We start from the raw sequence: 57671 nt of genomic DNA on the forward strand, positions 1-57671 counted from the left end.
CGGTTCAGGGAGAATCCGGCGTGGGGACCCAAGCTACTTCTCGGTCGCAAGACCTGGATCCACACGGTCGCCCACGCCGGGCTCTCGGCACCCAAGGTGCCAGATCGGCAAGAGATAAGATCCACGCCATGCGTGGATGCTCCTCACGACGGCCCACGCCCTCCGTACGCCACATAACAAAACTGAACGAAACCTGAAAATTCGCTATCGTAGGCGCCTTCAACCGACGCTTGGCCCATTGCCCATGAGCTCGACCGACAGCGCGCACGCCGCCTGCGAGAACTGCGACACCGCCCTGCATGGCCACTACTGCCATCGCTGCGGCCAATCCGCGCACAACCCGCTCAAGCATGTGGGCCATGCCATCGAGGAAGTGTTCGAATCCTTCTGGCACCTGGATGGGCGCATCTTCCGCACGCTGCGCGATCTGTGGGTCCCGGGCCGCATCGCGCTGAACTACCTCAAAGGCCGCCGGGTGGGGTACGTGCAGCCGCTGCGGCTGTTCGTCATCCTCACCCTGTTTACGTTCTTCATCGGCAAGCTGTTCGTCCACGTCGACGACATCAACATGGGCCGTGGTGATCCGCTGTACGCCAAGGCGTCCACGGTTGAACAGGTCGAAGCCGCCCGCGCGGAACAGCTGGCGATGATCGATCGCCAGCAGTCCAGCTCACCCGCCACCGGCAACGCCGGATTTGCCATGGCCAGGGCCGCAGTGAATGCCGCAGCCGCGCAGCGCAAGGCCGAACTCACTGGCACCGGCAAGCAGGCCGCCGCGACGGAGCACGGCACGTTCTTCAACCACACCGTCAACGGCAAGCCCTGGGATGCGAACACCAATCCCATCGTGGTTGCCGGCTGGCCGACGTTCGCCAACAACTGGCTCAACAAGCGCCTGCAGAACGGCAACACCAACATCCAGCGCATGGGCGGCAAGACCGACCTGTACATGCAGGCGATCCTGACCGCCCTGCCCGGCGCCCTGTTCTTCCTGATGCCAGTGTTCGCGCTGGTGCTGCGCATCGCCTACATCCCGCGGCCGATGGGCTATCTGGAACACCTGGTGGTCGCGCTGTACAGCCATTGCTGGCTGATGATGGTGCTGCTGGCCACGTTCCTCATCGCCGGGCTGGGCACGACGTTCGCATCGCCCACGTTCTTAGCGGCCAGCCAGTGGCTGTATGCACTGCTGTGGCTGGCAGTCCCGGTCTATCTGCTGTGGATGCAGCAGCGCGTGTATGGCGGCAACAAGGCGTTGACCGTGCTGCGCTACCTGGCCATCGGCGGCGTCTACCTGTTCCTGGTCAGCTTCGTGGTGATGTATGCGGTGCTGGCGGGAATCTCGGCCTGAGCGAAGCACGCACGGTATCCGGCCCATGAATCCACGCATGGCGTGGATCTACTGACGATCGTCTATCGTGGACCCATGACACTCCGCCTCTACCGCCCCACGGATGCCAGCGCCTGTCTGTCGATCTTCGACAGCAACGTACCCACCTACTTCGCACCCGAAGAGCGCAGCGATTTCGAACGCTTCCTGCATGAGCAGGCCACGGACTGCGCGTTCCAGGTCATCGAGCGCGACGGCAGCATCGTTGCCTGCGGCGGGCTCTCGCGCCGCGACGATGGCAGCGCCGGCTTCTGCTGGGGCATGGTGCAGCGCGCGCTGCACCGGCAGGGGATCGGCCGCGAACTGGCGGTGGCACGACTGCAGCAGGCCGAACGTGATGCCTCGATTGCGCGCATCACGCTCAGCACCAGCCAGCACACCCAAGGGTTCTACGCTGGCCTCGGCTTCCAGGTGACACGGGTGGTACCCGATGGCCACGGCGCCGGGATCGACGCCGTGGAGATGGAGCGGAGGGTGTAGCCCTCCGCCCCGGCCCGGATCCACGCCGCGCGTGGATCCCTTGCTGCCCTGCTCCCCTCAGAAGCCCACGCGCAGGTTGATCTGCCCGCCAACATCGCGGCGACCATCGCCGTGCTGGCCCTGCACGAACATCGACAGCTGGCTGTTGCGACCCAGGCCCACCGCCACGCCGACCTGGCTGACCAGCGCGTTGCGCGCCATCACCGCGCTGTAGACATCGAACGCGTTGCCACCAACGGCGAAGCGGTTGCGGCTGGCTACATCGGTATCACCCGATGCGTGCTGCCAACCCAGGCCCACCGTCAGCTGCGCCGGGAAGCGCTCGCCGCTGCCCACGTCCCAACGGCCACGCACGCCCACGGTGCTGACATTGAGCGTGTCCTTGCCGCCTTCCAGCACCAGCGCGGCCGTTCCGCCCTGCTCCACCGCACGATCGCTGTCGACCCAGTGCTTGGTGAACTGCACATACGGCTGCAGTTGGGTCTTGCCATGGGTCCAGGTCCAGCTGCCCTCCACCTGCGCGATGGTCACATCCGAATCCTGGCGGCTGTACAGGGTCTGCCCCAGCAGCGGCACCTCACGCGTGGTGCGCGTGCGGTAATCACCGCGCGACACGCTGCCACCCACCGCAAAGCCGTTGTTCCACTGGCCCTGCGCATACAGGCCGAACGTGTTGCCACGCAGGCGGGCCCGCGAGCTGCGATCGTAGAGGCGGGTATCCAGCCGCTCGTTGCCTGCGGCCGCACCCAGCACCACGTGCTCGCCCAGCTGCCAGTCCACGCCCGCCATCAGTGCATTGCGGTTGGAGCGGATGTCGTCGCCGTTGCCATCGCCATCCTGCTTGAACACCTTGCCGCTGCCGGCCAGCCAGGCCGAGGCACGCTCGCCACGCACGGTCGGCAGCTCGCTGCCCAGGCGCTGGCGGATGCCCTCTTCCAGGTAGTTGTCATACAGCAACACCGCACGGCTGGCCGCATGCACCTCACCGGACAACTGGTCGAACGCCGCGCGCGCGGTACCTGCGTCATACATCAGCACCGTGTTGTACAGGCCCAGTGCCGAACCACTCTGCGGCAGGCTGTCCAGCGCTGCAGCGGTGTTGAACTGGTTGCGCGTCTTCGCCGCCGTGGTGAATGCCGCGGTCTGTGCCACATCGATCTGCAGGTTGGCCGTGTTCGCGGTGTAGACCGGGGTGATGGTCAGGAAGGCCGACGGCGAGGTCGCCGAAGCGAACTGCCCACTGACGCCACCACCCGCGTTGATCACGGTGTACTGCTGGCCCTGCTGGTAGCTGGTGCTCGGCGAAATGGTGTTCACCTGCACCGTGCTGCCGCCCACGTTCGCGCTGCCGCCCACCTGTACCGTATCGCTGCCGGTGGCGCCCAGGTCGATGCCCAGCGTGCTGCCCGGCGACAGATTCAGGTTGCCGCCCACCGTGATCGTGCCGGTACCGTTGCCCGCGCCACTGCCGTTGCCGGGGCCATTGCCCGGCGACAACACACCACCGCTGGACACCGTCACACCGCCGCCAGTGCCACCGATGGTGCCGGTGCCGGACAGCGTGGTACCGCTGCCGATGGTCCACTGGCCACCGATGTTGCCGGTGACATTCAGGCCCCCGCCGGTGACTTGGCCGGTGCCGCTGAAGCCACCGCTGTTACCGCCCAGGTTCAGGCCACCCGGACCGGCCTGCACGATGCTGCCACCACCGCTGATGGTGCCGCCCAGCGTGGTGGTACCGCCGGTGTTGATGACCAGGCCACCGTTGTTGGTGATGTTGCCGGTGATCGATCCGCTGGCACCACCGTTGCCGACCTGCACGGTACCGCCGGCATTGATGGTGGTGCCGCCGGTGTAGGTGTTGTTGCCGGTCAGGGTGACCGTTCCGGTGCCGGCCTGGGTCAGGCCGCCACTGCCACTGATGGTGCCGCCGACGGTGGTGTTGCCACCGACGTTGAACACCAGGCTGCCATTGTTGCTGACGTTGCCGGTGATGGCACCGCTGGCGCCGCCATTGCCGACCTGCAGCGTGCCACCGGTGTTGATGGTGGTGCCACCTGTATAGGTGTTGTTGCCGCCCAGGATCAACGTGCCGCTGCCGGCCTGGGTCAGGCCACCGCTGCCGCTGATGGTTCCACCCAGCGTGGTGTTGCCGCCCACGTTGAACACCAGGCTGCCATTGTTGGTGACGTTGCCGCCGATCGCGCCGGTCACACCGCCGTTGCCGACCTGCAGCGTGCCGCCTGCATTGATCGTGGTCGGCCCGGTGTAGGTGTTGTTGCCGGTCACGGTGAGCGTGCCGCTGCCAGCCTGGGTCAGGCCGCCGCTGCCGCTGATGGTGCCGCCCAGCAGGGTATTGCCGGCCACGTTGGAGACCAGCGTACCGTTGTTGGTGATGTCGCCGGTGATCGAACCGGTCGCGCCACCGTTGCCCAGCTGCAGCGTACCGCCGGTGTTGATGGTGGTGCCGCCGCTGTAGGTGTTGGTGCCGGCCAGGACCAGCGTGCCGCTGCCAGCCTGGGTCAGGCCGCCGCTGCCGCTGATGGTGCCGCCCAGCAGGGTATTGCCCGCAACGTTGGAGATCAGCGCACCGTTGTTGGTGATGTCGCCGGCGAGGGAGCCGGTCGCGCCGCCATTGCCGACCTGCAGCGTGCCGCCGGCGTTGATGGTGGTGCCACCGGTGTAGCTGTTGTTGCCGACCAGGGTCAGCACGCCAGCGCCGGCCTGGGTCAGGCCACCGCTGCCGCTGATCGCGCCACCGACCGTGGTGTTGCCGGCCACGTCGAACACCAGGCTGCCGTTGTTGGCGACATTGCCGGTGATCGCACCGGTCGCACCGCCATTGCCCACCTGCAGCGTGCCGCCGGCATTGATCGTGGTGCCACCGGTATAGGTGTTGTTGCCGGTCAGGGTCAGCGTACCGGCGCCGGCCTGGGTCAGGCCACCGCTGCCGCTGATGGTGCCGCCCAGCAGGGTATTGCCTGCAACGTTGGAGATCAGCGCACCGTTGTTGGTGATGTCGCCGACGATCGCACCGGTCGCACCGCCATTGCCCACCTGCAGCGTGCCGCCGGCATTGATGGTGGTCCCACCGGTGTAGGTGTTGTTGCCGGTCAGCACCAGCGTGCCGCTGCCGGCCTGGGTCAGGCCACCACTGCCACTGACCACGGCGCCTACGGTTGCCGTGGTACCAAGGTTGTAGACCAGGCTGCCGTTGTTGGTGATGTCGCCCAGCACCGAACCGGTGCTGCCGCCGCTGCCGATCTGCAGCGTGCTGCCACCGTTGATGGTGGTACCCCCGGTATAGGTGTTTTCGCCGCTCAGGGTCAGCGTTCCGGTACCGCTCTGCACCAGGCCGCCGGTACCACCGAGGACGCCGGCAAACGTGGTGCTGGCGTTGTTGCCGCCGGTGGTCAGCGTCGCACCGCCCAGCGCCACCGTGCTGCCGGCAACACCGGCCAGGCCGCCGATGCTCTGGTTGCCACCGGCACTGATGTCCAGCGTGCTGGTGCCGGCCAGGTTCACCGTGCTGGCGCCAGACAGGCTGCCGCCCGCGCCCACCGCCAGCGTGCCGCTGTTGATGGTGGTGGTGCCGGTGTAGCTGCTGGCGCCGCCGAGGGTAACCGTCGCCGCGCCATCCTTCAGCAGGCCTCCGGCACCGCTGATCGGGCCATTCAAGGTCAACGCGTTGCTGCCGGCCAGGGTCAGCGTACCGCCGGCCAGCTGCACGCTGTTGGCCAGGGTCAGCGCGCTGGTGCCGTCCAGGCTGGCATTGCCGCCCACGGTCAGCGCGCCGGTTCCCAGTGCATTGTTGTTGCCCAGGGCGAGGCCGCCGGCGTTGAGTGCCACGCCGCCGCTGAAGGTATTGTTGCCGCTCAGGGTCTGTATGCCTGCGCCGTTCTTCACCAGGCCACCGGTGCCGGTGATGTCACCGGCGAACGTGCTGTTACCCACGCCATTGAGCGTCAGCGTGCTGCCGCCCAGCGCCACTGCCGAACCCGCCACGCCGGCCAGCGAGCCGATGGCCTGCGCGCCCCCCGCACTGATGTCGAAGGCGGTACCGGCGTTGGCCAGGTTCACCGCACCGGTCGCAGCCAGGCTGCCACCGGCGCCGATCGCCAGCGTGCCGGCGTTGATGGTGGTACCACCGGTGAAGGTGTTGGTGCCGGTCAAGGTCTGGGTACCCGATCCTTCCTTGATCAGGCCACCGGCGCCAGCCACCGAACCACTGAACGTGCCATTGGTGGCGTCTCCGATCGTCAGCGTGTTGGCGCCCAGATTCACCGTACCGTTGCCGACCAGGGTACCGAACTGCTGCGTGCCGCTGCCCGCCGACAGATCGAAGGTCGCTCCCGAGGCCAGGTTGACGATGCCACTGGCGTGCAGGCTCGCGCCCGCGCCCAGTGCCAACGTACCGGCGTTGATGATGGTGCCGCCGGTGTAGCTATTGGTGCCGTTCAAGGTCAGCGTGGCTGCCCCCTCCTTGGTCAGGCTGCCGGTGCCGCTCAGGCTGCCATTGAGGGTGAGGTTGTTGCTGCCCAGCACGGTCAACGCGTTGTTGAGGACGAAGTTGTTGGCAAGGATGACCGCAGTATTCGAATCGAGCGTGGCAGCGCCTCCGACCGTCACCGTACCGGTGCCCAGCGCAGCATTGTTGCCGACCACCAGGCCACCGGCGTTGAGCGCCACGCCGCCGCCGAAGGTGTTGGCGCCATTGAGCGTCTGCACGCCCGCGCCGTTCTTGATCAGGCCACCACTGCCGCCGATCACACCGTTGAAGGTGCTGTCCACCGTGCCGCCCAGGGTCAGCGTGCTGCCGCCCAGCGCCACCGTGCTGCCGGCCACGCCGGCCAGCGAACCGATGGCCTGGTTGCCCGCGGAGATGTCGAGCGTACCGGTGCCGGCCAGGTTCACCGCGCCGGTTGCGGCGAGGCTGCCACCGGCACCGATCGCCAGCGTGCCGCTGTTGATGGTGGTACCACCGGTGTAGGTGTTGGCACCGCTCAGGGTTACCGTGGCCGCACCGTCCTTGATCAACCCGCCTGTACCCGAGATCACACCGCCCAGTGCCAGCGACTGGCTGCCGAGCAGATCAAGATTGGCACCCGCTGCCAGGCTGATGTTGTTGGCTAGGCTGGCACCGGTCGATGCATCCAGCGTTGCGTTGCTTCCGACCGTCAACGCACCGCTGCCGAGCGCAGCGTTGTTGCCGACCACCAGGCCACCGCCGTTGAGTGCAACGCCACCACTGAACAGATTGGCACCGCCCAGCGTGAGGATGCCGGCGCCATTCTTGACCAGGCCACCGGTGCCGGAAATCGCGCCATCGAAGAGGCTGTTGCCAACGCCACCGAGTGTCAGCGTCTGTGCTCCCAGGCTCACCGTCGAGCCCGCCACGCCATTCAACGCCCCGATGGTCTGGCCGGCCCCTGCGGTGGAGATATCGAAGCCGGTGCCGGCAGCGCCCAGCGTCACAGCGCCGGTGGCGGCCAGGCTGCCGCCCGGACCAATCGCCAGCGTGCCGGCATTGATGAAGGTACCTCCGGTGTAGGTATTGGTACCGGTCAGCGTCTCGATGCCCGCACCGACCTTGGTCAGGCCACCCGTGCCTGCGATCGAGCCACTGAAGGTGCCATTGGCAGCGCCGCCGACCTCGATCGAGTTGGCACCGAGGTTCACCGTACCGTTGCCGACCAGCGTACCGAACTGCTGCGTGCCACTGCCGGCAGACAGATCCAGCGTGGCGCCGGTGGCGAGATTGACGGTACCGCTCGCCGCCAGGCTGGCACCGGCCCCCAGCGCCAGCGTGCCGGCGTTGATGTTGGTGCCACCGGTATAGGTGTTGATGCCATTCAGGGTCAGCGTTGCGCCGCCATTCTTGGTCAGGCTGCCGGTACCGGAAAGGACCCCGTTGAGGGTCAGCGCGTTGCTGCCGAGCACGGTCAGCCCGGCGTTGAGCGCGATGTTGTTGGCCAGCGTCGCCAGGCCGGTGGTATCCAGCGTGGCGGCACCGCCGACGGTCAAGGCACCCGTGCCCAGTGCCGCGTCATTGCCCAGCACCAGCCCGCCTGCGTTGAGCGTCACGCCACCGCCAAAGGTATTGGCACCGGACAGCGTCTGTACGCCCGCGCCTGCCTTGATCAGCCCGCCGCTGCCACTGATCACGCCGTTGAACGCGGCGTTGCCGGCCGTACCGAAGGTCAACGAATTGCCGCCCAGCGCCAGCGTGCTTCCACCAGCACCGTTGAGCGCGCCGATGGTCTGGCTGCTGCCGGCACCGGAGATATCGAAGCCAGCGCCTGCACCCAACGTGACATCACCCGCTGCGGCAAGGCTGCCGCCTGTGCCCAGCGCCAGCGTGCCGGCGTTGATCGTGGTACCGCCAGTGTAGGTATTGGCACCCGACAGCGTCAGCGTGGTGGCACCATTCTTGACCAGGCTGCCATTGCCGCCGACCACGCCCGACAGTGTCAGCGCATTGCTGCCGGGCAACGTCAGTGCGACGCCCGAACCCAGCGTGACCGCATTGCCCAGTGTCACTGCAGCGCCCGCATCCAGCGTGGTGCTGGCATTGACCGCCAGCGCGCCAGTACCGAGCGCACCATTCGCGCCAACCACCAGGCCGCCGCCATTCAGAGTCAGGCCGCCACCGAAGGTATTGGTGTTGTTGAGGGTCAGCAGGCCCGCACCATTCTTGATCAGGCTGCCATTGCCGGCCACCACGCCACCGAGGGTGACATCATTGCTGCCCCCCAGCGTCAGCTGCGTACCGGCACCGAAGTTCACCGCATTGGCCAGGTTCAGCGCCACGGTGCTGTCGAGCGTGGTGGTGCCGCCGATGCCCAGTGCCCCCGAGCCGAGTGCGCTGGCATTGCCGAGAATCAGGCCACCTGCGTTGAGCGCAAGGCCGCCACTGAAGGTATTGGCGCCGGACAGCGTCTGCACGCCTGCGCCAGTCTTGATCAGGCCACCGGTGCCACCGATCACGCCGGCAAAGCTGCCGTTGCTGGCGCCGCCAAAGGTGAGCGACTGCGCGCCCAGCGCCAGCTGGCTGCCTGCCACGCCGTTCAACGCGCCGATGGTCTGTGCCGTGCCCGCTGCAGAGATGTCCAGCGTCGCGCCCGCACCGGCAAGATTCACCGCACCGGCCGTGGCAAGACTGCCGCCCGCCCCCAGCGCCAATGTGCCGTCGTTGATGGTGGTGCCACCGGTGTAGACGTTGGCGCCGGACAGGGTGAGACGAGCCGCGCCGTCCTTGATCAGCCCACCGGCACCGAATACCGGGCCGGTGAGTGTCAGGTCATTGCTGCCCAGCAGGGAAAGATTGGCACCGGCAGCGAGGCCGATGTTGTTGCTTACGGTGAGTGCCGATGTTGCATCCAGCGAAGCGCTACCGCCCACGTCCAGCTGGCCGGTACCCAGTGCCTGCGCATTGCCCAGCTGCAGCACGCCCGCGTTGAGGCCAACACCACCACTGAAGGTATTGGGTCCATTCAACGCCAGCGTCGCCGCACCGTTCTTGACCAGACCGCCGGTGCCGCTGATGACACCGCCCAGCGACACGTTCTGGCTGCCCAGCAGGTTCAGAACGGCACTGGTCCCGAGGTTGACGTTGTTGGCCAGATTCAGGGCAGCCGAACTATCCAGCGTGGTGTTGGCTCCCACCGACAATGCACCAGTGCCCAGCGCGCCGGCATTGCCCAGCAGCAGGCCACCACCGTTGAGCGTCAGTCCACCATTGAAGGTATTTGCGCCGTTGAGGGTCAACAAGCTGGCGCCGTTCTTCACCAGGCCACCTGCGCCGGAAACCACGCCGCCCAGGGTGATGGCCTGTGTGCCCGGCAGCGTCAGCAGCGCACCACCGCCGAGCGCGACATCATTGGCCAGGCTCAGGGGGGCACTGCCGTCCAGCGAAACACTCCCGCCGACGCTGAGCGCCCCGGTACCCAGCGCACCGTTGTTGCCCAGCAGCAGACTTCCGGCGTTTGCGCTCAGTCCACCACTGAAGGTGTTGGTGCCGTTCAAGGTCAACGTCGACGCACCGTTCTTGACCAGGCTGCCGGTGCCGGTGATGTTGCCGGCCAGGGTCAGGTTCTGGCTGCCCGGCAGGGTCAATGCCGCGCCAAGGTTGATCGCATTGCCCAGGTTGAGTGCTGCAGTGGTGTCCAGCGAACCGTTGCCACTGACCGTCAGCGCACCGCTTCCCAGCGCGCCGGCGTTGCCCAACACCAGGCCGCCGGCCGCAAGATTCAACCCACCACTGAAGGTGTTGGCGCCGGTCAGCGTCTGCACGCCACTGCCCTGCTTGACCAGGCCACCGGTGCCGCCGATCACGCCGGCGAAGGTCTGGTTGGTGGCATCACCGAAGGTGAGCGTGCTGCTGCCCAACGTCACCGTGCTGCCGGCGATGCCGGACAGTGCACCGATGGTCTGGTTGCCACCCAGCGAGATGTCCAGGTCAGCGCCCACGCCGGCCAGGCTGACCGCACCGCCGGCAGCCAGGCTGCCGCCGCTGCCCACCGCGACCTTGCCGGCATTGATCGCCAGGCCGCCGGTAAAGGTGTTCGCACCACCCAGCGTCAGCGTGGCAGCGCCGTTCTTGACCAGGCTGCCGGTCCCGCCAATGACCCCCCCCAGCGTCAGCGCGTTCGAGCCCAGCACATTGAGCGAACCACCAGCGCCCAGTGTGATGCCATTGCCCACGGTGAGCCCGGTGCTGGCGTCGAGCGATACCGCGCCGCCGACGTTCAGTGCGCCGGTTCCCAGTGCACCGCCATTGCCCAGCACCAGGCTGCCGGCGTTGAGCGCCAGACCGCCGCCGAACGTATTGGCGCCGTTGAGGGTCAGGGTTGCCGCGCCATTCTTGATCAGGCCACCAGCGCCACCGATCACGCCGTTGAAGGTGAGCGCCTGGTTGCCCAGCAGATTCAGGCTGGCCCCGGCACCGAGGTTGACGGCATTGGTCAATGCCAACCCGGTCGTGCCATCCAGCGTGGCATTGCCGCCGACGGACAGCGTGCCGCTGCCCAACGCTGCCGCATTGCCCAGCAACAAGCCGCCGGCGTTGAGTGCAACGCCGCCGCTCAGGTTGTTGACGCCTGACAGGGTCTGCACACCGATGCCCTGCTTGATCAGTCCACCCGTGCCGGCGCCGAACGTGCCGCTGTAGCTGGTGTTGCCCAGCCCGCCCAAGGTCAGAGTGTGGCTGCCAAGGTTGACCGCGCCGCCGAGGCCGGCCAGCGAGCCGATGGTCTGGTTGGCCGCTGCCGTCAGGTCCAGCGTGGTGCCAACGCCCAGCGTCATCGCACCCGTGGGTGACAGGCTGCCGCCCGCGCCCAGCGCCAATGCGCCGCCGGCCAGGTTGAAGGCGCCGGTCAGCGAATTGGCGCCATTCAAGGTCAGCGTGCCCGCGCCGTTCTTGGTCACGTTGCCGGCACCGGAAATCGAGCCACTCAATGTCAGCGCATTGCTGCCCAGCAGGTTCAGCGAGCCCCCGCCATTGACCACCAGGTTGTTGCCCAGGTTGAAGCCCGCCGTCGTATCCAGCGAAGCGCTGCCGCCGACGGTCAGGTTGCCGATGCCCAATGCACCGGCATTCCCCAGTACCAGGCCGCCGGCATTGAGGTTGACGCCACCGGAGAACAGGTTTGCGCCGCCGAGAGTAACGATGCCGGTGTTGTTGACCGTCAGCCCGCCAGTACCGGACAGCACGCCACCCAGGCTGAACGCATTGGTCCCCGCCAGTGACAGATTGCCACCAAGGCTGAAAGCGTTGGCCAGATTCAGACCGGCCGTGGAGGAGGCGATGGCACCGCCGTTGGCGGTGAACAGCCCTGTGCCGAAGGAACCGGCATTATTGAAATTGACCAGGCCATCATTGAGCGTGGTCGTGCCTGCACCAGCCCACGCACCCTGCAGGTTCCAGGTACCGCTGTTGACGGTGAGCCTCTGGAAGTTGATGTACTGGTTCCAGCCCAGCGTGGTCACCGCCCCACCGGTACCGCTGCCGGGGCCGGTGGCGCTGTTCTGCAGCACCAGGCTGTTGTTGGACGCCGAACCACCGTCGACGATGCCGGCCGCGGCCAGATTCACCGCAAGCGCGCCGACCTGCCCGGCCACGCCGATACCGGCGGTATTGACGCTGGAACCAGACACGGCGGTGAAGGTGTTGCCGGTGACCGAACTGCCCAGGTTCACACTGCCGTTGATGGTTCCTGCGTTGAGGAAGGTATTGCCGGCCCCCGCCGTGGCCGAACCCTGGAACCCTATGCGGCCGGTAATGGTGCCGGTGTTGTCGAGAGTGGTCTGCGCACCACCGTAGCTGACGATCGATGCCGCATCGGCCGTGGTCAACAGGCCTGCACCAAAGATCGACATGTCCACATTACCGGCGTTGACGATGTTGCTGACACCGCCGGAAGCATTCTGCACCACCAGCGCCTGTCCGCCGAAACCGAAAATGGAGCCGATGTTGACCAGGCCTTTGATCGCCCCGCCTGCCTGATTGTTGACGCTGATGGTGTTTCCACCGACGGTGTTGTTGCCCAGCACCATGCCCGACGCCGCCAGGCTCAGGCCACCGTTGATGGTGGGATCGACCGTGCCCTGGTTGTTCACGGTGATGCCATTACCACTCAAATTCACTGCACTTCCGCCAACGACCGGCAGTACGCTGAGCGCGGCGCCGGTCTGGATATCCAGCGTCACGCCATTGATGCTGTTGGCCAGAGAATTGGTATTGGAGCCGGTGGCGCAGGTCACCGTCGTACCTGCGGTAGTGCAGGCCGCGAATGCCGATCCACTGGCCAGCGTGGCTGCCAGTGCCACCGCCAGCTGGTGCGTCCGCAATCGCGGCACCCGTGCCGTGCGTACCGCGCTTCCGCCGGGATTCTGGGCGACCTCCGAAGCAACCTGCATTACGCCGAGGGCGCGATTGAAAACCAGACGGTAAATGCGGTTCATCGGTAAATCTCCATGAAAAGACCGGATGGCACAGCTGGCAGGTTTTTTGGAGACAATGCGGCCCACCTCGGCTCCCGATACGGAAACAAGGTTTGCAGGCATTAACTCCTGAAAATCTTCACATCTTCACGCGATCGCACCCGGTGACAGGTACGAAGGCATGTCCATCAAGGCGAAAACTCCCCGGTTTCGCCCGACGAATGGCGGCACTGTGCGACCGTCGGTGCCAGCGGCATGTGAATCACGCTCGTTATTTTCATGACGTACGTCAAATAAAACGGGCGGACAAAATGGTCTTGCCGAAAATGCATATACCTGCTGGAAGCGGAGATTCCTTTCCCCGCCATAAGTAAATACATTCAGCTGCTCGCTAGTTTCATCAGCACCAGGCCGGAAACGATCAGCACCGCTGCACCGATCCGCATCGGGCTGACCTGCTCGCCGAGGAATACGATGCCAACCACGAACGCGCCGACCGCGCCGATGCCGGTCCAGATCGTGTAGGCGGTGCCCAGCGGCAGGCTGCGCATGGCCACCGCCAGCAACCAGAAGCTGGCGATCATGCCGACGATCGTGACCACGGTGGGGGTGAGCCTGGTGAAGCCTTCGGACTGCTTCATGGACACGGCCCAGACGATTTCCAGCAGGCCGGCGAACAACAGATAGATCCAGGCCATGACGGCCCTCCTCTTGGTAGGGCCAGGCCGTCCTGGTCATTGATTCCCGATGTGGGGGAGGTCGTTCCTCCAGGCCGGCATTCTAGCAACGGGGGCTGGCCCGGGCCGCCGTGGGCGGGAACGGGTTACAGCAGATTCAGCGCGTGAAGCTGGCGTCGATGCACCTGCCTGCGCTAGACTACGCGTCTGCCATCGGCCAGCCGATGCGCAGTCCGGCTGTGGTCTCTGGCGCATCGCGCGCTGCTTCCCCTGATCCGTGAACTGGCCGCCCACCGGGCGGCCAACGTCTCTATGGTGGCCCCGTCGGCCCCTCGCGACGCTAGGTCGAAAACCCCGCCAGGGCCGGAAGGCAGCAACGGTATCGATCGACGCGGGCGCCGAGGTCAGCCGGCGGGGCCACCGCCTTTTCTGCACTGGGGTCAGATCCCTTTGCATGGCAAAGGGATCTGACCCCGGCTTCACATGCTTCGCCCGGCAGGGCCCAGCGCTAGCGTGCCTGCGGCGTTCCCTGGTGGAACAGCACCCGCCAGCCCTGCGCATGCCGGCGCCACAGCGAACTGCGCAGCACCCAGCCCTGCGGCTGGCCATCAAGGTGATAGCGGCTGCGGTAACGCACCTGGGCCAGGTCCTGCGCCAGCAGCGAGACCGCGTACTGCTCCGATTCGATCTGCACCTGCGCGCGCTCCAGCGGAATCTCCGCCAACGCCGCTTCACGGCCGTAACAGTGGCCGGAACTGCCGATTTCGCTGAAATCCTCGTCCAGCAGTGCGGCAAGGCGCTCACGATCAGCCCGCACCGCAGGCGCATGCAGCGCGCGCTCCAGCATCTCCAGTTCGGTGGCCAGCGCCACATCGGCGGGCCTGCCGGCTACGTTCACGGCGGATCCTGCGCCAGCACGTTCGGTGCGGTCGGGAAAGCCAGCGGCACGCACTGCCCCGGTTGCGCCACGCGGTGGCCGCGCGCGGCCAGCGCCGCACCGTCAGCCACGCTGGCGTAGTGGTAGAGCATCATCCGGGACTGCAGCTCGGCGCTGTACTCACGCTCCAGGTCGTCCACGCCGGTATGCGAAGGGTTGCCGTGCAGGCCGCAGTCGTGGGCGATCAGCTCGTTGTCGTTGGCGAAGCGGGCCAGCATCTCCGGAATCGGCCGGGTGTCACCGCTCCAGGTCAGCGCGCCCTGCAGGCGCAGGCCGTAAGCCGTCTCCGGCCAGTGGTGGCGTACCGGGAACACTTCCAGGCGCACGCCCTCATGCCAGAACGCCTCGCCCACCACGATCAGCTGGAAGGCATCCCAGAAGTTCGCACCGCCCTCGGCCAGCACGTTCGGATAGTCGCCGATGCGCCTGTGCAGCAGCGGCACCACGGTGGCCGGCACGTACAGGCGCACCTTGCCCAGCCGGTGCGCATTGAAGAAGGTATCCACGAACAGCCGTTCGAAACCGGCCACGTGATCCAGATGCACATGGGTGACGAACAGCGCCTGCGGCATGTGCCCGTAGTGGGCCTTGAACGCGGTCAGGCCTTCGCCGCCACAATCGATGGTCAGCCACGGCCGGCCATCGCGCTCGATCACCGACATCGGCGAACCCAGCTCGACCGCCGACGCATTGCCGACGCCGAGGAAACGCAACGACCAGTCCATCAGGTGCCCCGGTTCCAGGCCATGTCATAGGCGCGGCGCAGCCGCGCGTAGTCCTTCTGCACGTCTTCCACGCTGCGCTCGCCACGCAGCTTGATCAGCGAACGCAGCAGGCGCTTGAGGTTGCGTTCGCGCCAGGCCGTGGCCGGTATGCGGATCACCCCGCGGTCGAAGTCGATCAGCCAACCGTGGCCGTTGCCATCGAACAGGATGTTGTGCGCGTTGAGGTCGGCATGGTCCAGGCCGGCACGGTGGAAGCGGGCGATCAACCGCCCGGTCTCCTCCCACGGGGCGCCGCGGCCGGCAACCAATGCGCGGTCGGCCAGCGAGCGCACGCCCTCGATCCGTTCCATCAGGATCGCGGCGCGGTAACGCAGGCCCTCGCGCATGTAGTACGCGGCGATCGGCCGGGGCACCGGCAGCTTCTTCTCGCGCAGGGCGCGCATCAGGCGGAATTCGGCAAAGCTCCGGGTCCGGTCCGACCCGCGCCAGAGGTACTGGTCATGGCTGATCTTCGCTGCCAGACCGCCGCGCAGGTAGTGGCGCAGCACGCTGGCGCCGAACGGCGCATCGATGAACCAGGCGCTGCCGCGACCGCCCTCGCCGACCGGCCGGGCCTTGCTGCCCCAGTGCTGGGGCGAGAACAGGCCAACCTCGGCTTGCCGCAGCCGCTCGCGGTCGAACAGAATGGCCCCGATGCCGCGACCCTCGCGGCATGGCGTCAGCGCTTCATTGGCGTCGAATGCGACCATTTCATTGAGTCTAACAACACATGGCATCAGCGTCCTCCTCCTTGTGCCTCCTGCGCCTGTCCGCACTCGGCGACGTCACCCACGTGGTGCCCCTGGTGCGCACCCTGCAGGCTGCGCGTCCGGACACGCCGATCCACTGGATCATCGACAAGGTCGGCCACAAACTGCTCGACGGCCTGCCCGGCGTCACCTTCCACGCCTACGACAAGAAGAGCGGCATGGCAGGGGTCAAGGAGCTGCGCAAACAGCTGCCACCGGGGCGTTTTGAAGCGCTGCTGCAGATGCAGGTGGCGTTCCGCGCCAACCTGCTGTCGGCCTTCATTCCCGCCGAGCGCCGCATCGGCTACGACCGTAGCCGCTCCAAGGACCTGCATGGGCTCTTCATCAACGAGCGCATCCCCGACCGCCCCGGCATCCATGTGCTGGACGCCATCGGCAGCTTCTGCGAGCCGCTGGGCCTGCGCCAGACCGAGGTCAGCTGGGATCTGGCCGTGCCGCAATCCGCGTACGAGTGGGCTGCGGCGCAGTGGCAGGACGATGGCCGCCCAGTGCTGATGATCTCGCCCTGTTCCAGCCACGTGCGCCGCAACTGGTACGCCGACCGCTACGCCGCCGTGGCCAACCATGCCGTCCAGCGCGGCTGGCAGGTGGTGCTGTGCGGCGGCCGCAGTGAACTGGAGCGCAGCATGGCCGATGCCATCCAGGCGCAGCTGCAGACTCCCGCACTGGACCTGGTCGGCAAGGACACGCTCAAGCAGCTGCCGGCCCTGCTGGCCCGCGCCAACCTGGTGATGACCCCGGACTCGGGCCCGATGCACATCGCCAACGCGATGGGTGCCAAGGTGCTGGGCCTGCATGCGGCCAGCAACCCGAACCGCAGCGGCCCGTACTCGGACCGCCGCTACTGCGTGGATCGCTACGACGATGCCGCGCGCAAGTACCTGGCCAAGCAGGCCGCCGATCTGAAATGGGGCACCAAGATCGAGTTCGACGATGTGATGGAACTGATCACCGTTGAAGACGGCATCGCCGCATTCGAACGTTACGTGGCGGACCACCTCACCTGAGTCGATGGATCATCGGTAGCGCCGGGCCACGCCCGGCGGGTCCACCTCACCCGCGCTGCGCGTAATCCTGGTAGGACTTCTCTTCCACGTACGCCGAGCCCAGCGCCAGGTTGATCGCCTTCTTGATGCGCGCACGCTCATCGTTGCGCAGGTAGACGCTGCGCGCCAGGTCGACGAAGCCCTGGTCGAACGCCTGCGCCTTTTCCTTCAGGCGGATGTCGTCCTCGATGTCCCACAGCTGCTCGTTGACCGCCTTCAGCTCGGCACGCAGCTTGGCGATGTCCTTCACCGCCGCCGGGTGCGCCATCCACGTCTGCTCCAGCGCCGACAGCTCCCTGCGCACGTTGGCCAGCTTGCCCTCGTCGCTGATGCGCTCGGACTTGATCTGCAGGATCGAGATCTTGTCCAGCAGCTCGCCGAAGGACACGGGGACGAGGATTTCAGCGCTCATGGGGGAAGGCTCCAGCAAGTGATGCGCACATGGTAACCCGCGCGGCACGAATGCTCCGCCCCGGCGCCTGCATGGGCGCCCGAGCGCGATGACTGGGGGAGAAACCCCTGCAGCTGCGTTAGCGGTCTGGAGAGGCGGCCTGCCGCCCTCCACTCCTTTCCGTGGAATTCCGCATGCATCGATACCCCACCCTCCCCACCCGCCGCGCCACCGTTCTCGGCAGCGCCCTTGTTGCAGCACTGCTCGGCATCGCTGCCGCGCCGCAGGCCCATGCCAGTGCCTTCCATGTGAATGGAGACACGCTCTACTACACCGGCAACGTGCTGGCGACCGATCCGCAGACGCTGGAAGCCTACATCCTGGCCGCGCAGGCCCGTGGTACGCCACTGCGCCAGGTGGTGTTCCGCAACTCGCCGGGCGGGGCCGCCTCCGGCGGCGTGGGCATGGGCGCCATCATCCGCCAGCATGGGCTGGACACCGTGCTCGACGGCGGCTGCTACTCGGCCTGCGCCGACGCCTTCGTGGCCGGCGTCAAGCGCAAGGTGACGCAGTTCGGCCTGCTGCCGGCGCACGGCAACTACACGCAGACGGTGCTGGGCATCCATGGCGAATCCGGCCCGAACGGTCCTACCCCGTACCCGGGGCAGGACAAGTACATCAAGTACTACAAGGACATGTTCGGGCCGACCGACTTCGCGGTGATCGAAGCGCGCATCGTCCAGGCGCACTATGAACTGACCCAGCAGTCGGGCTTCCTGCGCTACTTCGACCCGAACGTGGCGGCCGTGGCCACGCGCTTCTGCCCGACCCGCGACCAGAGCGCGGCAGGCAACTGCACCGCCTATCCCGGCGTGACCTTCTACAGTGATCGCGTCGTTACCGAAGCCGGTTACGTCCAGCCCGGCGACGTGCTTTCCATCGACAAGGAAGTGAGCGGAGACCTCAATCCGAACCTGGCCGTGCGCGGCCGTTACACCAATGCGCTGGCCAACCTGCGCTACTTCCAGCAATCGGCCCCGGACATCCGGCTGGACGACGCCTTCGGTGTGATCCGCATCGGCAAGGGCGGCGTCTGGTCGCTGGATACCGCCTCGGCCGCGCAGTATGTAGTGGCCGATGGTGGCACCCTGCGCCTGCAGCAGAATGGCTGGATCCACCACGCCGAAGCCATCGGCGCCCGCAATGGCGGACGCATCGAACTGCAGCAGGGCGCACTGCGCAGCCTGACCGTGATCGAACGCGGCGGCGTGCTGACCGGCAACGGCTCATTGAACGCCACGATCGACATCAACGACGGCGGCACGCTCGCACCGTCCGGCATCGTCATGCGCCCCTACTCGCTGGAAGCACTCGCACCCGGTGGCGACGACGTGTTCACCAGCGAGCGTTTCCGGATCGGCAAGGGCCGCTACATCAACCTCAAGGACGGCGCGAACCTGTCCTTCCAGGTCGACAGCCAGCGCACCGCGCCGGCACTCACGCTGGAAGAAGCCCGCTACTTCCTGGTCGATGAAGACCCGCAGGCGGGTGACTACAACCTGTACGGCAACATCAACCGCGCCGTGCTGAGCATTGCCCCCAGCGCCAGGCTGACACTGGACGTCAAGCAGGCGTTCTTCCCGGCCGGGCAGCAGAACCAGCTGGTCGGGACCCAGGTGGATGCCAGCGCCCTGCAGCTGCCCGTCGCCCCCTGCGGCCCGTCGAACGGTGAGTACGCTGGCCTGTGGTGCCGCACCGCTACGCCCGACACCCTGACCCGCGCAGCGCCGGTGTCGGACTTCATCGAAGGGCGCTTCCAGTACGTCGAGCGTAGTGGCGAAGCCGGCAGCGCGGTCGACCTCACCGCGCCCGGCGCAGTGTTCCGCCCCCGCCACAATTCGCTGCTCAGCTTCGCGGTCAACCAGACCGGCAGCGGCATCTGGCTGACCGCCAATCCCTCCTTCGACGACACCCGGCTGTTCGGCAATGCGCAATCCGGCGACGGACTGGGCATTGCGCTGCAGCAGGCGGCCGCACAACGCACGCCGTCGATGAGCGGACTGCTCGGCGCCCTGCAGTTTGCTGACCGCGATGACATCGCGCGCCAGGCGGGATCGCTGCGCGGTGACGCGCATGCCAGCCTGCGCCTGGCAGACAACGCATTGATCGGCAGCATCGGCAATGTCGTGCAGCAGCATCAGGCCGCTTCGCGCAGCGGTGGCGATGCCGATGGCCTGGCGGCACAGGCCGCGCAGGCGGCCTCGGCGCAATCGGCGATGACCGGCAATCGCCTGTTCAACCAGCTGGCGATGCACCTGGTCGCACCGGCAGATGCGGGCAGTGATGCGGGCGACGCCGGACGCAACCGCAGCTTCTGGGCGCGGGGGTTCGGCAGCCACGGCCGGATCGACGCTGACGGTGGCGTCGCCGGCCTGAGCCACACCATCGGCGGCATCGCGCTTGGTGCCGATACCCGCCTGGCAGACGACCGTGTGACTCTGGGCGTGAGCCTTGCCGCGGCCGACATGTCGACCCGGTCCAGCGAAGGTGCAGGATTCAGCGGTGATGTCCGCGCGCTGGATATCGGCGGCTACGTGGACGCGCTCTATTCGCGCGGCTACCTGTCCGCCGCCGTCCGCTACACCGATCTTCGCCACGACACCCGTCGCAGCATCGAGGGCATTGAAGGCCTGCAGGGACCGCTACGTGCGAAGTACAGCAACGACGCGATTTCCGCACGCGTGGAGCATGCGTTCTCGTTCACCACCGGCAACGGCGTGGTGATCCAGCCGCTGCTGCCGGTGATCGACTACGCGCGCACCTCGGCCACGCGCTTCAACGAAGGCCAGCAGGCCGCTGCCCTGGTCGGCCGCAGCGGCAGCCTGGAGAGCATCCGCGTCGGTGCCGGCCTGCAGTTGTTCAAGACCTTCGACGGCAACAACGGCGAGCGCATCACCCCGCGTGCCCGCGTGGTCTGGCAGAAGGAGCTGGGCGATACCCAGGCCCGCTACAGCAACGGCTTCGCCGCCGCCCCGGACCTGCTGTTCAGTGCCAGCAGCCAGACCGTCGGCGAGCAGGTGCTGGCCTGGAACCTCGGCATCACCAGCCGCGCCAGCAAGCGCCTGTCGGTGATGGTCGACTACGTGGGCGAACGTCGCGACGGCCAGACCCAGAACGGCATCCAGCTGGGCCTGGGCTATACGTTCTGAGCACACGCCATTCGCACAGGGCATGGATCCCCAACCTGTGCGAATGGCCTCCCCTCGCACGCCATGCGTGGATCCATCGCGTGCTTGGATGGCCTTCACTCCCACACCACGCGAATGCGCCTCCCGGTAGATCCACGCCATGCGTGGATGGCCCACAGGCGTGACATTGAATCGTCGGGTGGAACAAGCCCCTCTGTTGAGGGTCTGCCCCGACAGGGGCGGGGAGAGGCAGGCAAAGGGAGGGGCCCACGCGTTGCTGCGCAACGTGTGGGGCGAGACGCGAACGCGCGTCGCGTCCCGCGCCAGATAAAAGAAAAGGGCTGCCTTTCGGCAGCCCTTTTCTTTTATCTGGCGGAGAGGGGGGATTGTCGGGTGCATCCATGCACCCGACCCTTCCGCGCTACGCGCTCCAGGGCCAGCCTACGGCTGTCCGGTTCTGCTCCTGCAGAACCGTCGAACCCCGTCGGGGGTTCTCATCCCCCCGCATCAGAGGTGTCGATCACTACAACAACCGCCTGCATCTCCCGAATGTTGACCAAGAAAAAAGCCGCCCAGTGGGCGGCTTTCTTCTTTATCTGGCGGAGAGGGGGGGATTCGAACCCCCGAGGCGCTATAAACGCCTGCCTGATTTCGAGTCAGGTACATTCAACCACTCTGCCACCTCTCCGGGTGGTCCCCGGCGGACCGGGGACGCGCATCATACGAGGAAGTGAGGCCGACGACAAGTGATTCCGGCCAACGAAGTGAAAATTTCCTGGGCGCATGCCTTGCCGGATGCCTGCGGCCACCCGATGATGCCTGTCTCCCCCGGCAATACCCCGCCCTGCCCACCATGATCGAATTCGGACACCTCACCCACCCCGGCATGCGCCGCGAGCTCAACGAGGACACCTACTACGGTGACAGCGAGCTGGCCCTGTGGCTGGTGGCGGACGGCATGGGCGGGCATGCCTGCGGCGAAGTGGCCAGTGCACTGGCGCGCGAAACCATCGTGCGCGAGATCCGCCGCGGCGCACCGCTGGCACAGGCCATCCGCACTGCCGACGAAGAGATCATCCGTGCCTCGCGCCGGCGCAACGACACGTTGCCGATGGGTACCACCGTGGTCGCCGCGCGTGTGCAGGGCAACCGCTATGAAGTGGCCTGGGTCGGCGACAGCCGCGCCTACCTGTGGCGCGACGGCCAGCTGGCGCAGCTCAGCCAGGACCACAGCGTGGTGCAGGAACTGGTCGCACAGGGCAACCTGACCGCCGAGCAGGCCCGCGCGCATCCGCACCGCAACGTGGTCACCCAGGCACTGGGCGTGACTGATCCGGCTCACCTGAACGTGGCCACCACCAGCGGTGAGCTGCGCCCGGGCATGCAGCTGCTGCTATGCAGTGACGGTCTCACCGAGGAAGTGGATGACCGCGGCATCGCCCGCACCCTGGCATTCGAAGATGCCAGCGCGCAGGAATGCGTGGATACGCTGGTCGCCGCCGCACTCGACGGCGGTGGCCGCGACAACATCAGCGTGATCCTGGTGCGCTGCCACTAACCGGTAGAGCCACGCCATGCGTGGAGGCGGTAGTGCCGGCCGCTGGCCGGCTCACCGGGAAACGTGTTTCACGCAGATGCCGGCCAGCGGCCGGCACTACCTCATTCCAGGCATTACGCGCTGGCGGGCTCTTCCACCTTCGGGCCATCCCACAGTGCGTGGCCGGCCTTCTTGCGCAGTCGCTCCAGGCGCGCGGTGTGCGCTTCCAGTTCCGACGGCGTAGCCACCACGCGCGGGCGCGGCAGCAGCTTGCTGGTATCGAAAGCCTGCAACGCCGCGCCGGCGCCGCCTCCATCTTCATCGCCCAGGCCGAAGCCGATCTCTTCCTGGCCCGAGGTCAGCGCGATATAGACATCGCCCAGGATCTGCGCATCGAGCAGGCCGCCGTGCAGCGCACGGTGCGAGTTGTCCACGCCCAGCCGCTTGCACAGCGCATCCAGCGAGTTGCGCTGGCCCGGGAAGCGCTCGCGCGCCATCGCCAGGGTATCGATCACCGTACAGCGGTCGGCGATCTTTCCGTACTGCGGCCCCAGCAGCGACAACTCGTTGTCGAGGAAGCCCAGATCGAACGCCGCGTTGTGGATGATCAGTTCGGCGCCATCGATGAACGCCAGGAACTCATCGGCAATCTGCGCGAATTCAGGCTTGTCATCGAGGAACTCCAGGGTCAGGCCGGTGACTTCCTGCGCGCCCTGTTCGAACTCGCAGTCCGGCTTGATGTACTGGTGGTAGTTGTTGCCGGTCGGGCGGCGCTTGAACAGCTCCACGCAGCCGATTTCGACGATGCGGTTGCCCTTCTTCCACTCCAGGCCGGTGGTTTCGGTATCGAGGATGATCTGACGCATGGGCTCAGTTTACCGGGCTGGAGTCGCGGACCTGGATCGCCGCGTTGCGGGCCAGGGTATCCACCCGCTCATTGTCCGGGTCGCCGGAGTGCCCCTTCACCCAGCGCCAGTCGATCTGGTGCCGCAGCGTGGCCGCGTGCAGGCGCTCCCACAGCTCGCGGTTCTTCACCGGATCACCGCCGGCAGTCTTCCAGTTCTTGCGGATCCAGCCGGGCATCCACTGGGTCAGGCCCTGCCGCACGTACTGCGAGTCGGTGTAGAGCACGATGCTGCACGGCTCGGTCAGCGTCTCCAGCCCGGAAATGGCCGCCATCAGCTCCATCCGGTTGTTGGTGGTGTGCGCCTCACCGCCACTGAGCTCGCGCTCGTGGCCCTTGTAGCGCAGCAACGCGGCCCAGCCGCCGGGGCCGGGATTGCCGAGGCAGGATCCGTCGGTGTGGATTTCGATGGTTTTCAATACAGCTCCAGAATCAGGTAGCAACGGTGCCGTGCCAGCGCACCGGCAACGGTTTCGGCCCGGGCAGGGCCAGCGTGCGTTTTTCCGCATGGAACAGGCAGGCCGCGCGCAATGGCGCCCAGCCCCCTGGGCGACGGCTGCCGGCACCGCGCCAGAGCGGGCCGAGGTAGCGCATATCGTCGCACTCCAGGCCATGGCGGCCGAGCAGCAGGCGGATCCGCTGTGGCGTACGCACCACCAGCCCATGCTGCCGCCAGTGCGTGCGGTACGGGCTGAACGGGTTGAGGCTGCTCAGCCACAAATGCCCGCCCGGCATCAGTACGCGCTCGCACTCGTCGAGCAGCTGGTCGGCATCGCCTGTGGTGACATGCTGCAGCACGATCGCATTGACGCTCTCGTTGGCCAGGGGCAAGGGCAGCCCGCAGCGGGTATCGCCGTCATAGCCCGGCCCCTGCCGGTACAGGCGCAGGCCGCGCCCACCCAGCTGCGCATCCTCCAGCCAGGCCGCACTCGGTGCGATCCACAACCAGGGTTGCGCGGGCAGCACCGACAGCTGCGGAAGCAGCAACTGCCGTTCCAGAACGCGCAGGGCCGCCGCCGGCTCACTGTCGAACCACGGGGTCTGGCTCGCTTGACGGGTGCTCTGCAGCGCGGGCATGGTCCAATTCTATGCGACTGACTGCCCTGCCCGCATTTGCGGATAACTACATCTGGACGCTGATCGACGACGATGGTGCCGCCGTGGTCGTTGACCCCGGCGACGCCGCGCCGGTGCTCGCGCTGGCCGATCAGGGCCTGCGCGTGGATACGATCCTGCTCACCCACCACCACGACGACCACATCGGTGGCGTGCCTGCCCTGAAAGCGCGTTTTCCCGATGCGCGGGTGATCGCGCCTGTCGAAGAGCGCATTCCCACGGCGACCGAGCGGGTCGGCGAAGGTGAACGCGTTCAGGCACTGGGCCGGACGTTCCACGTACTATCCGTGCCCGGGCATACCCGCAGCCACATCGCGTTTCACACTGCTGAACATCTTTTCAGTGGAGATTCGTTGTTCAGCCTGGGCTGTGGACGTCTGTTCGAAGGTACGCCGTCCCAGCTGCTGGCATCGATGCGCAAGCTGGGTACCTTGCCCGCGCAACTGCTGCTTTGTTGCGCCCACGAGTACACCGTGTCAAATGCCGTCTTCGCGCGGCATGTCGACCCCGCCAACGCTGCCCTGTGGCAGCGCCAAGAGGAGGCTTTGGCCATGCGCCGCGATGACCGTTCCACCCTGCCGGTAACCCTGGCCAACGAATTCGACTGCAATCCCTTCCTGCGTGTGCACGCGGCGCCGATCCGTGCGTCGGTGTCGGCACACCTGGGCCGTGACGTCGTTGACGACGTCGACGTGATGGCCGGTCTCCGGCACTGGAAAGACGGCTTCCGCGCATGATGCGCCGAAGTCTGCCGCTGGCCCTGGGCCTTGCCTTGGGGCTGGCCGGAACCGCGGGCGCACAGTCGCTGGGCGCCGGCATCAGCCAGAACCTGACCGCTGCCGCGGCCCTGCCGCTGGACCCGTCCGCGCTGCCAGCGGCCTCGGTGCGCAACGGCCAGGAGATCTTCACCAGCTTCCGCGACGGCCTGGCCGAACCCAGCTGCGACGCCGAGGCCACCAGCCCGCGCTGGCAGAAGCAGTTCGCCCACGCCCCCTCGCGCCTGGCCAACCAGGATGACGATGCGCTGGTGCTGTTCGGCTACGTGGTCGAAGAGCTGCGCAAGGCCGACCTGCCCACCGAGTTCGCGCTGATTCCCTTCGTGGAGAGCGGCTACCGGCCCAATGCCCGCAACGGCAGCGGCCCGACCGGCCTGTGGCAGTTCATCGCCACCACCGCGCGCAACCACCGCGTGCCGATGGCCAACGGCTATGACGGCCGCCTGTCGGCGGTCGATTCCACCCAGGCCGCAGTGCGTTACCTGAAGACCCTGCACGGCATGTTCGGCGGCGACTGGCGCCTGGCCACCATGGCCTACAACGCCGGCGAGTACCGCGTGCTGCAGTCCATGCGCAAGGCTGGCATGAACGCGCAGAACGCCAAGCCTTCGGCGTTGCCCGGCCTGTCGCCGGTCACCCATGCCTACGTCGAGAAGCTGCATGCCCTGGCGTGCGTGCTGGAAGACGTGGAAGACCAGCCCGGCGTGATGGCCTCATTGGACCGCACCGTGCCGGTGCTGAAGGACCACACCCTGCCTGCGGGCACCAGCGTGCAGCAGTGGGCCGCACAGCGCGCCCTGGACCCGGCCAGGATCGCCCGCCTCAACCCGGCCCTGGCCTCCGGTGGCCGCCCCTCGGGCACCACCCGCGTGCTGGCACCGGTCTCGGCCGCAAATGCGACGGTAACGGAGGCAGCGACCACGCTGGTCGCCAGCGCTGCACCGGTGGCGGCCGCTGTACCCGCGCCGCAGGCCACCAGGACCGTCGCCGCGATCGCCGACCGTCCGCGCAGCCGCCGCCACACCGTGCGTGATGGCGAGTCGGCCTGGACCATCGCCCGCCGCTACGGCATGCCGGTGAAGGCCCTGCTGTCGCTGAACGGCCTGAGCGGCAGCAGCGTGCTGAAGCCTGGCGCGGTACTGCGCGTGGAAGACTGACGGACAGGCCAAGCGCCCGCCCCATGTAGAGCCGAGCCCATGCTCGGCTTTTTCTTGCCTGCGACTTCTCGGCGTTCATGGCAAGCCGAGCGTGGGCTCGGCTCTACAGTTCAATTTCCAGCAACGCTCCAACAAAAAAGGCCCGGCAATGCCGGGCCTTTCTCGTCCTGCCCGCCGCGAGGCTTACAGGTTCGCTTCGGTGGTCTGGATCACGAACTTCTTGCGCATCGCCTCAACGTAGGCCTTGGCCGCAGCCATGCCATCGATCTGGCTCAGCTGGTCCTTCAGCTGCTTCTGCTGCTCGGCGGTCACTTCCTTCACGTCGCCCGGGTTCACCTTGTTCACCGCGAACAGCAGAGCGTGGCCGTTGACGTCGACCTTGCCGTAGCTCGGCTTGCCATCGGCCGGCACCGGCGCACTGAAGATCGCGCGGTTGATTTCCGGGGTCGGCACCGGCTGGCTGCGCGGCAGGCCCGGCATCGGGCTCAGCTGCAGCTTCTCGCTGGCCGCCAGCGACTGCAGGGTGGCGCCCGCCTTCAGCTTGGCCAGCACGGCATCGGCCGCCTTGTCGCTGGCCTGGCGCTGACGGTCGGTACGAATCGCGGCGATCACCTGCTCGCGGGCCTTGTCCAGCGGCATGGCCTGTTCCGGGGTGTGCGCGGCCACGCGGATGACCACACTGTGGTTGGTCGCGCCGCCCAGAGCGATCGGGTCGCTGGCGGTCCCGTCCTGCACCAGCACGTCGGAGAACGCGGCACGCAGCACGGCCGGGTCAGCGGCGATGCCACTGGCGGTGGCACGGGTGATCGGGCCCAGGGTCTGCAGCGGCAGGTTCACTTCCTTGGCCGCAGCAGCCAGATCGCTCGGGCTCTTGTTGATGGCGTCGACCAGACGGCCGGCCAGTTCGTTGAAGCCGCGCTCGCCGTCGGCCTTCAGTTGCTCTGCAGCCAGCGTGTCACGCACTTCCTCGAAGGACTTGCCCTGGCCACCACGGACCGCGGCAACCTTGATGATGTGATAGCCGAACTCGGTCTTGACCGGACCAATCACGTCACCGGCCTTGGCGGCGAACAGCGCATCTTCAAACGGCTTGACCATCGCGCCGCGTTCGACCCAACCCAGGTCACCACCCTGCCCCTTCGAACCCGGGTCTTCCGAGTTGGCCTTGGCCAGTGCAGCGAAGTCGGCGCCGGCGGCCTTGGCTTCGGCGGCAATCTTGTTCGCCTTGGCTTCGGCACCGTCGCCGGTGATCAGGATATGCGAAGCCTGGCGCTGCTCCGGCGTGGTGAACTTCGCCTTCTCGTCTTCATAGCGCTTGCGCAGTGTGGCTTCGTCGGCTGCGGTCGGTGCCGGCAGGTTCGCGCCATTGATCTCGACGTACTCCAGCGAGACGCTCTCGGCCTGGCGGAAGTCCTTGCCATGGCTGTCATACCACTGCTTGATCTGCGCATCGGTCACCGGCGCGGTATCGGCCGGCACTTCCGGCAGCGCGGCCAGTTCGACGTCGCGGGTCTCGCCCAGCAGCTTCAGCAGGCGCTCGGTCTCGGACTGGGTAACGAAGCCCGAGTTCTGCAGGCCCGACGGAATCACCGACTGCTGCAGGCTCTCACGCACCAGTTCCTGGAACTGGGTCGGGGTACGCGGCGGATTGCCACCGGCCAGCGCCAGGCGGTAGTTGTTCTCGTTGAACTTGCCGTTCGAATCGAGGAAGGCCGGGATGGTGGCGATGTACTCGCGCACCGCGCCATCGCCGATCACGACACCGGCCTGCTCGCCGACCAGGCGCACGACCTGCTCGTCGATCAGCTGGTCGAGCACGGCCAGCTTGTTCTGGGTGCTCTCGAACGCGCGCGGGTCGAAGTTCTCGCCCTGCTGCTGGCGCTCACGCATGCGCTCCTGCTCGAAGCGGGTGCGGAAATCCTGCGCGCTGATCTCATGGTGCTGCCACAGCATGCGCACCGGCCACCACGACGGTGCCGAACGCCACCAGGTCGGGGGCGCGGAAACCTTGGCCACGTTCTGTGCGCCAACGCCACCCAGGTAGCTGTTGTCGATCACGAACAGGAACGGAATCATCAGCAGCCCCAGGATCACGGTGACGATCCAGCCTGAGGTCTTGTCGCGGAGTTTCTGCAGCATGGTGAGGAATCACAAGGCCTGATTGGCGAGCCCGGCAGTGTAACCCGCTTCGTCGCAGGGACCAAAAGCAGCACCGGCGTGGCCTGCGCACCGCTTCGCGACGGCACAAAGAAAAAGCCCCCGGCTTGCGCCGAGGGCTTTTAAAGTTGGCGGAGCGGACGGGACTCGAACCCGCGACCTCCGGCGTGACAGGCCAGCATTCTAACCAGCTGAACTACCGCTCCGCGCTGAAACTTTGCAGGCGCCCAGTATATCCGAAGACTCCCTGGAAACCCAGCCCGATGAACACTTTTTTCAAAGTTTTTTCACAGGGACTTAAGAATTCTGCAATGGCGGAGCGGACGGGACTCGAACCCGCGACCTCCGGCGTGACAGGCCAGCATTCTAACCAGCTGAACTACCGCTCCGTTCTTGCAAAAACCTTTTCGCCTTCTTCCCGAACCTTCCGGGGAGAAGACAAGGCCCCCGGCTTCAGGCCGGGGGCCTCGATGTAGTGGCGGAGCGGACGGGACTCGAACCCGCGACCTCCGGCGTGACAGGCCAGCATTCTAACCAGCTGAACTACCGCTCCGCATTGTTGCTTTTCTTGCTTTCCAACCAGCCTGGACCGGGAAGAAAACAAAGCCTCCAGCTTTTGGCCGGAGGCCTCGTTGAATGGCGGAGCGGACGGGACTCGAACCCGCGACCTCCGGCGTGACAGGCCAGCATTCTAACCAGCTGAACTACCGCTCCACACTCAAACTTTTACCGCGGTGCTGTGGTGGGTGCTGAGGGTTTCGAACCCCCGACCCTCTCCGTGTAAAGGAGACGCTCTACCGCTGAGCTAAGCACCCCAGCGAGCCGCTTAGTTTACAGCATCCTTCAGGGCCTTACCAGCCTTGAACGACGGATTCTTCGAAGCAGCGATCTTGATGGTGTCGCCGGTCTTCGGGTTGCGGCCGGTGCGTGCAGCACGGTCGCGGACCTGGAAGGTACCGAAGCCAACCAGGGTGACCGCATCGCCGTCCTTCAGCGCCTTGGTGACGGCAGCAACGACGGCATCGACAGCGCGGCTGGACTCGGCCTTGGTCAGGTCGGCAGCTTCAGCAACGGCATCGATCAATTCGGTCTTGTTCATTCTCTACAACTCCTTTGGCGGTGGGTTCCGCTTATTCGACAGGGAAGCAACCGCATGCCTTCTGCATGCGGCCGCCATGTGGAAACGGTTCGCCGATTCAGTCATCGCTGACAGCGATCACTCATTCGCGAGTGCTGCTTTTATACCAGTGGCCCTACCCCCACGCAAGCTGGAAAGCCAGCAACGACGCGGGTTTCGGGCCATTGGACAGCGCGCGTCAATGCTTGACGCGCGCGCTTCCACTCGGTTTGGCCTTGCTGCGCACCGTGACACGCTGCGCACTCTTGCGCGCCTTCTTCGGTGCCAACGGACGCTCCAGCGCCAGGTCCAGGACTTCTTCGATGTACTTCACCGGCACGATCTTCAGATCGCGGGTGACGTTGGCTGGAATGTCGGCCAGGTCCTTGCGGTTCTCTTCCGGGATGATCACCGTGCGGATGCCACCACGCAGTGCCGCCAGCAGCTTTTCCTTCAGGCCACCGATCGCGGTGACGCGACCACGCAGGGTGATCTCGCCGGTCATCGCCACATCGGCACGCACCGGCACCTTGGTCAGCATCGACACCAGCGAGGTCACCATCGCCGCGCCGGCACTCGGGCCGTCCTTCGGCGTGGCACCATCGGGCACGTGCAGGTGCACGTCGTGCTTCTGCAGGAAGTCGCTGTCGATGCCGAAGCCGACCGCGCGCGAACGCACCACCGACAGTGCCGCCGACGCCGATTCCTTCATCACGTTGCCGAGCTGGCCGGTCAGGATCAGCTGGCCCTTGCCCGGCACCAGCGTCGATTCGATCTGCAGCAGATCGCCGCCGACCTCGGTCCAGGCCAGGCCGGTGACCAGGCCGATCTCGTTCTCTTCCTCGGCACGGCCGAAGTCGAAGCGACGCACGCCCAGGTACTTGTCCAGGTTCTTGCTGGACACGCTCACCAGCGCCTTCTTCTTCGCACCCTTCTTCGCCTTCGCCGCCGGCTGCGGGCCGGCCAGCGCGATCTCCTTCACCACCTTGCGGCAGATCTTGGCGATCTCGCGTTCCAGGTTGCGCACGCCCGATTCGCGCGTGTAGTAGCGCACGATGTCCTGGATGGCATCGCTGCCGATCTCCAGTTCTTCCGGCTGCAGGCCGTTGGCCTTGATCTGCTTCGGAACCAGGTAGCGGGTGGCGATGTTGAGCTTCTCATCCTCGGTGTAGCCGGGGATGCGGATCACTTCCATGCGGTCCAGCAGCGGGCCCGGAATGTTGAGCGAGTTCGAGGTGGCCACGAACATCACTTCGGACAGGTCCAGGTCCACTTCCAGGTAGTGGTCGTTGAACGCGTTGTTCTGCTCCGGATCGAGCACTTCCAGCAGCGCCGAAGACGGATCGCCACGGAAGTCCATCGACATCTTGTCGATCTCGTCGAGCACGAACAGCGGGTTCTTGCTGCCGACCTTGTTGAGGTTCTGCACGATGCGGCCCGGCATCGAACCGACATAGGTACGACGGTGGCCACGGATCTCGGCCTCGTCGCGCACGCCGCCCAGCGACATGCGCACGAACTTGCGGTTGGTGGCCTTGGCGATGGACTGGCCCAGCGAGGTCTTGCCCACGCCCGGCGGCCCGACCAGGCACAGGATCGGGCCCTTCATCTGCTTCACGCGCGACTGCACCGCCAGGTATTCAAGGATGCGTTCCTTGACCTTCTCCAGACCGTAGTGATCGGCGTCCAGGGTGTCCTGCGCAGCCTTCAGGTCCTTGCGCACCTTGCTGCGCTTCTTCCACGGCACGCCCAGCAACCACTCCAGGTAGTTGCGCACGACCGCCGCTTCGGCCGACATCGGCGACATCTGCTTGAGCTTGTTCAGTTCGTTGCGCGCCTTGGCTTCAACGGCCTTCGGCATGCCGGCTTCGGCGATCTTGCGGGCCAGCTCTTCCAGCTCGCCCGGTGCGTCGTCCAGGTCACCCAGTTCCTTCTGGATGGCCTTCATCTGTTCGTTGAGGTAGTACTCGCGCTGGCTCTTCTCCATCTGCGACTTCACGCGGCCGCGGATGCGCTTCTCCATCTGCTGCACGTCGATCTCGCCGTCGACCAGGCCGACCAGCATCTCCAGGCGGTCGCCCACGGCCAGCGTTTCCAGCAGGCGCTGCTTGTCGGCCAGGCGCACGCTGATGTGCGCGGCGATGGTGTCGGCCAGGCGCGCCGGCTCATCGATGCCCGACAGCGTCTGCAGCAGTTCCGGCGGCAGCTTGCGGTTGGTCTTGACGTACTGCTCGAACAACGACATCAGCGAGCGTGCGATCGCCTCGACCTCGCGCGCTTCGCGCTCGTCGGTGGCGTCGATCTCCACGGCCTGGCCGTGCAGCGAGCCGTTGCGCTCGTCGACGTGGGTGACCTGCACGCGCGACAGGCCTTCGACCAGCACCTTGATGGTGCCGTCGGGCAGCTTCAGCAGCTGCAGCACCTGCGCCAGCGTACCGACCTGGTAGAGGTCGGCCGCATGCGGGTCGTCGGTCTCGGCCGACTTCTGCGCCAGCAGCAGGATGCGCTTGTCCGATTCCATTGCCTGTTCGAGCGCGTGCATGGACTTGTCACGGCCGACGAACAGCGGGATGACCATGTGCGGGAACACCACTACGTCGCGCAGCGGCAGGACCGGCAGGTCGAGGGTTTCACTTGGGGAACGGGCCATGGGGGCTCCAGGGAAGGGGAAAACCGCCTCCGGGAGGGCATCTTCCGGAGACAAAAAAAGCCGATGGCCCCGTTATGGGGCCATCGGCTTTCAGATGCAAGGCATTCCTTGAAAATCCTTTCCAATCAACAACCTGGAAGGATCACTCGGCGCCTGCGGCCTTCTGTTCAGGGGCCGCCGGGGTCTGGTAGATCAGGTACGGCTCGGACTTGTGCTCGATCACCGACTCGTCCACCACCACCTTGCTGACGTTTTCCTGCGACGGCAGGTCGTACATGGTGTCCAGCAGGACCGATTCGACGATGGTGCGCAGGCCACGGGCACCGGTCTTGCGCTTGAGCGCCTTGCGGGCAATGGCCGACAACGCGTCCGGGCGGAACTCCAGCTCGACGTTCTCCATCTCGAACAGCTTCTTGAACTGCTTGGTGATGGCGTTCTTCGGCTCGGTCAGGATCTTGATCAGGGCCGGCTCGTCCAGCTCCTCCAGGGTCGCCACCACCGGCAGGCGGCCAACGAACTCGGGGATCAGGCCGAACTTGATCAGGTCTTCCGGCTCGACTTCGGCCAGCACCTTGCCCACTTCCTGCTTGCGCTCGCTGCTCTTCACCTTGGCGCCGAAGCCGATGCTGCCGACGTCGGTGGAACGGGCCTGGATCACCTTGTCCAGCCCGGCGAACGCGCCGCCGCAGATGAACAGGATGTTCTTGGTGTCCACCTGCAGGAATTCCTGCTGCGGATGCTTGCGGCCGCCCTGCGGCGGAACGCTGGCCACGGTGCCTTCGATCAGCTTCAGCAGGGCCTGCTGCACGCCTTCGCCGGACACATCGCGGGTGATCGACGGGTTCTCGCTCTTGCGCGAGATCTTGTCGATTTCATCGATGTAGACGATGCCCTGCTGCGCCTTCTCGACGTCGTAGTCGCACTTCTGCAGCAGCTTCTGGATGATGTTCTCCACGTCCTCGCCCACGTAACCGGCTTCGGTCAGCGTGGTGGCGTCGGCCATGGTGAACGGCACGTTGAGCAGGCGGGCCAGGGTCTCGGCCAGCAGGGTCTTGCCCGAACCGGTCGGGCCGACCAGCAGGATGTTCGACTTCGCCAGTTCGACGTCGTCGTTCTTCTGCCGGCTCTCGATGCGCTTGTAGTGGTTGTACACGGCCACAGCCAGGGTGCGCTTGGCGCGGTTCTGGCCGATCACGTACTGGTCGAGCACCTCGAGGATCTCGCGCGGCTTCGGCAGCGAACTGCGCGCCGACTGCGCCTTTTCCTCAAGCTCCTCGCGGATGATGTCGTTGCACAGCTCCACGCATTCATCACAGATGAACACGCTCGGACCCGCAATCAGCTTGCGCACTTCATGCTGGCTCTTGCCGCAGAAAGAGCAGTAGAGGATCTTGCCGGTGTCCGTGGAACGACCTTGGCGGTCTTCGCTCATGCTTCGCTTACCCAGTTACCCCACCCGCTGAACGGGGGTTCGATTCGAGAATAGCACAGGGCCGAGGGGACACCAGTCCCGCCCGACCCTGCAGGAACGGGGCCTCCATGGCCCCGTGAAGGCCGGTCAGCCGGCCTGGATCGACTCATCCGGACGACGCTCCAGGACCTGGTCGACCAGACCGTAGGCCTGCGCCTCGAAGGCGCTCTTGAAGTTGTCGCGCTCGGTGTCACGGGCGATCGTCTCCAGCGACTGGCCGGTGTGCTTGGCCAGCACCTCGTTCAGGCGCGAACGCAGGGTCAGGATCTCACGCGCGTGGATGTCGATGTCGGTGGCCTGGCCCTGATAGCCGCCCAGCGGCTGGTGGATCATCACGCGCGAGTTCGGCAGCGCATAGCGCTTGCCGGCTTCGCCCGCGGCCAGCAGCAGGGCGCCCATCGAGGCGGCCTGGCCGATGCAGGTGGTGCTCACATTCGGCTTGATGTACTGCATGGTGTCGTAGATCGCCATGCCGGCGGTGACCACGCCACCCGGCGAGTTGATGTAGATGTTGATGTCCTTTTCCGGGTTTTCCGATTCCAGGAACAGCAACTGCGCCACCACCACGTTGGCCATGTGATCGTCGATCGGGCCCACGAGGAAGATCAGGCGCTCCTTCAACAGGCGCGAATAGATGTCGTAGGCACGCTCGCCGCGGCTGGTCTGCTCGACCACCATCGGAACCAGGTTCAGGGCTTTGGTTCGGTTGTCCATTACGTGAGGTACCTATCTTGGGGGGCAACAACCCCGCGCCGGCAAAGGCGCGGGGCATCCGGTGATCCGCCCGGGCTTACTGGCGGATCGCGTCCTGGAACGACAGCTTCTCTTCGGTGTGCTGGGCACGCTCGGCGATCCAGTCGATCACCTGCTCTTCCATCACACGGTTCTGCAGGCCAGACATCAGCTGGGGGTCGTTGCGGTACATCTCAATGACCTGTTCCGGCTCTTCGTAGGTCGAAGCGATCAGACGCATCGTTTCGTTCAGGCGCTTGGCTTCCAGGCGCAGGTCGTTGATGCGGGCCACTTCACCGACCAGCAGGCCGACCAGCACGCGCTTGGCGGCGGCGTCCTTGAAGCCTTCGTGGGCATCGGCCGGGATCTCACCGACGTTCTGGCCGTTGCGGCGGATCTGCTCGACCTGCTGGGCCAGCATGGCGCGGGCTTCGTTCTCGACCAGGCGCGGCGGCATTTCCACCGAGGCGTAGGCGGCGATCAGCTGCTCGCCGACTTCGCGGCGCAGGCGGTTCATCAGGGCGCCCTTCAGCTCGCGCTCCAGGTTGGCGCGGATGTCGCTGCGGAACTGCTCCACATCGCCGCCCTTCACGCCGAAGCTCTTGATGAAGGCTTCGTCGACCGCCGGCACGACCGGCTCGGAGACTTCAGCAACCTTGACGGTGACCTGCACGGTCTTGCCGGCCAGCACCGGCACGCGCCAGTCAGCCGGGAACTCGACGTCCAGGGTCTTCTCTTCACCCTTGGCCAGGCCGACCAGGCCCTTTTCGATGGTTTCGAACATCATGCCCTGGCCGAGCACGATCGAACCCTTCTCGGTGCCTTCGGCCGGCAGGCGCTCTTCGCCGGCCTGCGACCAGGTTTCCACCGCGACCAGATCACCGTCCTGCGCGCCACGGCTGACCGGGGCCCAGGTACGACGCTGGTTCTGCAGGTTCTCGATCATCTGGTCGATGTCGGCGTCGGTGATTTCGGCGCTGTGGCGCACGACGGTCAGCTTGCTGACGTCGATGTCGCCGAAGTCCGGCACCACTTCCACGGTGGCCACGAAGGAGAACTCACCCTCGTCGCCCTTGTCGATGCGCGGGCTGCCGACGATGCGCAGGTCGTGCTCGCGCACGGCCGCGTCGAAGGTTTCGCGCAGCAGGCCGTCCAGCGCCTCGCCACGGACCTGCGCGCCGAAGCGCTGCTCGATCACCTTGGCCGGCACCTTGCCCGGGCGGAAGCCCTTGATGCGGGTGGTACGGGCGATTTCGCCCAGGCGGCCGACGATGTGGCTCTGCAGACGCTCTTCCGGCAGCGAGAAGCTCAGGCGGCGTTCCAGGTTGCCGGTGGATTCGATCGAAGCTTGCATGTTGACTCCTGCCACCGGTGGCCCACGCCCCCGGCTCGATGATTGGGATGAAACGGTTGTAAGGACACGACGTCTGGGACGCGCCTGCTTGCCGCAGCCCTTTAGTTTCGCCCAATTCGGCCTGCACTGCCAGCGCGTGCCGGTCAAGGGGGCTTGAACCTGGCTCCCGGCAGACCCTCCGCCCGTGCCCGGCGAGCCCGCCCCGCGTTCAGGCACGCCCCATGGTGGGCCACACACATCAAAAAAAGGGCGCCAATGGCGCCCTTTTCCAGTACGGGACAGCGTCGCGGTCAGAGGACCTGGCAATCCTTGGACATCGGCGTCTTGCCGACATCACCACGACCGGTGCAGACCAGATTCACGGTCTGACCCTTCTTCAGGGTGCCGATGACCTCCAGGTGAGCCTGGCTGAACGAGAACTGCGGCTCGATGAACAGGCCCGCGCGCAGGCTCACGTAGGGGTCGCCCATCAGATCGGTGTTGATCGAGTCCACCGTGCCGGAAACGCGGTAGCGCTTGCCCTTGAACTTCTGGTCGGCGGCAACGGTGTTCTCCTCGTAGGCCTTGGCCAGCTCGGCAACAGTCACCTGCGGCAGCGCGTCGAGCGCGGCACGCTCTTCGTCGAGCTTCTTCTGCTCGGCCTCGGCCTTGGCGCGCTCCTTCGATGCCGCAGCGTCGGCCTTGGCCTGCTCCCTGGCGGCAGCGGCTTCGGTACGCTGCTGCTCACGCGCAGCGGTCTCGGCTGCACGCTGCTCAGGCGTCTTGTTGGCGTCGACCAGCATGCCGAGTGCGATCAGGCCCACGAACAGGACCACGATCACGATGATCGCCCACTTCAGAAACTTCTTCATGAATCCCCCCTTCCTTGTTGTAAGCGCAGCAAATCCGGCCACGCGATGCGGTCAACAAGTATAACGACTATGTGAAGACCGCTGGCCAACACATGGGCAGATGCGGCATCTGCCAGTGGCATTGCAGGGGGAATGGCTGGCCGGCCATGAACGCACCTCGGCTGGTGCGAAAGGGGGGACTCGAACCCCCACGCCTTGCGGCACTGGAACCTAAATCCAGGGCGTCTACCAATTCCGCCACTTTCGCGTGGCCGGCACAGGCGTTCATTGTCGCAGGCGGGGGCCGGAAGCGGAAGGCCTGCACAAAGCTGAATCCGTCACTCCGGGCGACCGGCCGCCGCCCGGAGTGACCGTGGATCAGTGCTGCTGAGGTTCAACGCGTGCCGTGTCGGCACCGTGCCCGGGCACTGCGTCCACTTTGCGGACTTCAACGCCCCCGTCGCTGGTCCTGCGCAACTGCACCGCCTCGGGCCGGGTCACGCCTTCAGCTGGCGCCGTCGGCTGTATCTGCATCGCCTCACTGACTGGCGCGGCGGGAGCGTGCAGTGCGTTGGTGTCGCGCTGCACGGTCTGCGCCGGGTCGCCGGGCTGGCTGCAGGCAGCGAGCGCCGCCAGTGCCAACGGCAACAACAGCACCGGGCGCAGTCGATTGATATCACCCATCAGGATCGTCCTTCATGCATGCGCCATCGGCGCGGAAGAACCATTGGGTGCGATGCAGGACGCGATGCGATGAGAAACAGCGCACAGCATTGAAAACACTGATGACGCATGTGACCCCGGTTTCATCATCGCTTCAGTAGATCCACGCCATGCGTGGATGCGGCCTCCGCCTTCTCCGCGCATGGCGTGGATCTACCGGCTTAGCGACTTGGCGCCCTCAGCCCGGTCACAGGCAAGAAAAAAGCCACTTGGCTGACCAAGTGGCTTTCGTCTGGTGGGCTGTCAAGGATTCGAACCTTGGACCTATTGATTAAGAGTCAACTGCTCTACCAACTGAGCTAACAGCCCGAAATCGGGGCGCGAATTATGACCCGATCCGCTCGGTGGGTGCAAGCACTTTCTTCAACATCGTTGAAACCAGCGCTGCGGTCCCGCTGCTGCTGCAGAACCCCGCCAGGCGGAGCGCTTCAGCGCGTGATCCATCGAAATGATGGGGTCACACTTATAAGAAAAAAGCCACCTGGCGTACCAGGTGGCTTCCGTCTTGGTGGGCCGTCAAGGATTCGAACCTTGGACCTATTGATTAAGAGTCAACTGCTCTACCAACTGAGCTAACGGCCCGTGAAACTCAGACGCACATTGTAGCGTGCATTCTGTTTATTGCAATACCGTTTCGGCAGCGCCGATACGGTTGAATCAGTGGGGTGGCTGAGGGGATTCGAACCCCCGACCACCGGAATCACAATCCGGTACTCTAACCAACTGAGCTACAGCCACCACTGAAACTTTCGTCCCCCGCCGATACCCGCTGGCGCTGGAACTTCAAACCTTTGCCTGGGGACTGTCACCGAAGTTCCGGTCCGCCGAAGCGAGTCCGATATTCTGGTGGAGTCTTTACGCTTTTGCAAGCACTTCTTCACATCCGCCGATGCGATCCCGGTGCCTCGCCGATGGCGCGCCCGACAGGAATCGAACCTGTAACCGCCGGCTTAGAAGGCCGGTGCTCTATCCAGTTGAGCTACGGGCGCCCGAACCGGAACGGCGTCCAATCCGACGTGATGTGGGATTGGTCGGGGTAGAGGGATTCGAACCCCCGACATCCTGCTCCCAAAGCAGGCGCGCTACCAGACTGCGCTATACCCCGGTCTTGCAATCCCCTCGGGCCAGGCCCGGGGAGCTGGTCATTGTGGCCAAGCGCATCATGAACTGTCAACGCGGGCGACTCGCACCCGACGCCTGACACGGCACCACGTGCAACCATCGGCTATGCTCCCGGTCATCGGCCGGATGGCCGTCCAGCCCCTCATTCGCACGGAGAACACGCATGCGCAGCGGCAACCCGGCTCTTTCCGAGTCGACCTTCCTCGACCTCGCCAGTGGCTCGGTGGTAACCAGCCCCGACCAGGCCATGACCCTCAACGGCACCGTCAACAAGACCGGTTTCCTGCTGCTGCTGACCGTGTTGACGGCGGCCTTCGCCTGGAACCAGTCGATCGACGAGTACGACCAGGTCATGGACGCGGCCAAGGTGTACGCCATGGGCGGCGCGATCGGCGGCCTGGTGCTGGCTCTGGTCACCGTCTTCAAGAAGGAATGGTCCCCGGTCACCGCGCCGATGTACGCGCTGGTCGAGGGGCTTTTCCTCGGTGCCATCTCGGCCGTCTTCAACGCCAAGTTCCCGGGCATCGTGTTCCAGGCGGTGCTGCTGACCTTCGGCACCCTGTTCGCGCTGCTGATCGCCTACCGCAGCGGCGTGATCAAGGCCACCGAGAACTTCAAGATGGGCGTGGTTGCAGCAACCGGCGGCATCGCCCTGCTCTACCTGGCCTCGTTCGTGCTCGGCTTCTTCAACATCAATGTGCCGGTGATCCACGATTCCAGCTGGCTGGGCATTGCTTTCAGCCTGTTCGTGGTGGTCGTCGCCGCGCTGAACCTGGTGCTGGATTTCGACTTCATCGAAACCGGCGTGGCCCAGCGCGCGCCGAAGTACATGGAGTGGTATGGCGCATTCGGCCTGATGGTGACCCTGGTCTGGCTGTATGTGGAGTTCCTGCGCCTGCTGTCGAAGATCCAGCAGCGCTGAGCCCCATCAGGTCGTAAACGACAAGCCGTGGTCCGCGAGGGCCACGGCTTCTTTTTTGGAACCCCACCCCATGTCCCACACCTTCCACAGCTATCGCCCGGCCGACGGCCACCGCCTGCCGCACGACCCGTTCAACGCCATCATCGGCCCACGACCGATCGGCTGGATCTCCAGCTGCGACGCCGAAGGAACCTTGAACCTGGCGCCGTACAGCTTCTTCAATGCGTTCAACTACACCCCACCGATCATCGGCTTCTCCAGCCAGGGCCGCAAAGACTCGCTGCGCAACATCGAAGCGACCGGTGAGTTCGCCTGGAACCTGGCGACCTTCGACCTGGCCGAAGCAATGAACGAAAGCTGTCGTGCGGTCGGGCCGGAGGTCGACGAGTTCGCCCTGGCCGGGCTGACGCCACTGGCCTCCACACAGGTCGCGCCACCCCGCGTGGCACAGAGCCCGGTGAGCATGGAATGCCGCTGCACCCAGATCGTGCGCCTGCGCGATGCCGCCGGCCAGGACACCAACGGCTGGCTGGTGCTGGGCGAAGTAGTGGCAGTGCACATCGACACCCGTTTGCTGGTCGATGGCATCTACGACACCGCTGCAGCGGCGCCGATCCTGCGCGGCGGCGGCCCCGCCGATTACTTCCGCATCGGCGCCGAACAACGCTTCCGCATGTTCCGCCCGGCCTGAGCCTCAGGCTGCCGGCGCACGCGACACCAGCGCCGGCAGCGACGAGGCCAGCAACGCGATGCCGGAAGCGGTCAGCAGGCTCAGTACGACCTGCCGGAAGCGCGCCTCGCTGATACCGATGTAGACCCGCGCGCCCAGCAGGGTCGGCACCAGCATGGCCGGCGCCACGATGGCGAAGTACGGCAGCATCTGCCGCGTCACCAGGCCACTTCCGACATAGGTGGCCATGGTCACCGCCAGCATGGCCAGGTTGAAGTTCTGGATGACCGCGCGCTGCTCGTCCTTGCCGAAGCCGCGCAGCGTGCTCCACAACGTCGGCACCGGCCCGGCGAAGCCACCGATGCCACTGAGCACGCCACCGGCCATACCGGCAATGGCGTCACCCACGCGCCCTCCGATCGTGATCGGCGGCAACGAGCGCGCCATCAGCATCACCGGGCACCACAGCGCCAGGAAGCCGCCCAGCAACGCCTTGAACCAGTCCATGTCCAGCTGCGGCAGCACCATCACGCCCAGCGGAATGCCGGCCAGCCCACCCAGCACGAAGGGCAGCAGCAGGCGCAGGTTGAAGCCGCGGCGCACGGTGAACACCGCCACCAGCTGGCCGACCAGCGCGCCGAACACCGACAGTGTGGCCGCCAGTCGCGGCTCCAGCCCCCATGCCCAGAACGACATCGCCACCATCCCGAAGGCGAAACCCGACAGCCCCTGCACGAACCCGGCAACGATCGCGCCAAGTGCGACCAGCAGATACACCGACTCCATCACCACCTCGGTTGCAGCGGCACGACTACCCTGCCGCGCCCACCTGTGCAGCGTAGTGCGCCGCGAGGTGCTCGACCAGCGCACGCACCTTGGGGGCAAGCGCACGTGCATGCGGATACAGCGCGAAGTAGCGTCGCTGCCCCGCGTGCCAGGCCGGCAGCACACGGATCAAACGACCGGCGCGCAGGTCTTCCTGCACCGTCAGTGCGGTGAACAGGCTGATGCCCATTCCCGCCAGCGCGGCGGCATACAGCGCCGGCGTGGCATCCACGCGCAGGCGCTGGCCAGCCTCGATGTTCATGCTGGCACCACGCGGCCCCTGCAGCTGCCAGGGCAGCATCGACGGCGTGGGACTGAAGCCCAGCAGCGTGTGCTGCGCAAGGTCGGCCGCCTGCCGCGGCAGCCCGTGCCGGGCCAGATAGGCTGGCGCGGCCACCAGGATGCGCGGGCAGCTGGCCAGTTCACGTGCGACCAGCTGGCTGTCCGGCAACGCATGCGCGATGCGCAGGGCCAGGTCGAAACCGCCGCCCACCACATCGACCAGCTGATCATCGGCCGACAGGTCCAGCGAGACCTGCGGGTAACGCTGCAGGAACGACGGCAACCACTGTGGCAACTCCTGGCTGGCGACCACCTGCGGCACGCTGATCCGCACCGAGCCACTGGGCTGGGCCTGTCCTGCACGCGCGCGGTCATCCGCCTCCTGCAGACGATCGAGCAGCGTACCGGCCTCCCGGTAGTAGTCGCGTCCGGCTTCGGTCAATGACAGCCGGCGGCTGTTTCGATCGAGCAGGCGTACCTGCAGGTGGTCTTCCAGTTGCCGCAGCTGCCGTGACATCGCCGAGTGGGTCGTGCCCAGGCGTTCTGCCGCAGCGGTGAAGCTGCCTGCGTCGACGATGGCGCGCAGCGCGCGCAGGGCAGCGAAATGATCCATCAGCGGGCAACTCCACCTGGCGGGGCCCACGGCGTGCGGGCCCCGCCAGCTTATCAAGCGCCGTCGCCGGCCTTGCGCACCGGCAGCGCCAGGATCGCATCGGTGCGCATGACATCTCCGAAGGTGTCTTCGATCTGCGCCAGCGAGGCCTCGTGCAGCGCGCGATGATCCATGCGCTGGCCGCCGGCCAGATCCAGATCACGACTGGCTGTCGCATCGGACGACACGATCACCCGATAGCCGCGCGGTGCGGCGGCAGCGTCGCGGGCGGCACCAGCCACGCAGGCATGGGTCTGCAGGCCGGTGACGATCAGGGTGTCGATGCCGGCGTCCTTCAGCACGGCGTCCAGGACGGCAGCCGAGGCGCCAGCGAACACGCTTACGTTGTCCTTCTGCACCACGGTCTCGCCCTTGCGCGGCAGCAGGTCGCGATGGAAGGCGGCGTTGACGCTGCCCTGTGCGAACAACGGCGCACCGGCCGGCAGCACGTGCTGCACATGGATGACGCGGATGCCGTTGGCATCGGCGAACTCGACCACCCGCTTGGCCTGGCGCAGCGCGGCCACGCCATCGGGAATGACCATGCGGCCACCGGCAAAGCCCGGTGCGGCGCTGGCGTCGAAGTATTCGTTCTGGAAGTCGATCACCAGTACCGCGGTTTTCGCGGCATCCAGCGAGGCCACGACCGGCGCGCCGGCCATGTGCCGGATGGTGGGATGGGACGGCTCGGCAGCGGCGACAGGGGCGGTGGCGGCCATGCCGATCAGGCTGGCCAGGCCGAAGGCGGTGAGGTTCATGTGCGGCTTCCTGTGCGATGGGTGTGGGGCACAGGATGCGGAGCGATTGACGCACGAACCAGCCATGCAACAGCACACGATCTGTGCGGAAAACGCACAGCTGGGTCGTTCCGTCATCCACGCATGGCGTGGATCTACCCGTAAACGCAACGGGGCGCCCGAAGGCGCCCCGCTGTGGATTCAACCGAGGTCGACCAACCGCTTACAGGCGGGTGGCGATGGCCTTGGCGAAGCTCATGGTGGTGCCGGTGCCGCCGAGGTCGCCGGTCAGCGAGTCCTTGGCTTCCATGGTGGCCACGATGGCCTTGCGCAGGCGCTCGGCATTTTCCGGCTGGCCGATATGGTCCAGCATCTGCGCAGCTGCCAGCAGCAGCGCGCACGGATTGGCCTTGCCCTGGCCGGCGATGTCCGGCGCGGTGCCGTGCACGGCTTCGAAGATCGCCGCGTCCTTGCCGATGTTGGCACCCGGGGCCAGGCCCAGGCCGCCCACGAGGCCGGCGCACAGGTCGGAGATGATGTCGCCGAACAGGTTGGTGGTAACGATCACGTCGAACTGTTCCGGACGCATCACCAGCTGCATGCAGCAGTTGTCGACGATCATTTCCTGGAACTCGATGTCCGGGTACTGCGCGGCCACTTCACGGGCGACGTTCAGGAACAGGCCCGAGGTCGACTTGATGATGTTGGCCTTGTGCACGGCGGTGACCTTCTTGCGGCCGACGCTGCGGGCCAGCTCGAAGGCGTAGCGCACGATGCGCTCGGAACCCTTGCGGGTGATGCGGGTGCCGGAGAAGGCGGTTTCGCCGTCGGCCGACACTTCCTGGCCTTCGGCCAGGTACGCACCTTCGGTGTTCTCACGAACGGTGATCAGGTCGACGTTGTCGAAACGCGACTTGGTGTTCGGGAAGGTGTGGGCCGGACGCACGTTGGCGTACAGGTCGAAGTGGCGGCGCAGGCTGACGTTGATCGAGGTGAAGCCACCACCGACCGGGGTGGTCAGCGGGCTCTTCAGCGCGACCTTGTTGCGCGCGATCGATTCCAGGGTCACCGCCGGCATCAGGTCGCCGTGCTTTTCCAGGGCCACCAGGCCGGCGTCGGCGTCTTCGTACTCCAGGCCAGCGTTCAGCTGGTCGAGCACGAACAGGGTGGCGTCCATGATTTCCGGGCCAATGCCGTCGCCGCGGATGACCGTAATTTTCTGCGTCATTGATCGATGTTCCGAACAGGGGGAAAAACGCCGTCCGGACGTGCCCGGAAACGCCGGCGCAAAGGAAGTTTCACCGGCAATTATGCCTTAGCCGGGCCCGGCTACCCAAGTAGACCATGGTCCGGTAGCGCCGGGCCGTGCCCGGCGGGCGGGACATCTGCTATTCGCCGGGCATGGCCCGGCGCTACCTGGAGCCGATCAGGGCTCCTGGGCTGTCGGATCGCGGGAAAGGGCCCGGCGCGCGGCCGTGATCCGGTAGCGCCGGGCCATGCCCGGCGGCTTTTCGTTCAGGTCTCCGCCGGGCATGGCCCGGCGCTACCTCAGTGCTCGTGGGCTGCCGGGGCGGCCGCGCCGCCTTCGAGCTGGTCGAGGAAGTCCACGGCGCGGCGCAGGTGCGGGATCACGATCGAGCCGCCAACCACCAGGCCGACCGAGAAGGTCTCGAAGAACTCCTCGCGGGTCACCCCGGCGTCCTTGCACTGGGCCACGTGGTAGCTGATGCAGTCGTCGCAGCGAAGCACCATCGAGGCCACCAGGCCCAGCAGCTCCTTGGTCTTCACGTCCAGCGCGCCGGCCTGGTAGGTCTGCGTGTCCAGCGCGAAGAAGCGCCGCACCACCTGGTTCGGTTCGCCCAGGATGCGCTCGTTCATGCGCTTGCGGAAGTCGGTGAACTCGGCGATGCGGTCCTTGCTGCCGTCGTCGCCCGCGCTCATGCCTGGCCCTGCCCGGCCAGCAGCGGCTCGAGCTTGCCTTCACGGTGCAGGGCCATCATGTCGTCGTAGCCGCCGACATGGACATCACCCACGAAGATCTGCGGCACGCTGGTGCGGCGGGTCAGCGCCATCATCTTCTCGCGCTCGACCGGGTCCAGGTCGATGCGGACCTCGGTCCACTGCTGGCCCTTGCTCTTGAGGAAGTTCTTGGCGGCCACGCAGTACGGGCAGACGGCGGTGGAATAGATGGTGATGGCGGGGGCACCGCCGGCGGTCTGGGCTGTCACGGGAAACTCCACGATGGATCGACGGTCTACATATGGTACCGGTGCGCTGGAATTTCCACGCCACCGCCGCAACACTGTGGATTAACGAATGGTTGCCCCCTGCCCTGCCACGCTTGGCGCGCCCTGCCCGAGGACCTTCTGCTTGCGAGCCCTGCTGCTGACTACCGCCGTCACCCTGGCCCTGGCCATGCCGCTGGCCCAGGCCCAGGAGAAGCTGCCCGACATCGGCTCCTCGGCCGGCGAGCTGCTGACCCCGGCGCGCCAGGCCGAGTACGGCGCGATGATGCTGCGCGAGCTGCGCAACTACGGCTACCTGCTGGACGACCCGCTGGTGAACGACTGGCTGCAGACCATGGGCACCCGGCTTGGCTCCAACAGCGACCAGCCGCGCCAGCCCTACACCTTCTTCGTGATGAAGGACCGCCAGATCAACGCCTTCGCCACGCTGGGCGGCTACATCGGGGTCAATGCCGGCCTGGTGCTGACCGCCGAACGCGAGGATGAGGTGGCTGCGGTGCTGTCCCACGAAATCGCCCACGTCACCCAGCAGCACGTGCTGCGCGGGGTCGAGCGCGCCCAGCGCGACCAGATTCCGATCCTGCTCGGCATGCTGGCTGCGGTGGTGGCTGCCCAGGCCAGCAACAGCACCTCCTCGGGCAACGCGACCATGGCCGCGATCAGCTCGGGCATGGGCCTGATGCAGCAGCGGCAGATCAACTACACCCGCTCCAACGAATCGGAGGCCGACCGCCTCGGCATCCGCACCCTGTCGCGCAGCGGCTATGACGTGGACGCGATGGCCGGCTTCTTCGAGCGCATGTCGGCGGCGATGCGTGGCAACGAGGGCGGCTACAGCGTGCCCGAGTTCCTGCGCACCCACCCGGTCAACATCACCCGCATCAGCGAGGCCAAGGCCCGCGCCGAGCAGATGAAGAAGGACACGGTGCTGCTGACCACCAGCACCCCCAGCGGCGAGCGCAAGGAACGGGTGAATCCGGCCGACCCGGGCTTGGCCGAGCCGCTGCTGCGGGGAAACAACCCCTTGCTGCCCAGCAGCGTGCTGCGCATTCCGGTCGGCCAGCTGGCCCGTGGCGCCAGCGGCGACTTCGAGTGGGCACGCGAGCGCCTGCGGGTGCTCAGCGCCGATTCCACCGCCGAGCTGGAGCGCGAATACGCGGACATGGCCAAGCGGCAGAAGGACGGCCTCAACGACGCCCAGCGCTATGGCCAGGCGCTGGCGGTCATGCGCGGCGGCCGCAGCGGTGCCACGCAGGCCCGGCAGACCCTGGCCAGCCTGCTGCAGACCCGCCCGGACAACCTGTGGCTGGCACTGGGCCTGGGCGAGGCCGAATCGCGTGCCGGGCTGGGCGCGCAGGCCAACACCCGTTTCGAGCAGCTGCTGCGCGAGCACCCCAACAGCCGGCCCGTGGCCCTGACCTACGCCGAGATCCTGAACGAACAGGGCACCCGCGAGGCCGGCCAGCGTGCACAGGCCATGCTGCGGCCCCTGCTGTCGCAAAGTGGTAACGATCCGGTCTTCCAGCAGCGATACGCCCGTGCCAGCGAGCTGGCCGGTGACAGCGTGCGCGCCAGCGAGGCCTATGCCGAGGCCGCCTTCCTCAGCGGCCGCCCGGAGCAGTCGCTGATGCAGCTGCAGGCGCTCAAGCGCAACCCGGCGCTGGACTACGTGGGCCGGGCACGGGTGGATGCGCGCATCGAGGCGATCACCCCCACCGTGCTGGAGCTGCGCCGCCAGGGCGTGCAGGACCCGGACCTTGACCGCCGCTGAGTGCTGCATGACCGGTCGATGGCAATCCCGACCGGTTCCGGCCAGGTAGTCACAAACATGTCATCAAACCGTAGTCTACTGGCACCACTCCAGTAACCGAGCCCTACGGTGTCCTCGTGCAGAAACGCATCCTGATCGTCGACGACGAGCCCGCGATCCGTGAAATGGTCGCCTTCGCCCTCCGCAAGGGCGATTACGAACCGGTCCACGCCGGCGATGCCCGTGAGGCCCAGACCGCGATCGCCGACCGCGTTCCCGACCTGATCCTGCTGGACTGGATGCTGCCCGGCACCAGCGGCCTGGATCTGGCCCGCCGCTGGCGCAAGGAGACGCTGACCCGCGAAGTGCCGATCATCATGCTGACCGCCCGCGGTGAAGAGAACGACCGCGTCGGTGGCCTGGAAGCCGGTGTCGACGACTACGTGGTCAAGCCGTTCTCGGCGCGCGAACTGCTGGCCCGCATCCGTGCGGTCATGCGCCGCGCCCGCGAGGACGACGAAGACGGCAGCGTGGCGGTCGGACCGATCCGCATCGACGGTGCCGCCCATCGCGTGTTCGCCAACGACCAGCCGGTGCCGATCGGCCCGACCGAATACCGCCTGCTGCACTTCTTCATGACCCACCCCGAGCGCGTCTACACCCGCGCCCAGCTGCTGGACCATGTGTGGGGCGGCAGCGTGTACGTGGAGGAGCGCACCATCGACGTGCACATCCGCCGCCTGCGCAAGACGCTGGAACCGTTCAACGCCGAGAACATGGTGCAGACCGTGCGCGGCGCCGGCTACCGCTTCTCCACCGCCACCTGAGTCTCGTCGTGCCGGCGCCGCGCACCCGCGGGTGCCGGCACCGGCAACTCTGCTATAACCCTCGGTTCACCCCAGTGAACCGCCGCACCTCAACGACGAGATCGCAATGCCCCGCCACATCCGCTCTGCCTGGTTGAAGACCCTGGCCACCGTTGCCGCGGTACTGCTGTTCTCCGGACTGGTGGGGTGGTTCACGGGTCACCTGTGGTTGTGCATCGCACTGGGCGCGCTGGCCACCCTGGCCTGGCATTACTGGCGGCTGCGCAGCGTGCTGCGCCGGCTGACCGCGCGCCAGCGCTGGGACACCGCCGAGGAAGGCACCGGCGTCTGGAACGAGCTGGACCGCCTGCTGTACCGCAACCAGGTGGAAATGCGCGTTCGCAAGCGCCGCCTGCTCGACATGCTGCGCAGCTACCGCGCCGCCGCCGCCGCGCTGCCCGACGCCGTGGTGGTGCTGGACCGCAACAGCCAGCGCGTGCAGTGGTTCAACGAAGCCGCCACCGCCCTGCTCGGCCTGCATCATCCGGGCGACCTCGGCGAGGCGCTGGTCGAGCGCCTGCAGCCGATGCCGCTTGCCCACTGGCTGGCCGGCGGCCGCAATGCCGAGCCGATCCTGGACGTGCCCTCGCCGGTCGATCCTGCGATCCGCCTGAACCTGCGCCTGATTCCCTATTCGTCGGACTACTGGCTGCTGATCGCCCGCGACGTCAGCAAGCTGCTGCGCCTGGAACAGGTACGCCGCGACTTCGTCGCCAACGTTTCACACGAACTGCGCACGCCCCTCACCGTGGTCCACGGCTACCTGGACATGATGGACCCGGAGGATTTCCCGGGAACCGGACCGATGCTGGAAGAAATGCGCAAGCAGAGCCAGCGCATGGCCCAGCTGGTGGAAGACCTGCTGACCCTGTCGCGCCTGGAATCGCAGGAACACAGCGAGGAAGAGACGGTGGCGATGCAGCCGATGCTGGCCACGCTGCGCCGCGAGGCCGAGGCGCACAGCCAGGGCCGCCACCAGATCAGCATCGATGATCTGGCCGGCGTCGACCTGCAGGGCTCCACCAAGGAACTGCACAGCGCCTTCTCCAACCTGGTGACCAACGCGGTGCGCTATACCCCGGCCGGTGGCCGCATCGCGGTGGAATTCCGCCGCGAAGGCGACGGCGCGGTGCTGGCGGTGCGCGATTCCGGTTACGGCATCCCGGCCACCCACCTGCCGCGCCTGACCGAACGTTTCTACCGTGTCTCCAGCAGCCGTTCCCGCGAAAGCGGCGGCACCGGCCTGGGCCTGTCCATCGTCAAGCACATCCTCGGCCTGCACCACGCGCGGCTGGAGATTGAAAGCGAGGTCGGCAAGGGCTCGGTGTTCTCCTGCCATTTCGATGCCGACCACGTGCGCCCGCGCGAGTCCGCCCCCCTGACTTCCATCGAAGAATGACGCCATGAGCAGCCTCGGATCCCTCCCCCTCCCCGTGAGCCCGGACAACGATCCGTTGCGCGACCCGGCGCTCTACATCAACCGCGAACTGTCGCAGCTGGATTTCAACTTCCGCGTGCTGGCCCAGGCGATGGATCCGCAGGTACCGCTGCTGGAGCGCCTGCGCTTCATGTGCATCTCCTGCACCAACCTGGACGAGTTCTTCGAGATCCGCGCCGCCGCCGTCCGCCACGCGCAGGAGTTCGGCCTGCCGCCGGCACCGGACGGGATGAGCCCGCAGGCCATCCTCAACGCGATCCACGACCGTGCCGCCGAACTGGTGGACCAGCAGTACCGCTGCTGGAACGAGACGCTGCGCCCGGCACTGATGGAGGCCGGAATCGGCGTACTCGGCCGGCATTCGTGGACCCACCGCCAGAAGCGCTGGCTGCGCGCGTACTTCCGCAACGAGATCATGCCGGTGCTGTCGCCGCTGGGCCTGGACCCGGTGCATCCGTTCCCGAAGATCCTCAACAAGTCGCTGAACATCGTGGTGGTGCTGAAGGGCACCGACGCGTTCGGCCGCGCCGGCCACCTGGCCATCGTGCGTGCGCCGCGCTCGCTGCCGCGCATCATCCAGCTGCCGGAGAAGCTCGGCGGATCGCAGAACTTCGTGTTCCTGTCGTCGGTGCTGTCCACCTTCGTCGATGAGCTGTTCCCGGGCATGGAAGTCCAGGGTGCCTACCAGTTCCGCGTTACCCGCAATTCCGAGCTGGTGGTGGACGAGGAGGAAGTGGAGAACCTGGCGCTGGCACTGCGCGACGAACTGGTCGATCGCGGCTACCGGCCGGCGGTGCGGCTGGAAATCGCGCAGGACATGCCGCGCGAGATCGTGCGCACCCTGCTGCAGAACTTCGGCCTGACCGAGAACGCGGTGTACCGCATCGACGGCCCGGTCAACCTCAACCGCATCATCCAGCTGTACGACCTGATCGCACAGCCGGACCTGAAGTACCCGCCGATGACCCCGCGCACACTGCGCGACAGCGACGGCATCTTCGAGACAGCCTCGCGCCAGGACCTGCTGCTGCACCACCCGTTCGATGCCTTCACCGCGGTGCTGGACCTGATCCGGCAGGCGGCGATCGATCCCAACGTACTGGCGATCAAGCAGACCCTGTACCGCACCGGCAAGGATTCGCTGATCGTCGACGCGCTGATCCAGGCCGCACGCAACGGCAAGGACGTGACCGTGGTGGTCGAGCTGCGCGCGCGCTTCGACGAAGAGGCCAACCTGGGCCTGGCCGATCGCCTGCAGGAAGCCGGCGTGCAGGTGGTGTACGGCGTGGTCGGCTACAAGACCCACGCCAAGATGCTGCTGATCGTGCGCCGCGAGGGCCGCAAGCTGCGCCGCTACGTGCACCTGGGCACTGGCAACTACCACAGCGGCACCGCACGCGCGTATACCGACATCAGCCTGATCACCGCCGATGCGGACATCGGCAACGACGTGCACCTGCTGTTCCAGCAGCTGTCCGGGCTGGCGTCGAAGATGAAGCTCAAGCGCCTGCTGCAGTCGCCCTTCACCCTGCACACCGGCATCCTCGGCCGCATTGAGCGCGAAACGCGCATCGCCGCCGCCGGCCGCCCGGCGCGGATCATCGCCAAGATGAACGCCCTGAACGAACCGCAGGTGGTGCGCGCGCTGTACGCCGCTTCGCAGGCGGGCGTGCAGATCGACCTGATCATCCGCGGCGCCTGCACCCTGCGCCCGGGCGTGCCGGGTGTGTCGGACAACATCCGCGTGCGCTCGATCGTCGGCCGCTTCCTGGAGCACAGCCGCGTCTACTGGTTCGGCAACGACGGCGCGCCGGAGATGTACTGCGCCAGTGCCGACTGGCTGGAACGCAACCTGCTGCGGCGGGTCGAGACCTGCTTCCCGATCCTGGACCCGGAGCTGGCCAAGCGGGTCTACCGCGAAGTCCTGCAGAACTACCTCGACGACAACCTCAACGCCTGGGAACTGGATGCCGACGGCATCTACCACAAGCGTGCACCAGCCCACGACGAAGCCCCGCATTCTGCGCAGATGGCATTGATGCAGGGACTCTGACCCGGTGGGTGCCGACCTTGGTCGGCACATCTGGAATCATCCACGCATGGCGTGGACCTACCGTGTCGACCAAGGTCGACACCCACCGACAGCAGCGACGCCGTCCCGACAGATCGCAGAGAACTGTCGAAGGCGGGATGGGTCCGGTGGCAGTGGTGTGAGCGCGATGGGCCCGAGGCATGCCTCGGGCGGGTTGGGCAGGACGCCCAACCCCGGTCTTGCCGTGTGCGCAGGACAGCGCACACGAGCAAGCGCGACCAAGCCCCCATGGACGGGTTCACGGCGTCCCCTGCCATCGGACCCACCCCGCCATCCCACGGATAGCCTGCTGTTGCTGTTGCCGTTGATTCGGCAGGTGCAGGGCGCAGCCCTGCCGCACTCCCCTCTTCCAAAATGTGAAGGCCACGCGGTGACGAGCACACCGCCCCTTCGGCTAACATTCGCCCATGCCGCATACCACCACGACTCCGCCCGCATTGCAGGATGGCGACCTGCTGGCCGCCATCGACCTTGGCTCCAACAGTTTCCACATGGTCATCGCGCGCTACACGCTCGGCCAGCTGCGGGTGATCGACCGCCTGCGCGAGACGGTGCGCATGGCCGACGGCCTGGATGGCAAAGGTGGCCTCTCTGCCGCTGCACGGCAGCGCGCGCTGGAATGCCTGGCCCGTTTCGGCCAGCGCATCCGCAATGTGCCGCCGCACCGGGTACGCGCATTGGCCACCAACACCGTACGCCAGCTGCGCTCGCCGCAGTCGTTCCTGGTCCCGGCCGAAACCGCGCTGGGGCATGCCATTGAAGTGGTCAGCGGCCGCGAAGAAGCGCGCCTGATCTACCTTGGCGTGGCCCACGCGCAACCGCCCAAGCCCGGGCAGCGCCGACTGGTCATCGACATTGGCGGTGGCTCCACCGAATTCATCATCGGCATGGGCATGCAGACCCTGGAGCGCGAGAGCCTGCAGGCCGGCTGCATCGCCAGCACCCGCCGCTTCTTCCCGGGTGGCAAGCTGAGCAAGAAGCGCTGGAAGGATGCGCTGGCCGAGATCGGCCGCGAGTTCCAGCCCTTTGCCAGCAAGTACCGCGCACTGGGCTGGCAGGAAGCGCTCGGCTCCTCGGGTACGCACAAGGCGATCAGCGAGATCTGCGCGACGATGAAGCTGAGCAAGGGCGCGATCACCGCCGAGGCCCTGCCCCAGCTGCGCGACGAACTGCTGAAGGCCAAGAAGATCGACGACATCCAGTTGCCGGGCCTGTCCAGTGACCGCCGCCCGATCATCGCCGGCGGCATCCTGGTGCTGGAAGCGGCCTTCCAGGCGCTGGGCCTGCAGAAACTGCTGGTCAGCAAGGCGGCGATGCGCGAAGGCATCCTGTATGACATCGTCGGCCGCGCCGGTGAGAACGACCTGCGTGACGAATCGGTGGCCGCGCTCAGCCAGCGCTACGGCATCGACACGGTACAGGCCGACCGCGTGCAGGACACCGCACTGTCGCTGCTGGAGCAGGTGCAGGAGCGCTGGAAGCTCGATGCCGACGACGCACGCATGCTCGGCTGGGCCGCGCGCCTGCACGAACTGGGCTTGATGATTGCCCACAGCGGCTACCACGTGCATGGCAGCTACGTGCTGGAGCACTCGGACATCGCCGGCTTCTCGCGGCAGGAGCAGCAGATGCTGGCCGCACTGGTACGCAGCCATCGCCGCAGCGTGACCAAGACCGCCTTCGACGCCCTGCCCGAGCGCCTGCTGCTGACTGCACGCCGGTTGGCCGCCCTGCTGCGCCTGGCGGTACTGCTCAACCGTGCCCACGAGGATGATCCGCTGCCGGCATTGGAGCTGACCGCCGACGACAACCGCCTGTCGCTGATCGTGCCGCAGGCCTTCATCGATGCCCGCCCGCTGCTCCGCGCCGACCTGATCGGCGAGACCGACGGCCTCGCTGGCCTGGGCATCCAGTTCCGGCCGTTCGTGGCCTGATCGCTACTGCCAGGGCGGCGCGTCACAACGCGTCGCCTTAGGCCTCCTCTGCGCGTTTTTCGCGCAATTCCTGCTGCATCGCAGCAGTTGAAGCCGGACGCTGCCTATGCCGAAATGGCATAAGCATCTGCTTTTGTTCATTTTTCGTGAAATGACGTGAAGCGCAGTGACAACTTTCGACACGCTCTCTTTACAGGACGTTAACCAACGAGACTACTATCGGTCGTCGGTCTGATTAACGACCGGCTTCATCGACGTCCGGAGTGACGTCTCGCGCACGACCTGAGAGAGAGATCGTTAATGACTTCACGTACCACCGCGCTGGGCCAGGCCATCCGTTACGCCCTGGCGACCACCGCTACGCTGGCTGCCCTGCCGGCCTTCGCCCAGAGCAGCAGCACTGCACCGACCACCCTGGACCGCATCGAGATCACCGGTTCGCGCATCCGCCAGGTTGACGTTGAAACCGCCCAGCCGGTGCTGGCCCTGTCCCGCCTGGACATCGAACGCCAAGGTTTCAGCTCGGTGTCGGACATCCTGCAGAACGTCACCGCGATGGGCAGCCCGACCATCAGCCGTGCCAACGTGCTGTCGGCCGGTGAAGATGCCGGTGGTACCTACGTCAACATGCGCAACCTCGGCACCCAGCGCACGCTGGTGCTGGTCAACGGCAAGCGCCTGGGCATCAGCACCAGCGGCTACCAGGACGTGTCGACCCTGCCGGTGTCGGCGGTGGAACGCATCGAAGTGCTGAAGGACGGCGCCTCGGCCATTTACGGCTCCGACGCGATGGCCGGCGTGATCAACATCATCACCCGCACCAACGTCAGCGGCATCACCGCCAACGTCTACCACGGCCAGTACAGCGAAGGCGACGGCGCGCGTGACCGCTTCGACGTGGTTGCCGGCTGGTCCAACGACCGCTTCTCGGCCACGTTCGCTGCCGAGCACTCCGAAGAAAAGGCCGTGTGGGCGCGCGACCGCGGCTTCAGCCGCTACAGCAACACCGACCGCCACCCGACCGATGGCTGGACCACCAACAGCCAGTGGGGCCAGTTCTATGGCGTGAAGGGCGGCCCGGGCTGCACCAAGGCCGCCGGTTGCGACTACGCGCTCAACCGCGGCAGCGACCCGACCAACCCGGCCAACTACCACTTCACCGACCCGACCGCGTTCACCGGCGACGTCAGCAACACCAACGATCAGATGCACCTGAGCTATCCGATCAAGCGTGATTCGCTGTACTTCTCGGGCCAGGCCAACATCACCGACACCGTGCGCTTCAAGGCCGAGCTGGGCTACAACAAGCGCAGCTCGACCCGCGTCACCGCCGGCTATCCGTTCGATGTCGACGTCGCCAAGATCAACCCGATGTCGATCGACAGCTACTTCAATCCGTTCGGCAACCAGCATGGCTACGCCACGCCGACGGCAGTGAAGTGGAACCGTCGCCTGTGGGAACTGCCGCGCACCAGCACCAGCGAACTGAAGACCTACCGCGCCGTGGCAGCGTTCGACGGCTCGTTCGAGATTGGCGAGCGCTACTTCGACTGGGAAGTGGGCTACCAGTACAACAAGAACGAGCTGCGCCAGCACACCACCGGCAACCTGCACAAGGGCCGCGTACAGGCCGCCACCGGTCCGTCGTACTACAACGCCACCACCGGCAAGGTGGAGTGCGGCACCCCGGGCGCGCCGATCGCCGGCTGCCTGCCGTGGAACCCGCTGGTTCCCTACGGCGTGGAAAGCCCGTATGGCATGACCAACAACCAGGCCCTGCAGGACTGGCTGTTCCCGGCCGAGAACGCCACCGGCCGCACCACCTCCAAGAACGCCTTCGCCACCATCAGCGGCAGCCTGTTCACCCTGCCTGCCGGTGACCTGGGCTTTGCCTTCGGCGTGGAAAACCGCGAGGAAACCGGCAAGTTCGTGCCGGATGCACTGGCCCAGACCGGTGCCACCACCAACCTGGCCGCTGGCCCGACCGGTGGCTCGTACAAGGTGAAGGAAGCCTACCTGGAGTTGAACGTGCCGGTGCTGGCCGACCTGCCGGGTGCCCGTGAGCTGAGCCTCAACGCCGCGACCCGCTTCTCGGACTACAACACCTTCGGCAACACCCTCAACAGCAAGTTCGGCTTCAAGTGGAAGCCGATCGACCAGCTGCTGGTGCGTGGTACCTGGGCGCAGGGCTTCCGTGCCCCGACCATCTCCGACCTGTACGGTGGTGGTTCGGAAACCTTCGCCAACTTCTCTGACCCGTGCGACAGCAAGTACGGTTCGGCCAAGAGCAGCGCCGAAGTCCGCGCACGCTGCGCGAAGGACATCGCCGATGTCGCCAACTTCCGCCAGCTGGACAGCAGCAACAAGCCGACCGAAGGCTCGGTTGCCGCTACGCCGACCCCGTTCATCGGTGGTTCGAACCCAAACCTGAAGCCGGAAACCTCGACCAGCCGCACCCTGGGCGTGGTCTGGAGCCCGACCTTCGTCAGCAACCTCAACGTCTCGCTGGACTGGTGGAAGATCCGCATCGACGACACCATCGTCGATGACAGCCCGAACCAGATCCTGATCGACTGCTACGAGCAGGGCCTGGCCGATCGTTGCGCGCGCTTCACCCGCAATCCGTCCAACGGCATCGTCACCGGCCTGAGGTTCGGCGGCCGCAACGCCGGCTTCGCCGAAGTCGAAGGCTACGACATGGACCTGTCGTACCGCCTGGAAACCGACTACGGCAAGCTGAGCACCTCCTGGTCGACCACCTACGTGGCCAAGGACATCTCCCGCTCGTCCAACGACAGCTCGATCGTGCCGACCGTCAGCAACGGCATCGTCACCAACTCGGGCATCGGCTTCCGCGTGCGTTCGAACCTGACCGTCGGTTGGGACCTGGAGAACTTCGGCGTGAGCTGGACCGCGCGCTACTACTCCAGCGTCAAGGAACAGTGCGTCAACCCGACCAAGTACGCCGACGAGTGCTCCGATCCGGGCGTGATCGCGCCGTGGTACAAGGGTGCGCGCAACTACAACGAGCGTGGCGCAGTGACCTTCCACGACGTGCAGTTCCGCTACAACCTGCCGTGGGATGCCACCGTTTCGGTCGGTGCCAACAACGTGTTCGACAAGCAGGGCCCGGTCATGTACACCAAGCCGCGCTCGGTCTTCTCGTACTACGGCGGTTACGACATCGGTCGTTTCATCTACATGAAGTACACCCAGCGCTTCTGATCCATCCGCGCTGTTGAAGCACCACGACCACGGCCCTTCGGGGCCGTGGTTTTTTTCTGTTTCCGCGCAGGTTGTCGCTGCCTGCAATTGCCATGACGCTTTCGGTCCAGAGTCGAGGCGAGGGTGTTTCGTCCATCGCTCCCACGTCGATCAGATCAATCGATTGATTCACTTCCGGTTTGTGCGGAAGCGTCATGCCGTGCCATGGCGATTTCGTCCTTTCCCCATACCTCTCCCTCTCCTCCTTCACTAGGTTCGAACAACCACCGCCTGCGGTGGCGTTGGCGCAGCCCGCTTGGCCGCGCACCGAAGACTTCGAAGACTGAGAGAGAGAGACCCATGACCATCCGTATTCCCGCACTGGGGCTGGCGATCCGTCGTGCGCTTGCAATCACGGCGACCACAACCCTGGCCGTTCCAGCACTCGCGCAGCAGGCACCGGAAGCCACCACGCTGGACCGCATCGAAATCACCGGCTCACGCATCCGCCAGGTCGACCTGGAAACCGCACAGCCGGTGCTGACCGTCAGCCGCGCCGACATCGAGCGACAGGGCTTCAACTCCGTTGCCGACATCCTGCAGAACCTGACTGCCACCGGCAGCCCCGCGTTGAGCCGCGCCAGCCCGCTCAGCGCTGGCGAGACCGCCGGTGGCAGCTACGTGAACATGCGTGGCCTCGGTGCGCAGCGCACCCTGGTGCTGGTCAACGGCAAGCGTCTGGGCATGACCACTTCCGGGTACCAGGACATCTCCAGCATTCCCGCCGCTGCGGTGGAACGAATGGAAGTGCTCAAGGACGGTGCCTCGGCCATCTACGGGTCCGACGCGATGGCCGGCGTGGTGAACATCATCACCCGGCGCAACGTTCAGGGTGTAACCGCCAACGTCTATCACGGCCAGTACAGTGAAGGCGACGGTGCCCGTACCCAGTACGACGTGGTTGCCGGCTGGTCCAATGACCGTGCTTCCATCAGCATTGCTGCCGAGCATGTCGAAGAAAAGGGCGTCTGGGCCAAGGACCGCGGCTTCAGCGCCTATACCTATACCGACGGCCACGCGGATGACGGCTGGACCACCGTCGGCCAGTGGGGCCGCATCACCGGCTTCAAGGGCCCCGGCTGCAGCAACACCCGGGGCTGCAGCTATTCGCTCGACCGTGGCAGCCAGCCGGGTGGACCGGACAGCTTCCACCTCAGTGACAACACACCGTTCACCGGTGATGTCAGCAACAGCAACGAGCAGATGCATCTGCAGACTCCGATCAAGCGCGATTCGATCTTCGTCGATGCGCGCGTGGATCTGAACGACCAGGTCCGTTTCAACACCCAGCTGGCCTACAACCGGCGCACCACCACGCGCCAGATTGCCGGCTATCCCTTCCAGTCCGGCGCAGCCGGCATCACCCCGATGTCGGCCGACAGCTGGTTCAATCCGTTCGGCAGCCATCACGGCTACGACACGCCCAGCGATGTGCACTGGAACCGTCGTACCTGGGAGATTCCTCGCGTCAGCACCAGCGATCTGACCACCTGGCAGGCCGTCGCGGCATTCGAGGGCAACTTCGAATTCGGCGGTCGCGACTTCGACTGGGAAGCGGGCTACCAGTACAACCGCAGTGAGCTGACCCAGCGTGCCACCGGCAACCTGCACAAGCAGCGCGTGGCCGATGCCACCGGTCCTTCGTTCTACAACCCGGCAACCGGCAAGGTCGAGTGCGGAACGCCGGATGCGCCGATCGCAGGCTGCAAACCCTGGAACCCGCTGGTTCCGTATGGCCAGGATGATCCCTATGGCCTGACCGG

The 57671-nt window shown here is 66.2% G+C and carries 39 protein-coding genes, 12 tRNA genes and 1 other RNA gene (1 of these 52 running past the window's edge); 17 read left to right on the forward strand and 35 right to left on the reverse strand.

The features are described from left to right. Window positions 1–244: 244 nt before the first annotated feature. The gene (locus tag AC5P88_RS16625) at window positions 245–1351 is read left to right on the forward strand and encodes a DUF3667 domain-containing protein (protein ID WP_495225558.1); all 1107 of its coding nucleotides are present in this window, start codon (window positions 245–247) and stop codon (window positions 1349–1351) included. A 75-nt stretch (window positions 1352–1426) separates the two neighbouring features. Beyond that, a complete protein-coding gene (locus AC5P88_RS16630; RefSeq protein WP_495225559.1) occupies window positions 1427–1870 on the forward strand; it encodes a GNAT family N-acetyltransferase in 444 nt (147 codons plus the stop codon). A gap of 57 nt (window positions 1871–1927) precedes the next feature. On the opposite strand, the gene AC5P88_RS16635 is transcribed toward AC5P88_RS16630, so the two are convergent. Beyond that, entirely contained in the window at window positions 1928–12832 is a 10905-nt protein-coding gene (locus AC5P88_RS16635) for an autotransporter-associated beta strand repeat-containing protein (RefSeq protein WP_495225560.1), read from the reverse strand. Window positions 12833–13191: 359 nt separating this feature from the next. Continuing rightward, window positions 13192–13509 carry a DMT family transporter gene (locus tag AC5P88_RS16640; RefSeq protein ID WP_495225561.1) on the reverse strand — a complete coding sequence of 106 codons (318 nt, stop codon included), beginning with the start codon at window positions 13507–13509 and terminating at the stop codon, window positions 13192–13194. Window positions 13510–13809: 300 nt separating this feature from the next. Between AC5P88_RS16640 and ffs the strand changes: the two genes are divergently transcribed. Further along, window positions 13810–13906, forward strand: an RNA gene (ffs, locus tag AC5P88_RS16645) — signal recognition particle sRNA small type. Window positions 13907–13996: 90 nt separating this feature from the next. Here ffs and AC5P88_RS16650 read toward each other — a convergent pair. Genes AC5P88_RS16650 through AC5P88_RS16660 form a run of 3 tightly spaced genes read right to left on the reverse strand, consistent with a single transcriptional unit; the run spans window position 13997 to window position 15899 of the window. Further along, window positions 13997–14386, reverse strand: coding sequence for a nuclear transport factor 2 family protein (locus AC5P88_RS16650; protein ID WP_495225562.1), 390 nt, complete (start codon window positions 14384–14386; stop codon window positions 13997–13999). Continuing rightward, window positions 14383–15150 carry an MBL fold metallo-hydrolase gene (locus AC5P88_RS16655; protein ID WP_495225563.1) on the reverse strand — a complete coding sequence of 256 codons (768 nt, stop codon included), beginning with the start codon at window positions 15148–15150 and terminating at the stop codon, window positions 14383–14385. The genes AC5P88_RS16650 and AC5P88_RS16655 overlap by 4 nt, the downstream gene beginning before the upstream one ends. After that, on the reverse strand, window positions 15150–15899 hold the full coding sequence (locus AC5P88_RS16660) for a 3-deoxy-D-manno-octulosonic acid kinase (protein WP_012479275.1): 750 nt from the start codon (window positions 15897–15899) through the stop codon (window positions 15150–15152). The genes AC5P88_RS16655 and AC5P88_RS16660 overlap by 1 nt, the downstream gene beginning before the upstream one ends. A gap of 20 nt (window positions 15900–15919) precedes the next feature. Here AC5P88_RS16660 and AC5P88_RS16665 point away from each other — a divergent pair, with 20 nt between their 5' ends. Beyond that, complete coding sequence (locus tag AC5P88_RS16665) at window positions 15920–16966, forward strand: glycosyltransferase family 9 protein (protein ID WP_111174121.1); 1047 nt, start codon at window positions 15920–15922, stop codon at window positions 16964–16966. Between the two features lie 46 nt (window positions 16967–17012). Here AC5P88_RS16665 and AC5P88_RS16670 read toward each other — a convergent pair whose 3' ends face one another. After that, window positions 17013–17417 carry a DUF6165 family protein gene (locus AC5P88_RS16670; RefSeq protein WP_049430220.1) on the reverse strand — a complete coding sequence of 135 codons (405 nt, stop codon included), beginning with the start codon at window positions 17415–17417 and terminating at the stop codon, window positions 17013–17015. A gap of 173 nt (window positions 17418–17590) precedes the next feature. Here AC5P88_RS16670 and AC5P88_RS16675 point away from each other — a divergent pair, with 173 nt between their 5' ends. Further along, complete coding sequence (locus tag AC5P88_RS16675) at window positions 17591–20605, forward strand: autotransporter domain-containing protein (RefSeq protein ID WP_495225564.1); 3015 nt, start codon at window positions 17591–17593, stop codon at window positions 20603–20605. 576 nt (window positions 20606–21181) lie between these two features. Here the strand turns inward: AC5P88_RS16675 and AC5P88_RS16680 are convergent. After that, window positions 21182–21272: transfer RNA gene (locus AC5P88_RS16680), tRNA-Ser, on the reverse strand. A 165-nt stretch (window positions 21273–21437) separates the two neighbouring features. Here AC5P88_RS16680 and AC5P88_RS16685 point away from each other — a divergent pair. After that, the gene (locus tag AC5P88_RS16685) at window positions 21438–22142 is read left to right on the forward strand and encodes a PP2C family protein-serine/threonine phosphatase (protein WP_005408277.1); all 705 of its coding nucleotides are present in this window, start codon (window positions 21438–21440) and stop codon (window positions 22140–22142) included. Window positions 22143–22255: 113 nt separating this feature from the next. On the opposite strand, the gene dnaQ is transcribed toward AC5P88_RS16685, so the two are convergent. Genes dnaQ through AC5P88_RS16700 form a run of 3 tightly spaced genes read right to left on the reverse strand, consistent with a single transcriptional unit; the run spans window position 22256 to window position 24102 of the window. After that, entirely contained in the window at window positions 22256–22987 is a 732-nt protein-coding gene (dnaQ, locus tag AC5P88_RS16690; RefSeq protein WP_060380022.1) for a DNA polymerase III subunit epsilon, read from the reverse strand. A 4-nt stretch (window positions 22988–22991) separates the two neighbouring features. Beyond that, entirely contained in the window at window positions 22992–23444 is a 453-nt protein-coding gene (gene rnhA, locus AC5P88_RS16695) for a ribonuclease HI (RefSeq protein WP_495225565.1), read from the reverse strand. 13 nt (window positions 23445–23457) lie between these two features. After that, window positions 23458–24102 carry a class I SAM-dependent methyltransferase gene (locus AC5P88_RS16700; protein WP_495225566.1) on the reverse strand — a complete coding sequence of 215 codons (645 nt, stop codon included), beginning with the start codon at window positions 24100–24102 and terminating at the stop codon, window positions 23458–23460. 11 nt (window positions 24103–24113) lie between these two features. Between AC5P88_RS16700 and gloB the strand changes: the two genes are divergently transcribed. Together gloB and AC5P88_RS16710 are read left to right on the forward strand one after the other, a co-directional pair. Further along, window positions 24114–24878, forward strand: coding sequence for a hydroxyacylglutathione hydrolase (gene gloB, locus AC5P88_RS16705; protein WP_106550100.1), 765 nt, complete (start codon window positions 24114–24116; stop codon window positions 24876–24878). After that, the gene (locus AC5P88_RS16710; protein ID WP_111113623.1) at window positions 24875–26074 is read left to right on the forward strand and encodes a lytic transglycosylase domain-containing protein; all 1200 of its coding nucleotides are present in this window, start codon (window positions 24875–24877) and stop codon (window positions 26072–26074) included. The genes gloB and AC5P88_RS16710 overlap by 4 nt, the downstream gene beginning before the upstream one ends. A 183-nt stretch (window positions 26075–26257) precedes the next feature. Here the strand turns inward: AC5P88_RS16710 and AC5P88_RS16715 are convergent, their stop codons facing one another. From AC5P88_RS16715 to AC5P88_RS16805, 19 genes are all read right to left on the reverse strand, one after another. Next, complete coding sequence (locus tag AC5P88_RS16715) at window positions 26258–28213, reverse strand: peptidyl-prolyl cis-trans isomerase (protein ID WP_495225567.1); 1956 nt, start codon at window positions 28211–28213, stop codon at window positions 26258–26260. A 147-nt stretch (window positions 28214–28360) separates the two neighbouring features. After that, window positions 28361–28437 (reverse strand) — tRNA-Asp (locus tag AC5P88_RS16720). A gap of 106 nt (window positions 28438–28543) precedes the next feature. After that, window positions 28544–28620 (reverse strand) — tRNA-Asp (locus AC5P88_RS16725). An 87-nt stretch (window positions 28621–28707) separates the two neighbouring features. Continuing rightward, window positions 28708–28784, reverse strand: a tRNA-Asp gene (locus AC5P88_RS16730). Window positions 28785–28868: 84 nt separating this feature from the next. After that, window positions 28869–28945, reverse strand: a tRNA-Asp gene (locus AC5P88_RS16735). Window positions 28946–28971: 26 nt separating this feature from the next. Beyond that, a tRNA-Val gene (locus tag AC5P88_RS16740) sits at window positions 28972–29046 on the reverse strand. An 11-nt stretch (window positions 29047–29057) separates the two neighbouring features. Beyond that, window positions 29058–29330 carry an HU family DNA-binding protein gene (locus AC5P88_RS16745; protein WP_004146343.1) on the reverse strand — a complete coding sequence of 91 codons (273 nt, stop codon included), beginning with the start codon at window positions 29328–29330 and terminating at the stop codon, window positions 29058–29060. Window positions 29331–29547: 217 nt separating this feature from the next. Next, on the reverse strand, window positions 29548–31998 hold the full coding sequence (gene lon / locus AC5P88_RS16750; protein ID WP_099485204.1) for an endopeptidase La: 2451 nt from the start codon (window positions 31996–31998) through the stop codon (window positions 29548–29550). A gap of 142 nt (window positions 31999–32140) precedes the next feature. Then, entirely contained in the window at window positions 32141–33430 is a 1290-nt protein-coding gene (clpX, locus tag AC5P88_RS16755) for an ATP-dependent Clp protease ATP-binding subunit ClpX (protein WP_004154600.1), read from the reverse strand. 126 nt (window positions 33431–33556) lie between these two features. Next, the gene (gene clpP / locus AC5P88_RS16760; RefSeq protein WP_004146318.1) at window positions 33557–34183 is read right to left on the reverse strand and encodes an ATP-dependent Clp endopeptidase proteolytic subunit ClpP; all 627 of its coding nucleotides are present in this window, start codon (window positions 34181–34183) and stop codon (window positions 33557–33559) included. 76 nt (window positions 34184–34259) lie between these two features. After that, window positions 34260–35555 carry a trigger factor gene (gene tig, locus AC5P88_RS16765; protein WP_106550097.1) on the reverse strand — a complete coding sequence of 432 codons (1296 nt, stop codon included), beginning with the start codon at window positions 35553–35555 and terminating at the stop codon, window positions 34260–34262. 290 nt (window positions 35556–35845) lie between these two features. Further along, on the reverse strand, window positions 35846–36406 hold the full coding sequence (locus AC5P88_RS16770) for an OB-fold protein (protein WP_448177762.1): 561 nt from the start codon (window positions 36404–36406) through the stop codon (window positions 35846–35848). A gap of 162 nt (window positions 36407–36568) precedes the next feature. Continuing rightward, window positions 36569–36653, reverse strand: a tRNA-Leu gene (locus AC5P88_RS16775). A gap of 110 nt (window positions 36654–36763) precedes the next feature. Then, a complete protein-coding gene (locus AC5P88_RS16780; RefSeq protein WP_495225568.1) occupies window positions 36764–37069 on the reverse strand; it encodes a hypothetical protein in 306 nt (101 codons plus the stop codon). A gap of 272 nt (window positions 37070–37341) precedes the next feature. Further along, window positions 37342–37417 (reverse strand) — tRNA-Lys (locus tag AC5P88_RS16785). Between the two features lie 197 nt (window positions 37418–37614). Further along, window positions 37615–37690, reverse strand: a tRNA-Lys gene (locus AC5P88_RS16790). Between the two features lie 79 nt (window positions 37691–37769). Next, a tRNA-His gene (locus AC5P88_RS16795) sits at window positions 37770–37846 on the reverse strand. A 174-nt stretch (window positions 37847–38020) separates the two neighbouring features. Next, window positions 38021–38097, reverse strand: a tRNA-Arg gene (locus tag AC5P88_RS16800). A gap of 39 nt (window positions 38098–38136) precedes the next feature. Next, window positions 38137–38213, reverse strand: a tRNA-Pro gene (locus tag AC5P88_RS16805). Window positions 38214–38393: 180 nt separating this feature from the next. On the opposite strand from AC5P88_RS16805, the gene AC5P88_RS16810 reads away from it, so the two are divergent. Beyond that, a complete protein-coding gene (locus tag AC5P88_RS16810; RefSeq protein ID WP_106550092.1) occupies window positions 38394–39152 on the forward strand; it encodes a Bax inhibitor-1/YccA family protein in 759 nt (252 codons plus the stop codon). A gap of 70 nt (window positions 39153–39222) precedes the next feature. Next, window positions 39223–39843, forward strand: coding sequence for a flavin reductase family protein (locus tag AC5P88_RS16815; protein WP_111111280.1), 621 nt, complete (start codon window positions 39223–39225; stop codon window positions 39841–39843). Between the two features lie 3 nt (window positions 39844–39846). Here the strand turns inward: AC5P88_RS16815 and AC5P88_RS16820 are convergent, their stop codons facing one another. The 6 genes from AC5P88_RS16820 to grxC all read right to left on the reverse strand — a co-directional run bounded on the left by AC5P88_RS16820 (window position 39847) and on the right by grxC (window position 44546). Further along, window positions 39847–40608, reverse strand: coding sequence for a sulfite exporter TauE/SafE family protein (locus AC5P88_RS16820; protein ID WP_106550090.1), 762 nt, complete (start codon window positions 40606–40608; stop codon window positions 39847–39849). Window positions 40609–40633: 25 nt separating this feature from the next. After that, window positions 40634–41542 (reverse strand): LysR family transcriptional regulator, encoded by a 909-nt coding sequence (locus AC5P88_RS16825; RefSeq protein WP_495225569.1) that lies wholly within the window; start codon window positions 41540–41542, stop codon window positions 40634–40636. 53 nt (window positions 41543–41595) lie between these two features. Further along, a complete protein-coding gene (locus AC5P88_RS16830) occupies window positions 41596–42339 on the reverse strand; it encodes a cysteine hydrolase family protein (RefSeq protein ID WP_495225570.1) in 744 nt (247 codons plus the stop codon). Between the two features lie 202 nt (window positions 42340–42541). Continuing rightward, window positions 42542–43546, reverse strand: a complete 1005-nt coding sequence (locus tag AC5P88_RS16835; RefSeq protein WP_099551263.1) for an isocitrate dehydrogenase — start codon at window positions 43544–43546, stop codon at window positions 42542–42544. A gap of 320 nt (window positions 43547–43866) precedes the next feature. Then, window positions 43867–44259 carry a carboxymuconolactone decarboxylase family protein gene (locus AC5P88_RS16840; protein ID WP_495225571.1) on the reverse strand — a complete coding sequence of 131 codons (393 nt, stop codon included), beginning with the start codon at window positions 44257–44259 and terminating at the stop codon, window positions 43867–43869. After that, on the reverse strand, window positions 44256–44546 hold the full coding sequence (gene grxC / locus AC5P88_RS16845) for a glutaredoxin 3 (RefSeq protein ID WP_049400919.1): 291 nt from the start codon (window positions 44544–44546) through the stop codon (window positions 44256–44258). The genes AC5P88_RS16840 and grxC overlap by 4 nt, the downstream gene beginning before the upstream one ends. 142 nt (window positions 44547–44688) lie before the next feature. On the opposite strand from grxC, the gene AC5P88_RS16850 reads away from it, so the two are divergent. The 7 genes from AC5P88_RS16850 to AC5P88_RS16880 form a co-directional block, all read left to right on the forward strand. Next, a complete protein-coding gene (locus tag AC5P88_RS16850) occupies window positions 44689–46335 on the forward strand; it encodes a M48 family metalloprotease (protein ID WP_049431132.1) in 1647 nt (548 codons plus the stop codon). Between the two features lie 116 nt (window positions 46336–46451). Further along, window positions 46452–47141 (forward strand): phosphate regulon transcriptional regulator PhoB, encoded by a 690-nt coding sequence (gene phoB / locus AC5P88_RS16855; RefSeq protein WP_005408258.1) that lies wholly within the window; start codon window positions 46452–46454, stop codon window positions 47139–47141. Window positions 47142–47247: 106 nt separating this feature from the next. Beyond that, window positions 47248–48579 (forward strand): phosphate regulon sensor histidine kinase PhoR, encoded by a 1332-nt coding sequence (phoR, locus tag AC5P88_RS16860; protein WP_087921666.1) that lies wholly within the window; start codon window positions 47248–47250, stop codon window positions 48577–48579. A gap of 4 nt (window positions 48580–48583) precedes the next feature. Further along, window positions 48584–50671: a polyphosphate kinase 1 gene (gene ppk1 / locus AC5P88_RS16865; RefSeq protein WP_106550086.1), complete on the forward strand. Its 2088-nt coding sequence runs from the start codon at window positions 48584–48586 to the stop codon at window positions 50669–50671. Window positions 50672–51117: 446 nt separating this feature from the next. Then, window positions 51118–52644 (forward strand): exopolyphosphatase, encoded by a 1527-nt coding sequence (gene ppx, locus AC5P88_RS16870; RefSeq protein ID WP_106550085.1) that lies wholly within the window; start codon window positions 51118–51120, stop codon window positions 52642–52644. A gap of 300 nt (window positions 52645–52944) precedes the next feature. Next, window positions 52945–55869 (forward strand): TonB-dependent receptor domain-containing protein, encoded by a 2925-nt coding sequence (locus AC5P88_RS16875; protein WP_495225572.1) that lies wholly within the window; start codon window positions 52945–52947, stop codon window positions 55867–55869. Window positions 55870–56208: 339 nt separating this feature from the next. Beyond that, window positions 56209–57671, forward strand: the 5' portion of a protein-coding gene (locus AC5P88_RS16880) for a TonB-dependent receptor domain-containing protein (protein WP_495225573.1). The gene runs 1462 nt beyond the window's last position; the window shows 1463 of its 2925 coding nt (coding positions 1–1463); its start codon is at window positions 56209–56211; its stop codon lies beyond the right edge, outside the window.

This window comes from Stenotrophomonas sp. YJH_SMC_8, assembly GCF_059371315.1.

Excerpts from the sequence above, each read along its gene's own strand:
- AC5P88_RS16700 (WP_495225566.1), bottom strand. The coding sequence starts at position 24,102 with ATGCCCGCGCTGCAGAGCACCCGTCAAGCGAGCCAGACCCCGTGGTTC.
- AC5P88_RS16625 (WP_495225558.1), top strand. The coding sequence starts at position 245 with ATGAGCTCGACCGACAGCGCGCACGCCGCCTGCGAGAACTGCGACACC.
- AC5P88_RS16745 (WP_004146343.1), bottom strand. The coding sequence starts at position 29,330 with ATGAACAAGACCGAATTGATCGATGCCGTTGCTGAAGCTGCCGACCTG.
- AC5P88_RS16830 (WP_495225570.1), bottom strand. The coding sequence starts at position 42,339 with ATGAACCTCACCGCCTTCGGCCTGGCCAGCCTGATCGGCATGGCCGCC.
- AC5P88_RS16685 (WP_005408277.1), top strand. The coding sequence starts at position 21,438 with ATGATCGAATTCGGACACCTCACCCACCCCGGCATGCGCCGCGAGCTC.
- dnaQ (WP_060380022.1), bottom strand. The coding sequence starts at position 22,987 with ATGCGTCAGATCATCCTCGATACCGAAACCACCGGCCTGGAGTGGAAG.
- AC5P88_RS16675 (WP_495225564.1), top strand. The coding sequence starts at position 17,591 with ATGCATCGATACCCCACCCTCCCCACCCGCCGCGCCACCGTTCTCGGC.
- AC5P88_RS16825 (WP_495225569.1), bottom strand. The coding sequence starts at position 41,542 with ATGGATCATTTCGCTGCCCTGCGCGCGCTGCGCGCCATCGTCGACGCA.
- phoR (WP_087921666.1), top strand. The coding sequence starts at position 47,248 with ATGCCCCGCCACATCCGCTCTGCCTGGTTGAAGACCCTGGCCACCGTT.
- AC5P88_RS16665 (WP_111174121.1), top strand. The coding sequence starts at position 15,920 with ATGGCATCAGCGTCCTCCTCCTTGTGCCTCCTGCGCCTGTCCGCACTC.
- clpX (WP_004154600.1), bottom strand. The coding sequence starts at position 33,430 with ATGAGCGAAGACCGCCAAGGTCGTTCCACGGACACCGGCAAGATCCTC.
- AC5P88_RS16630 (WP_495225559.1), top strand. The coding sequence starts at position 1,427 with ATGACACTCCGCCTCTACCGCCCCACGGATGCCAGCGCCTGTCTGTCG.
- AC5P88_RS16770 (WP_448177762.1), bottom strand. The coding sequence starts at position 36,406 with ATGAAGAAGTTTCTGAAGTGGGCGATCATCGTGATCGTGGTCCTGTTC.
- AC5P88_RS16840 (WP_495225571.1), bottom strand. The coding sequence starts at position 44,259 with ATGAGCGCGGGCGACGACGGCAGCAAGGACCGCATCGCCGAGTTCACC.
- AC5P88_RS16780 (WP_495225568.1), bottom strand. The coding sequence starts at position 37,069 with ATGGGTGATATCAATCGACTGCGCCCGGTGCTGTTGTTGCCGTTGGCA.
- gloB (WP_106550100.1), top strand. The coding sequence starts at position 24,114 with ATGCGACTGACTGCCCTGCCCGCATTTGCGGATAACTACATCTGGACG.
- AC5P88_RS16815 (WP_111111280.1), top strand. The coding sequence starts at position 39,223 with ATGTCCCACACCTTCCACAGCTATCGCCCGGCCGACGGCCACCGCCTG.
- AC5P88_RS16820 (WP_106550090.1), bottom strand. The coding sequence starts at position 40,608 with ATGGAGTCGGTGTATCTGCTGGTCGCACTTGGCGCGATCGTTGCCGGG.
- AC5P88_RS16835 (WP_099551263.1), bottom strand. The coding sequence starts at position 43,546 with ATGACGCAGAAAATTACGGTCATCCGCGGCGACGGCATTGGCCCGGAA.
- AC5P88_RS16710 (WP_111113623.1), top strand. The coding sequence starts at position 24,875 with ATGATGCGCCGAAGTCTGCCGCTGGCCCTGGGCCTTGCCTTGGGGCTG.
- ppx (WP_106550085.1), top strand. The coding sequence starts at position 51,118 with ATGCCGCATACCACCACGACTCCGCCCGCATTGCAGGATGGCGACCTG.
- AC5P88_RS16635 (WP_495225560.1), bottom strand. The coding sequence starts at position 12,832 with ATGAACCGCATTTACCGTCTGGTTTTCAATCGCGCCCTCGGCGTAATG.
- AC5P88_RS16640 (WP_495225561.1), bottom strand. The coding sequence starts at position 13,509 with ATGGCCTGGATCTATCTGTTGTTCGCCGGCCTGCTGGAAATCGTCTGG.
- AC5P88_RS16660 (WP_012479275.1), bottom strand. The coding sequence starts at position 15,899 with ATGGTCGCATTCGACGCCAATGAAGCGCTGACGCCATGCCGCGAGGGT.
- AC5P88_RS16655 (WP_495225563.1), bottom strand. The coding sequence starts at position 15,150 with ATGGACTGGTCGTTGCGTTTCCTCGGCGTCGGCAATGCGTCGGCGGTC.
- lon (WP_099485204.1), bottom strand. The coding sequence starts at position 31,998 with ATGGCCCGTTCCCCAAGTGAAACCCTCGACCTGCCGGTCCTGCCGCTG.
- tig (WP_106550097.1), bottom strand. The coding sequence starts at position 35,555 with ATGCAAGCTTCGATCGAATCCACCGGCAACCTGGAACGCCGCCTGAGC.
- AC5P88_RS16875 (WP_495225572.1), top strand. The coding sequence starts at position 52,945 with ATGACTTCACGTACCACCGCGCTGGGCCAGGCCATCCGTTACGCCCTG.
- AC5P88_RS16715 (WP_495225567.1), bottom strand. The coding sequence starts at position 28,213 with ATGCTGCAGAAACTCCGCGACAAGACCTCAGGCTGGATCGTCACCGTG.
- AC5P88_RS16810 (WP_106550092.1), top strand. The coding sequence starts at position 38,394 with ATGCGCAGCGGCAACCCGGCTCTTTCCGAGTCGACCTTCCTCGACCTC.
- AC5P88_RS16670 (WP_049430220.1), bottom strand. The coding sequence starts at position 17,417 with ATGAGCGCTGAAATCCTCGTCCCCGTGTCCTTCGGCGAGCTGCTGGAC.
- ppk1 (WP_106550086.1), top strand. The coding sequence starts at position 48,584 with ATGAGCAGCCTCGGATCCCTCCCCCTCCCCGTGAGCCCGGACAACGAT.
- clpP (WP_004146318.1), bottom strand. The coding sequence starts at position 34,183 with ATGGACAACCGAACCAAAGCCCTGAACCTGGTTCCGATGGTGGTCGAG.